This is a genomic window from Muricauda brasiliensis, from assembly GCF_003057865.1.
GTDB lineage: Bacteria > Bacteroidota > Bacteroidia > Flavobacteriales > Flavobacteriaceae > Flagellimonas > Flagellimonas chongwuensis.
On the sequence record NZ_QBTW01000011.1, the window covers coordinates 346,029 to 403,508 of the forward strand.

Below are 57,480 nucleotides of genomic sequence, written 5' to 3' on the forward strand. Positions count from 1 at the left end.
AAGGCGGGGTCGCCCAAAATAAAGGCGACTTCTTCTATGGGCTCTCCCAAGACCTTGGCGATGTCAGTAACCAATCGGTGTACAATGGGTTTGCCCGCAACGGGTATCAATGGTTTTGGAACTGTTAATGTGTGCGGTCTTAGACGAGACCCTCTGCCCGCCATGGGTACGATTATTTTCATAGAAATGCCCGCTAAGGCGGGTATCTTTTAAAGTTATACGCTATTTAAAAGGTCTCGACTACGCTCGACCTGACATTCTTTTTTATTTGGTACCGGTACTTCCGAATCCACCTTCGCCCCGATCAGTACTTGAAAGGGTTTCAACTTCTTCCCACTCAGCACGCTCGTGCTTCGCAATCACCATTTGGGCAATACGCTCGCCATTTTCCACGGTAAAATCCTCATTGGAAAGATTCACCAGAATTACCCCTACATTTCCGCGATAATCAGCATCAATGGTTCCAGGCGCATTAAGTACCGTGATTCCTTTTTTTGCCGCCAATCCACTTCGTGGACGAACTTGTGCTTCATAGCCCACGGGAAGCTCCATATAAAGTCCTGTGGGAACAATGGCCCTTTCCAAAGGCTTCAATGTTATGGGTGCTTTCAAATCCGCCCTTAAATCCATTCCGGCCGAGGCAAGGGTTTCATAATGCGGCAACTTATGCCCTGATTTGTTGATGATCTTAATTTTCACGATTTATAAATATGCTTCTTAATTTATCTCCTTCCATCTTATACACTAACCCCAAAAATAACAAAAGTAGTACGCTACCGGCTATTAAATTTCTATTAAAAACATAGAACGAAAGTATTGAAAATACGAGGGATACGGACATGTAGAATACGATTTTCCGCATATTGTACGGTATGGGATAGTATTTTTTTCCATAGTGATAGGATAGCAGCATCATACTTGCGTAGGCTGCCAAAGTGGCTAATGCAGATGCCATATATCCTATTTTTGGAATCAAAGTGATGTTGATGACCAAGGTGATGATGGCCCCTACGGAGGAAATAAACGCCCCAAACTTGGTTCGGTCGGTTACCTTGTACCAAACGGATAGATTATGGTAAATACCCAAACAGAAACTGGCCAAAAGTATGATTGGGACAACATCCAAGGCTTCCCAAAATGCTTGGTCGCGCACTAATAATTGTTTTAATGGGTCTATAAACACCATTACACCTAAAAATATCATACTTCCCATGATCACAAAATAATTGGTGATCTGGGCATAGGCCTTTTTTGGGTTTTCGGTTTTGGCATGACTAAAAAAGAAAGGTTCTACGCCCAATCGAAAGGCGGTTCCGAACAAGGTCATGAAAACGGCCAATTTGTAGCAAGCGGAGTACTTTCCTATTTCAGATTTGGCAATGTCCTCCGGCAATAAGTAGTCGAGCAGGATACGATCAAAAACCTCATTTATGGTAAATGCCAATCCGGCAAGCATTATGGGCAATGAGTATCTTAGCATCTCCTTCCACAATTGCCTGTCAAACCTGTATTTTCGCTCAAAATAAATTCCACTGACCCATACAAAGGCCACACCGCTGGAAATTACATTGGCGATGAAGACATACTCAATCTGAAAGTCTTGCCTATATATCGCGGTCCACAGCGCTTCCCCATTTTGGGCCATCTCTGGCAACATCGTTAGGAAGAAAACGTTCAGGAGCAAATTGATTGCCACGCTGACCACCTTTACGATGGAATACCGCAACGGTCGCTCGTTGGCCCTTAGCCAAGCAAAAGGAACAATGGCCAACGCATCTAAAGCCAAAATCAGGATAATGTATATCACCAATGACTTCTGAACATCGATGAGCGAGGCAAAAGTGTCCTTAAAAATAAAGGCGGCCGCAAAAAACAGTAAGGAAGATAGCAACAGTGAAATCAAAGAAGTCGATATCACATTCTGTTTATCGTCATACTTATTGAAAAAACGAAAAAATGCAGTTTCCATACCATAGGCCAAGACCACATTAAAAATGGCGAACCATGAGAAGATTACTGAAATTTCACCATAGGTTTCCGGGTCCATTACAGAAGTGTACAAGGGCACTAACAGGAACGAAAGTACTCTTGGCATTACCGTGGCCAAACCATAGATAAACGTTTGTTTAAAAAGCCTCTTTAGTGGATTCAATAGGTGCTGCTTCTTTAAAAACCTTGATTAGGTGGCTACAAGTTACGTAAAAGCCGTTACTAGCTAAACCTTATATCCTAAGAAAAACAAAAAGGCCACCGATTGGGTGGCCTTTTCATATTATGAAAGTGGTAACCTTAATTGTTCAATGCATCTGCTATTGGACATTTAGCCTCACTTTGGTTCGTCTTAATTGTTCAATGCTTCCGCTCCACCAACAATTTCGAGAATTTCGTTGGTAATCGCAGCCTGACGTGCCTTGTTGTAGGTCAACTTCAGTTCGTTTCTAAGCTCAGCGGCATTGTCCGTTGCTTTGTGCATGGCGGTCATACGGGCACCGTGCTCACTGGCAAAAGAATCCCTGATGGCCTTGAACAATTGTGTTTTCAAGGATTTAGGTATCAATTCCTTTACGATTTCCACTTTGGATGGTTCAAAAATGTAATCCGCTGCAATGGCTTCATCACCTTCCGCGCCAACAATGGGCAAGAACTGTTCCGTCATCACAATCTGGGTGGCAGCGTTCTTGAACTTGTTGTACACCAATTCGATTTTATCGTAATCTCCTTTGGTAAACAAACGCATCAAAAGTTCGGCAATCTCGGCAACATTATCAAAAGTCAAATCATCGTACACACGGCTTTGATCTCCCAAAATAGTGTGTCTTTTTCTAAGGATATCGTTTCCTTTTTTACCTATGGTATAGAAATCGACTTGCTTGCCCGGATATTTGTTAGATACCAGATTGTTGCTCTGCTTGATGATATTCGAATTGAATCCACCGCAAAGCCCCCTGTTCGAAGTAATGGCAACAACCAAAACCTTGTTTACGGGCCTATTGTCGGCGTACTCGCTTCCTCCGTCTCCTTCCAAACTGGCGCTGAGCCCTTGCAAGAGCTCGGTCAGTTTATCGGAATACGGACGCATCGCCGTAATAGCATCCTGGGCCTTCTTCAACTTAGCAGCCGATACCATTTTCATGGCACTGGTAATCTGCATCGTTGATGAGATGGATGATATCCTGTTACGTATTTCCTTTAGATTTGCCATTGTTTTAAATTATGGGTTATGAGTGCTGAGTTAAGAGTTTTTGACTATTGCCACTATGATTCTAATCAACTCTTCACACCTATCCATCAAATCTTTGGGAACTTCTCTGCCAGTCGCTTCTAAAATCTCAAGCCAATACTTTGTTTCGTCAGCTTCTTTTAAGGCTATCCCAAATTTATTTTTAAAATCTTTTGTGCTAACCCCTCTTTGTGCTTCTCTAGTGTTTGCACCTATACTCGTGCCACTTTTCAACAATTGAGAGGCTATCTCAAAATCCTTTTTGTTCTTTAATTCATCACAGTAATGAACAATTTTACAAGCAAACTCGAAACTTTTAATTCTTATAGGACTAGTTTCAAGCTTTCCCTTAACTCATCACTCTGAACTCTTAACCTTTGTACTTACTAGAAAGGTCTTTACAAACAGCTGTCAATGTATCTGTAACCTCATCGGTCAATTTACCGGCTTTAAGGGTATCCAATACATCTCTGTGCTTAGCGTTCAAGAACTCCAAGTAATCTTTTTCAAATTCTTTTACCTTGTCCACAGGAACATCTCTTAACAAGTTCTTGGAACCTGCAAAGATGATAGCCACCTGATCTTCCACGGTAAATGGATCGTTCTGACCTTGTTTCAAGATCTCTACGTTTCTACGTCCTTTTTCGATTACGTTCAAGGTAGCGGCATCCAAATCGGAACCGAACTTGGCAAAAGCCTCCAATTCACGGAACTGGGCCTGGTCAAGCTTCAATGTACCTGCAACTTTCTTCATTGACTTGATCTGCGCGGAACCACCCACACGGGATACGGAGATACCCACGTTGATCGCAGGACGAACACCTTGGTTGAACAAGTCTTGCTCCAAGAATATCTGACCATCGGTAATCGAGATCACGTTGGTAGGGATATAAGCGGAAACGTCACCTGCCTGTGTCTCGATAATTGGAAGTGCAGTTAACGACCCACCACCTTTTACTATCGATTTCAACGACTCTGGAAGGTCGTTCATATTTTTTGCGATATCATCATCACCAATGACCTTTGCGGCACGCTCCAACAATCTTGAGTGCAAGAAGAAAACGTCACCAGGGTATGCTTCACGTCCTGGAGGTCTTCTTAAAAGCAAGGAAACCTCACGGTAAGCAACCGCCTGTTTTGACAAGTCATCGTAGATTATCAAGGCCGGACGGCCCGTATCCCTGAAGAACTCACCGATAGCGGCACCGGCGAACGGAGCATATACCTGCATCGGGGCAGGGTCGGAAGCGTTGGCGGCAACAATGGTCGTATAGGCCAAAGCACCTTTTTCTTCCAACGTTTTGGCGATGGCGGCAACCGTTGATGCTTTCTGACCTACGGCAACGTAGATACAGTACACCGGTTCACCTGCATCGTAAAATTCCTTTTGGTTAAGGATGGTATCGATACAAACGGTAGTCTTTCCTGTTTGCTTGTCACCGATCACCAACTCCCTTTGTCCACGACCAACCGGAATCATGGCATCGATAGCCTTGATACCTGTCTGCATAGGTTCGTCAACAGGTTGTCTAAAAATTACACCGGGAGCCTTACGTTCCAAAGGCATCTCGTAGGTTTCACCGGAAATAGGTCCTTTACCGTCGATAGGCTTGCCCAAGGTATCCACCACACGGCCAACAATCCCTTCACCAACATTGATGGAAGCGATACGCTCGGTTCTCTTAACAGTAGCGCCTTCCACAACTTCCTTGGACGGGCCCAACAATACAACACCAACGTTGTCTTCCTCCAAGTTAAGAACGATACCCTGCATGCCCCCGTCGAACTCTACCAACTCCCCGTACTGGGCATTGGAAAGTCCATATACACGGGCAATACCATCACCTACTTGTAATACGGTACCTACTTCATCCAAGGAAGCGGATGCTTCGTAACCTGATAACTGTTTTTTCAAAATTGCTGATACCTCAGCGGCTTTTACTCCTGCCATTTTTATAGACTATTTGTAAATTCTCTTTTTAATCCGTTCAATTTGTTCGCGATGCTCGCATCGTATTGGGTATCTCCCACCCTAAGCACAAATCCTCCGATGATGCTCTCATCGATTTTATTCTCAAGGGTAACCTTATTTCCGGTTGCCTTGGTGACCGTTTCCAAAATTTTCTTCTCCAAGTCGGAGGTCAATGGAACGGCAGTTGTAACATAAGCTACCTCCTCGCCCTTCAATTTTTCGTGAAGGATAATATACTTAAAGGCCACTTCCTGTAGCATATCGATACGCTTGTTGTTGATCAACGTCTGAAGAAGTCCTTTGGTGATTTCGTTGGCACCTTTGAAGATTTCCAACAAACTGTTCCTTTTTACCTCTGATTTTATGATCGGGCTCTCCAACATATTTTGAAGCTCCACGCTGTCAGAGATGGTCGCAGCTATTTCCCGCATGTCCTTTTCCACGGCATCGGCCGCTTTCTTTTCGACTGCGAAATCCAAAGTTGCTTTTGCGTAACGTATGGCTGCCCTGTTTTGGTTCATGGTCTTCTAGTTCAGTTTAATATCGCCCAACATATCCTCGACCAACTTTTCCTGTTTGCCTTTATCGGATAGTTCCTGTTTGATCACCTTTTCGGCAATCTCCACGGATAGATTTGCCACCTGGGCCTTAATATCGGCTACGGCAGCTTTCTTTTCACTTTCGATGGTCGCTTGTGCCTGCTTGATCATCTTATCGCCTTCCACCTGGGCTTGCTCCTTGGCCTCGGCAATAATATTGGCCTTAATGTCCCTAGCTTCTTTTAACAAAACATCTCTTTCAGCTCTGGCTTCTTTTAGAAGTCTTTCACTGTCCGCAGTAACATTCTGCATTTCTTTCTTTGCGGCTTCCGCAGCTTCAAGTGCACCTTTGATACCCTCTTCACGTTTTTCAACCGCTCCAAGGATTGGTTTCCATGCATACTTTCTGAGCAAGAACAAAAGAGCCACAAAAAGCAACAATTGCCAGAAAAACAACCCGAAGGAAAACTGCTCGATTAACTTTTCCATTTATCTTAAAATATGAATTCTTTAAACTCTATCACTTTAAAATTAATGAAGGACCATAGCCAACCGCTATGGCCTTCATCAATGTTTTTACGGTTATTAAGCTGCAAAAAGAGCTGCGAAACCGATACCTTCAATAAGGGCTGCTGCAATCAACATTGCTGTTTGGATTTTACCAGAAGCTTCAGGTTGACGTGCAATAGCTTCCATTGCCTGTCCACCGATTCTACCGATACCCAATCCTGCTCCGATTACGATCAAACCAGCACCTACGATGTTTGGAATTGTCATGATATATGAATTTAAATATTAAACGTTCTATTCTTAATTAATGATGATCCTCTTCTACCGCCATACCAAAATAAAGGGCGGACAGCATGGTGAAAATATATGCCTGCAATGCCGCCACCAACAATTCCAACAAGGAAAGAGCGAATGCCAACAAGAAAGACAATGGGCTTCCTATCCAGTTCTTAAATATGAACATCAACCCGATAATACTCATTAATACCACGTGACCTGCGGTGATGTTGGCATACAAACGAATCATCAATGAAAATGGCTTGATGAAAGTTCCCAACAATTCGATGGGCGCCAATATTATTTTCATAGGAACCGGCACGCCCGGCATCCAAAAAATGTGCTTCCAGTAGTTTTTGTTCCCTGTAAATGTTGTGATAAGGTAGGTAATCATCGCCAAAGCAAAAGTAACGGCAATGTTATTGGTCACATTTACGCCAAGTGGGGTAAGCCCCAATAAGTTGATGACCCACACAAAGAAGAATACGGTCAGCAAGTAGCTCATGTATCTCTTGTATTTGTGCTCTCCAATGTTTGGAATGGCAATCTCGTCACGAACAAAAAGTACCAAAGGCTCCAAAAACCTTCCGACACCTCTTGGCATGGTACTCTTCTGATATCTTTTCGCCATAGAACGGAAGACCAAAAACATCAAAAGCGCAACGGCCATGATAAAAACAACGTTCTTGGTAATGGAGAAATCCAGTGGCTTTTCGTTGGTCGGATGAGCATCATCCACTACCAAATTCTCCCCAAAAGCATCCTCGGTATGAGTTTCGTCACCGTGATGGCCACCAAAATTAATGGTTCCCTCGGCATCGGTCTTGTATATTTTGTTGTGATAAAGTGCGTAGTGATTTCCATCCACTTCAGCTACGGCCTCACCGTGCTCAAACTGCGAAGAAGAAAAAACCTTGAGTCCATTGTCCCAAAGAATCACAGGAAGCGGGAACCCGATGTATTTGTGCTCTCCTTGGTCCGTAGTGTAGGAATACAGATTGAAGTCATACGAATCCAACAAGTGATGATCAATATATTCCTTGATCTGGGTCTTTAAATCATGCGCACCGGCTTCAACTTCCTCTCCCTCATGATTTTGGGCCGATACAAATCCCGCAATTAAAAAAATTACGGCAACTAGTTTTTTACTGAAAAAAGAATATCGCATATGATCCAACTATGGGTCCTCAAAAATTGGTGCAAAAATACATTGCTCCTTCAAAAGAAAAAAGCTTTTTCGGGTATTATTTTTTTCTTTGTTTTTTTTGATGAAAATCCGCCCTTTGTCACACAGTATTAAGCAGTTTCACCAAAAAGTAGGTTTCCAGAACGAGCGCAAATCCATACGGAACAAAAAAGATAAGGAACTCCAAACGCTCCAGCGTACCGTCCGCAATAAAGGAAGGATATAGAAAAATGAAGAAAAGAGCAAACTTAAGAAGACTCCCGCCCAAAAAAAAGAAACCCAGTAAATCCCGATATTTATTTCTAAAAATGTAAATCACAAAAAAAACTATCAAGGCCATTATGGCATTGAGCACATAACTTTTTATCAACTGAATCGTATAAAGGTTGTGCCTGTGGTTTTCCAAAAACCAAGACTGTGCGTAGAACAAAATCAACAACCCAACTAAAAGAAAAGAAATAAAGCGGATTGGGTAATACCTAATTTTCAATCGTTGATTTTTTTAAGTTGTTGGATTACCAAATATATGGAAATCGCAACGGCCAACAGAGTGCAGATCGGCAAGAAAACATTTTCTGTTTCAAAATGGCCGTCCAACCATTTACCGCCCCATACCCCCAAATAAATAACAACACCCATTTGAATGGCGGAACCAGACAAACGGGCGGCTGTATTAATTGTTTTTTGATATTTTTTAGGAGGCTTTTGCTGGCTCATTTTTCGCGGTCGACTGCATTTTGGTGGCAGATGTAGTACCCTTGCCCATAGTACAGGCGGCATTAAAGGTTGCTCCGGGTTCCACTGCCAATTTTGCTACACTCACAGTGCCTTCAATATATGCAGAAGATTTCAGGGAAAGAAGATCTTTAACATTGAGTTCGCCATTGAACTTACCTTCTATATCGGCGTTCACACATTCTACTTTTCCGTTGATATAGCCATCCTTTCCGATAACGACCTTACCGGACGTGGTTACATTTCCCTCCAACTTGCCATCTATTCTAAAGTCGGCTTCGGAGGTAATATCTCCTTTTATGGTCGTGTTCTTTTCAATTCTGTTCGGCTGGCCACCAAATTCATTCATAGGTCGTGGTTTTTTGTTGTCAGAAAACATAGTGTTCTTGGGTTTTGGGGATTAAAATTGTGCTTTGTATGATTCTAAATTCTTGTGGACCTGTATAATTTTATAATTGTCGGATAAAACTACAAAATTCTCATCTTTAATGAGGTAGTCCTTATTATTTTTTATAAGCTCGGCAAAGCCTAGGGCAAAATCTTTGGATGGAAAACCATGTACCACCACAAACTCATTTTCCAAATTATAGATGTCCTTTGATATGATGTTCTTGTAATTTAATTCGTCCACCACCTCGACCAAACGGTTTTTGAGTTTGATGGCATTTTCATCATTTTTGATCTTGAACGGAAAAACCACTTTCCAGTTTCCAGCGCCCGTTGAACCGGTTTCGGGAGAGAATTCCTTGGTCTCCAGTTTAGGGAGTTGCTCCTCTACCATCTGTTCGGCCTTTTTGCCCTCGGGATTGTTGGGGTAGGTAAGCGCCACATAGTTCAGCGCTTCCTTAAAGGGTTCAAAACCTTGCAAACGGCCAATGGCATTGGCTTTCAGCATCTCGAACTTAGGTACTATTGGGTCTCCGGTAAATTGATTGATATATTCTTCCGATCGGGTAATCACCTCCAAGAACTGTTGGTCTTCATATTGTTTAAACAATGAGGCATACCTCGCATCAGGACTATCTGTGTTTCCGTCCAACACCGCTTGCGGGTTCAGCAAAATTTCTGCGTAGCGGGTATCGGGGTGATTGGTGATGATGTTCTGCTTCATGCTCACCGCCAATGGGCTTCCCGATTCCTCGTAAATTTTGTAGAGATTATATTTTGATGGTAAAATCAACCGCTCTTCCGGGTTGGAGGATAGTACGCGCTCCAATTTGGCAGCGGCCAGCATATTGTCCTTAAACTTTTCTTTATATATCAACCCTAATTGATAATTGGCGAAGTTGCGCTCGCCCTTTAAACTATTTATTACAGCGATATCGGTAGGAACCTGTTCCAAGTAATAGTCGACCGAATATTTTTGATCTTCCGTCAACACCTCGTCATTGGCTGTAATGGCCTCTCCGGTAGCTTCGGAAACCAATGTTTTGGATTTGTTGCTCCAGCGCCAATCATCCTCTAAATTCCTTGTTCCCCAACGGGTCTTAAAATCGTTTCTGCCGTGGCCAAGACTGGTAATGTTGTAAAAATAGAACTTCCCTTGGTTCTCTTTACCTCCCTTGCTATTGGCAAAAGTGGCAAAACCGGCATTGGTACGCTCCAGTTGTTTCTCCGCCTCCGCTTCTTCCTTCCGCTTCATCTCGGCAATATAATCTTCGAAATATGCGGTTCGCTCCGCTACCGGCATTTGGTACAATGTAATCACACTATCGGCGTGCTGCACAATGTCCTCGTACTTGATCACATCCTCAAGGTTGTCCAGCTTTTTACTGATGTTGCGATGTATTCTCGTATTCTCGTTCAAGTTGGTCAGCGTGCTATCGTAGTAAGAACCCGCTAATCGATATTCGCCTTCATCAAAATAATAGTCCGCAAAGCTCTGATAGTTCAAAGCGTACAATTTGCGTTCGCCTTGGGTCGCCTGAATGGATTTATTGTAATAGGCCAAGGCCAAGCTATCCTGTCCATAGGCCATATGATATTCGGCCACTTGACGGTAGATTTTGTCCAAGAACGGTCTATTCTCCCGGTTCTCCTCCAAATCGGTGAGGTATTCCAACATCTCCTCTCGGTTTTCCTCGGCGAGCTCCGTGTTCTGTATCATTTTTAAGTGTGCATTGATCATGTACACCCTTGGCGATTTACGGTTAAGGTCTATTACCTTATTGTAGGCATAGTTGGCACTGTCCTTATGCCCCAATTGATCGTACAACTGCCCAATGATGAACAGGTACCTTCCCTTTTCGGGGTTCTTTTTGGTGTAGGCCTGGGATATTTTCAATTTTTGAATGGCGGTATCGGGCGCATTCAGGTTGATGTAGCACTGCGCTAAAACAGCATTGGCATCGGCGTATTCCTGATCCTTAAGTTTCTCGTATTTAAAAAGTCTCTTCAGATTTTTGATGGCCACTTCGGGATTGTCCAAACGCATGTTGGTTTTTTCCCTCCAAATGGTGGCCTCGTTCAACTTGTCGCTCTTGCTGTACTTTCTAAGGACATAATTGAAGGACTCCAGGGCCGGGATATAGCGCTGGTCAAAATAGCGTGACTTCCCAAGCAAAAGGAATGCTTCGTCTATTTGCGGATTGCGCTCCTCGTCCTTAATGTCCATGCTGTGCTTTTGGATAGCCTTGGTGGCCTTTTCCTCGGCAATAAGGAAGTTGGGATTGTTGTCCTCTGAGTCGAGTTTGATCTCATCGGTCACCTTGAGGCGTTCCACGGGAAGGATTTCCCAATAATCGTCCCGGTAGTTGGCATTGATTTCTTCCAGTCCTTGTTGAAAGGCAAGGTTGCCGTTGTACAAGGTATTGAACTCGGTGTTGATGGCGTGCCAATTTCGGTTGATGAACTTGTCCTTTTGGGTGGAACATGCATTGAATGCAAGTCCTCCCAAGACCATGGCGCCTAAAAATGTGTGATGAAGCTTCAAAATTATCGATAATCTTGTGTAACCTTAAACTCAAAATTGAGCGGATTATTATAAGGCTTATCGATAAAATGCAAGAATTTCAGTGTCGCTTTTCAAACATCAGCCTGCAAAGAAGGCTTCCAGTTCCTTCATGGTCTCTGCCGAGGTATGGATATCCTTAACGATTTCTCCTTTGTTGAGCACCACGATACGTTCGCAAACTTCGGTAACATGTATCAAATCGTGACTAGAGACCAATACCGTCACCCCTTCTTTTGCCGCGAGATCTTTAATGATCCCCTTTAATCGGATTTGGGTGGTCGGGTCCAAATTCGCAAATGGCTCGTCCAAGATCACCACTTCGGGGTTCCCGATAAAGCTGGCCACAATGCCCACTTTCTTTTGGTTTCCTTTGGAAAGGTCCCTCAAATACTTTTTCTGGCCCAAGATCTCGCCATGGAAAAAATCCTCAAAATTGGATAACAGGGCATCTACATCGGCCTTGTTCCTCCCACGAAGCTCCCCTATAAAGTAGAAGTATTCTTCGGGCGTAAGGTATCCTATCAAGAAAGTCTCATCAATAAATGCGGAGGTAAACGGTTTCCAATCCTCGCTCTGGTCCACTTGTACGTCCTTGTTGATGATATGGCCGGATGAAGGCTGAATCAAATCCAACAACAAACTGAAAAGCGTTGTTTTACCTGCTCCGTTGTTACCGACGAGGCCAAAGCTCTGCCCTTTGGGAATTTCCAAATGTTCAATGTTCAAAACTGTGTTTTGGCCGTAGGTCTTGGTTAAATTATGAACTGTAATCATGTATTTTTTATTAATGGTGTGTTATTTCTGTTTGTAAGCTTGTAATGTTTTGTATTTCTCTTTTTTGTAAATGCCTTCGATCATGGTGAACACTTTGTTCTTAAAAACGAACCCGAGCAGTCCAAAGACCGCTACAAATATGTATCCCGCCATGGGGTTGATCAAAAAGTGACCAATGGCATAAATCCCTATGGGCAAGACCAGTTTGGGCAAGGTGAGCAACAAGGTCTTGGCATTAAAGGCCTGCTTGTCGCCAAATGCCTTTTTGTTGGACGTAAGGTCTATCGGGGTCTTTACATAAGCTCCGCCCCAAAGCACCAAATAACTGTTGATTCCCACATTATAAATGGCACCAACCAATACCGCTGCGTAGGCCTCCCACCCAAAATAGATGTAGAAGGTGGCCAAAATGGTGGAAATAACGGTCGCTATGATCACCAAATACCATTTGGAAGAGAGGTACTCCCGGTACTTGATGTTCTGGCTCATCATCAAAGGATAGTAGCTACTGTCCCAACTAGGCACATACTGCCCAAAGCTGAACAGGAAGCCGCCGGTAACGAATATCCCCGCAAAGATTTTCCAGAAAGGGCCATCGTAGACCTCCAGGGCCCCGGTAAAAAACAGGAGTCCATAAAAAATAAAGAAGGCTCCCGCTATCACAGCGGAACGCGATCTTTTGTTTCGTTTTATCAGTTTGATGTCGTTCTTCAGGAAAGTACCCAAATTCCCGAAGCGGTCCAACCACTCCAGGTTCTCGGTCTTGGCCTCGGTCTGTTTTTTGGCCAATCCGCCATCCAGATACATGTGTTTTTTAAAATAAGCGAAGGCTCCATAGTACAATCCCATCAAAATCAACCAAGGGATAATGGCCGTCCATGGGATATCGTAGAAAAAGTCGAAAATGGGTTGGGTATAGACGGTAATATCAAACCATTGATAGTATTGTGATGCACCGGCAACAATGAACAATACTGCAATCACATAAAAGACCACGTTCTGGTTGTTCACCATTACATTAATGAAGTTATTGCAGTAGATCAAGGCCATCAAGGCCAAGTGCCAACCAATGACCTGCAAGGGCGGGTAACCTTGGGTAAGCAAAACAATACTAAACGGAATAAAAAAGAAGGCATGTGCGACATTAAAAAATGATATGACGGTTTTCCCCAAGGAATAGTTGACCACTTTGCTCTTGCTAATAGGCAAATAGAGCAATGGTTTGATATTGGTGACGGGCATTTTTTGCAGCATGTACCTAAAAACGAGGTCAAAAGCCAAGTAGTAAATCATAAACTGGTTCACGACACGAAGCGGGTCTCCAATTTCCATTTCCTTGATCAGGAAAAAGGCCCCTACGCCCATTCCGAGGAAAACCACAATAAAGTATAGGGCCCCCAAGGCCATCAATATCTTAAACCAAATCTCTGTTTTAAAGGTTGCAGATCTAAAAAATGACTTCCATTGGAGTCCAATAAAATGTTTGAGCATGGTCGGCGTTTTTTTAGTTGGTGTCTAATTTATTGGATTTGTTACAGAAGAAACATGCTTTTTATAAAAATAGATGTGCAAAAGGACTGTAATGCTTAATTTTGCAGCAAAATTCGATACATGAGTCATTTTCATGCCTTAAAAATAGCCGCGGTGGACCGATTGACGCCAAATGCCGTGGCCCTTACCTTTGACATACCGGAAAACTTAAAAGAGGATTACAGCTTTAAAGCGGGACAATACATTACTTTAAAGTACACTTTGAATGGAAAAGAGCTCCGAAGGGCCTATTCCATTTCATCACCGCCTTCGTCCGGCAAATTGACCGTGGGCATCAAAAAAATGGAGGGCGGAACCTTTTCCGTGTATGCCAACGAGCAATTGAAGGCCGGAGACGAAATTGAGGTCATGCTTCCCGAAGGGCGATTTATTTTTGATGCATCTTCTCCAAAAAAGATAGCTGCTTTTGCCGCTGGTAGTGGCATTACTCCCATTATGAGCATTGCCCAAACAGTTTTGGAGAGCGACCCAGATAGCACTTTTGTCTTGGTGTTCGGAAATCAATCTCCAGAAGAGACCATGTATTTTAACACCATCCAATCTATTAAAGAGCAATATGGTGACCGCTTTTTTGTACAGTATGTGTACAGCAGGTCTACCGAGGAAGATGCTCTTTTTGGAAGGATAGAGCGTTCGACCGTGAACTTCGTGCTTAAAAACAAGTTCAAGGGAACCCAATTTGATGGCTTCTACCTTTGTGGGCCACAAGAAATGATCGAGCAGGTAACGGATACCCTCAAGGACAATGGCGTTGCCAAGGAGAAAATACATTTTGAGCTCTTTACCACCGATGATGAGGGCGATGACGAGCTTGCCGAAGAACTGGAAGGCAAAACCAGAGTGGAAGTTCTTTTGGACGATGAAACCTTTACCTTTGTAATGGACAAAAAGGAACGGGTGCTGGATGCTGTCCTAAAAGAGGATATAGATGCTCCCTATTCTTGCCAAGGCGGTGTTTGCAGTAGCTGCATTGCCCGGCTTACCGAAGGAAAGGTCGAAATGGTAAGAAACCAGATCTTGACCGATAGTGAAATTGAAGAAGGGTTTATCCTAACCTGTCAATCCCATCCCACCACTCCGAGCATTAAGGTGGATTATGACGATGTGTAAATCCAATTGGCCCTATTAGGTTTTGGCCAATAATTTTTCCAAGGCCCTACTGCCATGTTCGTAACCGATGTTAAAGGCATTTTCAATACCTTTTTTATCCAGGACACCTATGGTTTCCAGTTCGCCTGGTTCTATAAATAAATCACATTCGAGCATCTTCTCGTGATTGGATGCATGGATCATTAAACTGGTGACTCTAGCGGTCAACTGGAATGAGTTTCGCAAATCCTTTTTCCCCAAGGGTACGGTTATGGACACATTACTTCCAATAGTGAAATCCGTAATATGGTCCACATATTCCTTTGGAAAATTGTTCATAATGCCCCCATCGGCATATAATATATTATCAATGGTCACGGGGCTAAAAACAGGCGGCAAGGCAGCAGATGCCAATAATGGTTTAATGAGTTCCCCATCATAAAAAACCTTTTCGGTGCCTTTCAGTAAATCCGTAGCTACTACAAAAAGGGGACGCTTCAAACTTTTGAAGTTGTTCTCGGGAAAAAAATGCTTAAAAATTCCGAAATACCGCTCCGTGTCAATAAACCCGGGTTTGTTGATGGCAAAAAAGCTATACTGGAACAATGGCGTCTCTTTGAAGAACTTGAGCATATCCTCCACCGTATTGTCGTTGGCATATAGCGCACCTACCAACGCTCCAATACTTGTGCCTGCGACCACCTTGGCCTCAACCTGATGTTCGCGCATGGCCTTAATGAGTCCTATATGTGCCATGCCCCGGACACCTCCTCCGGAAAGAATCAGGCCTATGGATTTATCTTCTAGCATTTTTGTTCAGAATCAATAAACTGTAAAGTTAACATAATGATGGTTTTTCAAGGTTACGGCAACATTGTATTTCAATTAAAAGGTTTGACTCTAATCAAAAAACCAAACCCATCTAGTCAAAACTCCGTAAGTGATTATATAAACTAAAAATTTAATCTCATGAAATCTATTAAAACATTAACGTTACTAATTGCTTGTGCTGGGTTTATGACCATCACTACAGGTTTTTCACAAACTAAAATGGTAGGGGGAGCCCCCATGTATCCAAGTAAGGATATTGTTTCCAATGCAGTAAACTCCAAGGACCATACTACCTTGGTGGCTGCCGTAAAAGCTGCTGATTTGGTCGAGACGCTACAAGGCGAAGGTCCATTTACCGTATTTGCACCTACCAACAGTGCATTCGAAAAATTGCCCGATGGAACAGTAGCTACATTGCTTAAGCCAGAAAACAAGGCAAAATTGCAAGGTGTACTTACGTATCACGTAGTGGCTGGAAAATACAATGCCAAAGACTTGAAAAAATGGATCAAGAAAGGTGATGGTATGGCCGAACTCACTACAGTCAATGGAGATAAATTGACCGCCATGATGGACAAAGGGATGATAATGATAAAAGATGGTGCTGGAAATGTTTCCACAGTGACCATTGCAGATGTAAACCAATCCAATGGTGTGATTCATGTAGTGGATACTGTTGTATTACCTTCAAAATAATAGGTAGTCCTTAATTTGAATTAGTGGAAGAGCGACAGTAGTCGCTCTTTTCTTTTTTAGGTGACTGACAATCAGTTTTCTTATAATCCGACATGATTGTTTTTGGGAATTTGTAATCCTATTCAAAATTTTTCGACCTAAAAGAATGTGATAATTGTTGTATGTTTAGGTAAAACATTAAATAGAAGAACATGGCCAATTCATATTATGACCCAGCAGACCTTAGAAAATTTGGCAACATCACAGAATGGAGCGAAGAACTGGGGAAAAAGTTTTTTGACTATTACGGAAAGGTTTTCGAGGAAGGTGCCCTCAGTGCGCGCGAAAAATCCTTGATAGCACTTGCTGTAGCACACGTGGTAAAATGTCCCTATTGCATTGATGCCTATACTAAGGATGGCCTGCAACGTGGCATCACCAAAGAAGAGATGATGGAGGCCGTGCACGCGGGCGCGGCTATTGAAAGCGGCGCTACATTGGTTCATGGTGTTCAAATGATGAACAAGTACGATAAACTTTCCATGTAGTGCCTAGGAAACTTGGGGTTTTAGGTAGTAGAAAAAATATACCGAATGGAACATAAGGGGTTCCGGCGGACGATATAAATTAGAAATGACGCAGAGTATACTCACCGACATAAAGAAAGCAGCTAAAAAATCATTAAAAGCGCGGGAAGATGAGCTTGCCAATACCCAAAAACAATTGGAAATATTGAGCGGCGACCTTTTTGCCAATGGAGAGCTTCCATTTTTTAAGGATAAAATCGCAGCATCAGGTCAATTCCCATTAAAGCCAAAAAAGTTGGAAGTGCTCCAGATCAATGTAGGGTATATGTGCAATCAAGTCTGTGCACACTGCCATGTGGACGCAGGCCCGGACCGACAGGAGATCATGACCCGTGAAACCATGCAACAATGTCTGGAGGTCATCCGCAACACCGGGGCGCACACTTTGGACCTTACAGGCGGAGCTCCTGAAATGAACCCGGATTTTAGGTGGTTTGTAGAAGAAGCTTCCAAAGCGGGTATCCAAGATTTCATCGTCCGCTCCAATTTGACCATCATAATGGCCAATAAAAAGTACCACGACCTGCCCGAGTTCTTTAAAAAACACAACGTCCATGTGGTGTCTTCCATGCCGCACTATACGCGTGGCAAAACGGACAAGCAACGTGGCGATGGTGTTTTTGACAAATCCATCAAAGCTTTGCAGATGCTTAACCAAGTAGGCTACGGCATGCCAAACAGCGATCTGCGCTTGGATTTGGTCTACAATCCTTCCGGGGCCTTTTTACCTACGGACCAAAGCGCGATGGAACGAGATTTCAAAAAGGCATTGAAAGAAGATTTTGACATTGATTTCCACAATCTCTTTGCCATTACCAATTTGCCTATTTCACGGTTTTTGGACTATCTCATCGCTTCTGATAACTATGAAGATTATATGTATTCCTTGGTTGAGGCTTACAATCCGGCAGCAGTTGAAAATGTAATGTGTACCAATACCATCTCTGTAAGTTGGGACGGTTGGTTGTACGATTGCGATTTCAATCAAATGCTGGACCTAAAAGTGGCGAGCAAGGTAAAGCACATCAAGGATTATAATGATGATGTATTGAGCAATCGGGAGATTATCATTTCACAACATTGTTACGGTTGCACCGCAGGGGCCGGTAGTAGTTGCCAAGGAACGGTGGCTTAATCCACAACGGAAGGAAACACTCCGCGTGTGCCCATGTCAACAACATTTTCGCCCAATAGGGGCTCGTACTTGCCATTGCCATTGCCGTCTTCCCATTCAAAACTGTTGTTGATGGATATCACCACTTCAATATTGATGTCCTCCGTTGCATTTGCGGGAATCACCAAAGCAGATGGAAATTGTCCTGTCACTACGCATGAGCCTTCCGGTACCGGAGAGGTATCATCAATTGGGTTGGGCACCGTGGTTTGCGGCGCATTGCCTTGCGTTAATTGCGTTAGGACAAACCCGTTAATATTCCCTTGGGTTTCCAGGCCAAAATACCCTTGGGCCTTATTTCCATTGACATCTACTGTAAGTTTGTCCAGGGTATAATTGCCAATATAAGTGTTGTAACCCAAAAAAGACCCAACAGTGGCATCCACATCAATATTATCGTCAACGCCATCCGGCCAGTCGGGAATTTCTGTTTCGGCTCCCTCAAGGTTGTATACGATTTTGTATTTCTGGTACCCAATAGAAGCCCTAAAATATTCATATGTGCCTGAGGCTACGTAACTCAATGGAATGCTAAAGGTGTTGATCTCTTCATTCAAAAACACTTCACTGTCAAAATCGATGGCAGTGGCTCCCCCGCTTCCCGTAGTTGCGGTCGAAGTGATGGTGACACCCTCATCATAGGGAGTGAACTTGTCCGGATACAGGCCCATAAAATGCAATCCCAGAACCTCAAAATCAGGGTTTTGTGCAGCATTTCCTTCGGGAACCGATACAGGATTGCCCAAATTGTCCAATCTTTCAGCATCGTTATCCATGATAAAAGTAATGTTCAATCGCGGTACTTCTTCCGTCGGAGTCCCGGAAGATTCATCAACGGAACAGGAAAGTACAGTAATTCCCATAAGCGCGGAAAATAACAAGTTTGTTCTTTTCATAGTTTGCTTTTTATGTGACTTTCGTTAACGTCCATGAAAGGACATGGAAAGTTAAGATAATTGTTTGTATGAAAGAGATACGACCATTAGTTGTTGGTTGCTCGCCTTTCCAAAATTACCATCAATCGCTCCAATACGTCTTTTGGTTTGATGGTTTTCATGGCGTTTTCGTACCCTTCGGGCACTTTGTTCCCATATACCGAGGTAGGAATCAGCGGATATACTTCCCGGTCCGCCATAAGTGCGTTTTCCATAGGTTGTCCGAATGGATAAAAGCCGGCATACGGATGGGTAACCCCCCATAGTGTGACCACAGGAATGCCATAGTTCGCCGCCATATGCGCATTGCCGCTGTCCATGGACAACATCACATCCAAATTGGAAATAAGCTGTAGTTCTTCTGCCAAATTGAGTTTGCCCGCCATGCATTCCACATTTTGGTGACGCTGGGAAAGTCCTTCCAACACTTGCACCTCTTTTGTTCCTCCTCCAAACAACAAGATTTTATACTTATCGGTATTTTTTAATTGTTTAATGATTTCCTCCGTAGCTTCCAACGGGTACATTTTGCCTTCGTGAGCAGCGAAAGGGGCAATGCCTACCCACTTTTTGGTGTCTTGCGGTACCAAACCCAACACTTTTTCGGAGAGTTGGATTCTGACAAGTGGTTTGGCAGTGGTTAGGTCAATAGGAAAACCGAGTTCGGCAAAAACATCTGCATAGCGTTCGTGTGTAGTCTTTAGTTGCTCAAAAATTTTGTTTTTGGGCCGGGTAAGTGCCTTTTTGCCCTTTCTTCCTTTGTCAATTTGTGCAAACGGAACCCGTTCCAGAGAAAAATACTTTTTAAGTATCCTGCTTCGCAACACATTGTGTAGGTCGGCAATGGCTTCTAACTGAAGTGGTTTTAACTCCTTGTACAATCGCCAGAGCCCTATTAATCCTTTATGCCTATTTTTTACATCCGCTTCTTTTACCTCAACGTTTGCCAAACCATTAAAAATAGGGGCGAACGACTTTTTGGTGAGCACGGTAAGTTGTATGTTGGGATATTTCTCGGTAAGGGCCCGAAGCACAGGAACGGTCATCGCTACATCGCCCATGGCGGACAGGCGAATGACCAGAATATGGGTATGTTTACCCTTTTTGACCACGCAACACAGGGTTTAGTTCGTCGTCGTTGTACATCTTCATCTGTTTGTAGACCTTCATGTACTTGTCTCCCGCTTCGATATCGGCCAATAATTGGTCAATAGCTGTGGAAAGGTCTTTCCTCTGTTCCAAAAGCACGGCCAATTTTGCGCTACATTTATCGATATGCTCCTGGGAAGCGTCACTACGGTTCACCTCTTCTTGCATGTGATATATTTTCAATGCCAATATCGACAATCTATCTATAGCCCAAGCGGGACTTTCGGTATTAATGGTAGCACCCTCTTTTACTTGTACTGATTGGTATTTATTCAAAAAGTAACCATCAATATACTCTACCAAATCGGTGCGGTCCTGATTGCTAGCATCGATTTTACGTTTAAGGTCCAAAGCGGCTACAGGATTGATTTGTGGATCCCGTATAATGTCCTCGTAATGCCATTGCACGGTATCTATCCAGTTTTTTTTATAAAGTAGATGCTCTACTTTATCCTTTGGATAAGGGTTGCTGAATTCTTGGTACACATCGTCCTTGATATGGTAAGTATCTATACTTTCCTGAAATATCTTGAAGGCAAAATCGCTGAACATAGCTTAAAATTTGTTCAAAGATATTGCTTTATGCCATATTTAGTTGAGATGAACGGCAAAAAGCGAACAGGCCAATACCACAAAGCCAACCATTACGGCTTCTTGAAGCCTTCTTTTTTTCATGGCTTCAAAATAATTGGTAAAAAATACAGCGGCGGGAAAAAAAGTAAGCAAAACCGGCGAGGCATCGGCAGGGGTAAAAAGGATAATACCGGTACCTAAGATAAAAATCAAAAACACTATCCGAAGCAATAGTAATTTACCACCGCTCACGTTTCTCAACCTGATGAATACTACAATGGAAACAAGTATGGTCAATATCAAATAGATCAATGTCTTTATATTTAATACCTGAAAGAAAGATTTGCTGGTAAAAAGCCCCAAAGAAAATTGATAATGGTCCTCAAAAAAATCCAATGAGCCTTTGAGTTTCAACACGGTGAAGGTTAGCATAAAAATAGTTGCAACGCCCAAGAAAGGGACCAGCCAATTTTTGAATGTTCTTCTGTCGTAGACCCCGATAACAAAAAAGACAAGGAGCATAAAAGCGAGAGCCCAATCGTAGAACAAACTAGCAATGGCAATCAACAGGGAGGCATCAAAAATTTTGTGTTTGACATTTTTTGTGGACTTGATGGACAATATCCGCCAAAAGGCCAAGAGCAAAAAGAAATTGGCAAACAATACGTTTTGAAGCACCAATTCATGGGAAAACGAAACAATTAAAAGTACAAAGAAGAGCATCGCGTAGGAGTTTGACTCCGTTGCCTTTTCAGTTCTTACAATTTGATTGGTGATGAAAACCGAGATCAACAAAACCGCAAACAGCATCAGTTCCAGGGGGATAACCTGATTGATTTTTTGATCTCCCAGCTGAAAAAAAACATTGCTGAAATAGAATAGGAACAGGAAACTGGCGAGAACTATATTGTTTATGGGTTTAGTTTTTCCGAAAAAGCTTGAAATCATCCTATCTTTTGCTACTTTTGTAAAGTAAATATAGCCAAGATGAGCAAGTTTTTTTACGGTATAGAGGACTTATTTGTAAACTACCTTTTCGCACCATTAGATTTTTTCCGCTTTATGCACAGCTGGTGGGGTTCCAACTCCATTAACTGGATTTTTATGATCATCGGTTTTGTGGCGATGGTCTATTGGATGGGCCAGTTGAAGATTTTCAACGAGAACGGTGAAGAGGACAAGAGCATAAGCTCCCACTCATACATCTAGATCGAACCCTAAATCTTTTCGGTAATACATTCCATCAAAATGGAGTTTTTCCATATTTTGATAGGATGTTTTCAGTGCTTCCTTAAAATCTTTTCCAAAGGAAGTAACTGCTATTACACGACCACCATTGGTCACTACCTTTCCTTCGGATAGTTTTGTTCCGGCATGGAAAACAATAGAATCTTGGATGTTTTCCGCCCCAGTGATTTCCTTGCCTTTTTCGTAAGCCTCGGGATATCCTCCAGAAACGGCCATCACCGTGGTTGCGGTTCTTTCGTCGATTTGAAGGTCAACTTGATCTAAAGTTCCTTTGGCCATTGCAACCAAGACATCCACCAAATCACTTTTAAGGCGAGGAATCACCACCTCGGTCTCGGGATCTCCCATACGAACGTTGTACTCGATTACTTTGGGCTCATCGCCGACTTTTATCAACCCTATAAAGATAAAGCCCACATAAGGCAAATTATCCGTTTTAAGGCCGTCTACGGTCGGTTTTACGATTTGGCGCTCTATCTTGTCCATAAAGATTGAATCGGCAAAAGGAACTGGGGAAATGGCCCCCATACCGCCTGTGTTGAGTCCTGTGTCTCCTTCACCTATCCTTTTGTAATCTTTCGCGGTGGGAAGGATTTTATAATTGGTGCCATCGGTCAGTACAAAACAGCTCAGTTCGATACCGTCCAAGAACTCTTCTATGACTACCGTGGCGCTTGCGTTCCCGAATTTGGAATCAACCAGCATGGACTTGAGTTCATCCTTGGCCTCTTGCAGATCTTGGAGGATCAAAACCCCTTTTCCGGCGGCCAGACCATCTGCTTTTAAAACATACGGTGGCTTTAAAGTTTCCAAGAATGAATATCCTGCCTCCAATGATTCACTGGTAAAACTTTGGTAAGCTGCCGTTGGAATATTGTGCCTCATCATAAATTCCTTGGCAAATTCCTTGCTGCCTTCCAGTTCTGCCGCAGCTTTTTCCGGTCCGATTACGGGAATGGATTTTAAGTCAGCATCATTCAAGAAGAAATCATGTACACCATTTACCAATGGATCTTCCGGCCCAACCACCACCAATTCGATGCTTTCTTTGAGTACCAATTGCTTGATGGCTTCAAAATCGTTCACGCCCACCTCAACATTTATGGCAATTTGAGAGGTGCCCGCGTTGCCGGGCACTACAAAAAGTTTGGATGTTTTAGGACTTTGAGAGATTTTAAGGGAAATGGCATGTTCGCGACCGCCAGAACCCAAGACCAGGATATTCATGATTTGATGTTTTGGCAAAAATAACTCAATTCAAATTTAATTTAAGGGTTATTTGCAAATGATCTAGGCTTAGTTTTCGACACGAATTACACAAATTTCCACTAAGCCGTTACTGAGCGTGGTTGTCATTTCGAGCGAATGCGAGAAATCTACAATAAGTCAGATTTCTCAATCGTCTCTTCGCTCCTCTTTTCGAAATGACATTTGACGAATGATTTATGGTAAAAACTCTCTGTGGGCCTCCCATAACTTTTCATCCGAAAGGGATTTAAAGTATTCGAATACTTTTTTGAGTCCTTCGGAACGATGCACCTTGGGCTCCCAATCCAAGATTTCCTTGGCCCGGGAAATATCGGGCTGACGTTGCATGGGGTCATCTTGTGGCAAGGGTTTAAAAACAATTTTCTGGTCGGTTCCCGTTAGCTTGATAATCTCTTCAGCAAACTCCAAAATTGTGGTTTCATCGGGGTTTCCGATGTTGATGGGTTCCACATAATCGCTCATCAAAAGGCGGTAAATACCCTCGATTTGATCATCGATATAGGTAAAGGAACGGGATTGTGAACCATCTCCAAAAACGGTCAAATCCTCTCCACGAAGAGCCTGGCCCATAAAAGCGGGAACCACACGGCCATCGTTGAGCCGCATACGAGATCCATATGTGTTGAAAATCCGTACGATACGCGTGTCCAGACCATGGTGCCGGTGATAGGCCATGGTTATGGACTCCATAAAGCGTTTGGCCTCATCATATACTCCTCGCGGCCCAATGGGACTCACGTTTCCGTAATAATCCTCGTTTTGTGGGTGTACCAGTGGATCTCCATAAACCTCTGATGTGGAAGCCACCAGAATTCGTGCACCATGATCTCTTGCGAGCCCCAATAAGTTCAAAGTTCCCAAAGAGCCAACCTTTAGTGTTTCAATGGGAATTTTAAGGTAGTCGATGGGACTTGCGGGCGAGGCAAAGTGAAGGATGTAATCCATCTTGCCCGGAACATGGACAAACTTGGTAACATCGTGATGGAAGAACTCAAACCGCTTTAGGTGGAACAGGTGCTCTATGTTCTTGATATCCCCTGTAATCAGGTTATCCATGCCTATGACGTGGTGGCCTTCGGCAATAAACCGATCACAAAGGTGTGATCCTAAAAACCCGGCTGCTCCTGTGATGAGTGTTTTTTTCATATTCTCTATACGCCCCTTGAAAATAAAACTGTTGTTATTGTTTTAAAGATTATTCTTAAGTCCAAAGTTATTGACCTGTTTTTTATATAGTATAAATCATATTCAAGCTTCCTTATAGAATCTTCTAAGTTTTCACCGTACTTATATTTTACTTGAGCCCATCCCGTTATACCTGGTTTAAATAAATGTCTAATACCATAAAATGGCATTTTTTTATTTAATTGGTCAACGAACACCTTTCTCTCGGGTCGAGGTCCAATAAATGTCATGTTCCCTTGAATAACTGAAATTATTTGAGGAAGCTCATCTATCCTGAAGGTTCTTAAAATTTTTCCAAATGGAGTGATTCTTGCATCATTCTTTCGAGCCATCTTTGCTCCAGTCTTTTCAGCATCAACCACCATTGACCTAAATTTATAGATTTTAAATTCCTTTCCAAACTGACCAACTCGCGACTGCGTATAGAACAGTGGTCCTTGGTTAAAAAATAGGTTTAAAAGCCAAACGAATGGACAAACCAAAAAGAAAACCATCCCTACTAAAAATGATAAAGTGAAATTGACCAAAAAACTGAACACTACCTGTAAGTACCTAATTTTTTTATTTCGAAGCCGAAGCAATTCGTAAAAACTGTGATGGTGAGATTTAATTGGCATTGCCTCATAAGTGTTTTCGTAAAAAGAAGTATATGAAATGACCTCCTTGCCTTTTAAAATAGAATCCAGTAGCATATCTTCAATTGATTGTGGTAAATTGTCATAGTTCCTTAAGTTTAGAATCCATGCGTCCACCTTTTCAATTGCCTCCAGAAAGGTTTTCTTTTGAAATGAAGGTTGGCTATTATTAATGCCAAAAGTTAGCTTTACTTTATAATAAGTATTGATTTCGTCACCATTTATATAATCCAAGTGTTCTTTTAAATTTTCTTCGGCCTTCTCGTCATACAAATAAAGAACATTCTTAGTTGTGGGGATAATTTTGAAAATATTACTGAAAAAGAGCCTCCAAAGTCCTATTTCAATTGGGGTTAACAATAAAAAAGACAATAAAGGTATCCTCCAAAAACTGACATCAAAGGTAAACACTGTCAAGATAAATACCAGAAATACATATAAGGATGATATGTATACTGATTGGGACAATACATATCGCCTTTTAGCCACTTTTTCCAAATTATAAAAGTCCAAAATGTACGATAGAGCAACGTAAGTGAAAACTCCAAAACCAAAAACAGAAACCTTTAAGTCAAGTGAAACAAACTGCTTATCAATGGCATGGTTTATTAAAAGATTTAGAGAAGTCAATACAATAAGCATATCGCCTACTAGAAGAATAAATTTTCTTTCTATGGAATTTAGTATGGACGGTCTGGACATTCTGTAAAGGTTAAACTACTTCAAAAGTAGCTTTTCAGTTTTATTAAAATTGCCGAAATAAGATAAAAAACTGATTTCATTCTGGATAGCCCTTCGATATCCCTGTAAATTCTCCATTCGTATGTCAATAGTTTGAATTTATTTGAAGATATGGATTCGTTACCCACTCTGTAAGAAGAAAGACATTGTTGTATACCATAGGCATCCGTTTTTTTGAGCAACTTCAACCAAAGGGCATAATCTTGTCTTTTTCTAATTTTTGGCATGTATTGTTTCCCGAAAAAAGAGATACTGTATATTACAGTTAAACAACCTATGGGATTTTTGTACAATGCGGACTTATACGTTACTTTTCGCTTCGCATTCACTTGTTTGCCAAGCAATTTGCCCGCTATATCAATTTTGTCATAAGCCGTAAAAGTAAACGGGTAATTGTTTGCTTGCATAAAAGCGAGTTGTTTTTTAAGCTTATCAGGATACCAGAGATCATCACTGTCCAAAAAAGCAATATAGTCTCCCTTAGCCAATTCAATAGCTTTGTTCCTAGCTACACCAGCTCCACTGTTCTCTGAAAGCTTGACATACCGTATCCTATTGTCTTTTTCTGCAAAATGTTTAATTATCTGAGCCGAATTATCAGTTGAGCAATCATCCACCAATATGTGTTCCAAGCTTGTATGTGTTTGTAATTGTACAGATTTAATATTTTGGGCTAAATATTTTTCAGAATTGTAAACTGGTGTCACAATGGATACAAGATGATATTTACAATCTTCTCTCATATTTATAATTCGTTACTTTGAATAGTTTGATTATTTTTTAATTTATGATTTTCAATAAATTTTCATCACTCCAAACTTCTTTTTTCCTTTCCATACTCTATGAACCCTCTTACTCCAGCTAACAATAACTTTGCATTGTTCCCGAAGGCCTGAAGACCCTTTTTCTTGAAAAGAAATAATAATATGGCCAAAAAACCATATTGCCCATACATTCTATGGAATAAGGCCCCTTTAGAAAAAATAAGTTCTTCATTGATATTGGAACCCGAGCTTTCCTTTGGATGGTAAACAATTACCTTGGGAATATAATATAGGATTTCTCCTTTGCCTATCAAGTCATTCAAAAATATGTTCTCTTCGCCAGTTGGATACTTATTTCCAAGGCCAAAATTCATGTCGAATCTAAGTCCGGTTTCATTTAACCTAGCAAAATTCAACAATAGTGATATTGAAGAAACCTTGAGAATAGATTTCCGATTATGTACAAAATAGCTAGGTTTATATTTTTTGAACAATTTTTCATCAGGGGTACGTATTTGGTAAGTAAATCCAGCCGCATCATTAAATTTTTCAATTGATTCCCTTATTGTTGCTTCAAAGTTCCTTTCATAATAAACATCATCGTCAGCAATTAACAAAAAATCGCTTTTTAGATTATCTAAACCAACGTTTCTGCTTTGTGACAAACCTCTAGTATTAGTGTTAATTACATCAATAAATTTATTTGTAAGTATTAAATCCTCACTTCTACTGAGTTTTTGGTTGATAACAAGCATAGTTAGTCCTTTATGAAGCGGAGTCGATAGTAGTTTTGGATTAGAAAGGATGTTACAGTCAACGGTTGAAACCATTATGGTTATTCTAGCCTCTACCATAATCACTAGGCAATTTGAAAGTTAGTACAATATGTGACACTAGTGGTATCAAAAAGAAAACTGCACTCATCCGGTGTCTATACGCTCCTGAAATATTTGTTTCAAACAAAGCCGGAATAATTAGAAAAATTAAAAATAGCCCCAACCAACCATTCATGTATTTTTTATAAAACAAACAAATTGGAGCAATTAAGACAATGATAATATAGAAAGAATCAATCAATGGAATTACTTTATTCATTGTAACGGCTGGGGAAACTAAAATTGGAAGAGGGGAAAACAAATATTGTAAAATCAAAAGAAAAATGTTCTTGATATAAGCAAATGGACCTGTCCAGTTCATTGTAGAGTAACCCTCATCTCCAAATTTTGTGTTAGATGCATCACGATAGGATATCAGCCAACTTAAATTAAAATCTATTTGGTATAAGCTAGAAACAATCATTTTTAAACCAAAGTCTGCAATTAAAATTATTACAATTAACCAAACAAAATTCCGTAAGGTATAGAGTTTGTTTTTATAGCAGTATCCCATAAAAAGAGCTAATGTCGCACATACACCGGTTAGCGGGCGAATAATAAAAATAGGCGTTAAAACGAAAAGTGTCATAGCCATAGTGTTTTTGGTCGTTACAATGTATTTGATCATAAAGTAGCTAAACATTGCTAAGAACATAAGAGCCATAGACTCACGTAATATACTGGCATTTAAAATAAGCGCTAAAGGATATATTTCCGAAAATATAACCATAACAGAAAACAATCCTTTCGGATTATACACCAACCTCCGTTGATGGTTAATGTATAGTTTAAAAGCTTTAAAAAAGAAAAAAATTGCTAATTGATAGTAAAATACATTAAAAACTATGAACACAAAAGGTCTTTCAAAACATAATTTGTATTGAATAAAATTTAAAATAGAAAAGCTTTTTACCCCAAAGGAATATAAATTAAAATAGGAGCTAAAATCATTTATCAAACTAGCATAAACCACTGTATCCGGTGGATTAGACTTAATTTTAAAGACTTCATTGAGTAAAAAAAAAATAATTGGCAAAAGAAAAGAAGTGATAACTAATGAAATGTTAAATAAACTATTAAGCTTTTCTTTCTGCAAAAGAAAAAAGTAGATTAAAAAAAATAATATTGTGTAAACACTAAAAAGTACTAAGCCAAACACATCTATTGCCAACAAGTCCTTTGCTTCAATCATTAAGATTCTTTTTTATCCGGGTTTATAACATGATACTGATAAAAAAACGCCATATAAATCACCCCGAGTTCTCGTACGGCCGTACTTTCGGTCAATGAAAAGAACACGAAAATTAAGAACACCCCTAAAAACAAAAAATCTTGATGTTTCAAGATCAAACGAAATGAAAGTATTAGAAATAATACTATTAACAAAATACCGAACACACCATAGCGCAATCCAAATTCTAAAAAATTGTTATGTGCATTCTTTTCCTCCAACACTTGTTTATTAGCCTTTTCCATTTTTGCCCATATCAGGTTTTTTGTATCTTTACAGAATTGCCCAAGCGGATAACGTTTGATAATTTCCGTACTAGTTCGCCAGATATAGATTCTTTCCGAAGCTGGACTTTTGTTATCCCAAGCGAAGTCGTTTTTTACGAATGTTCTGTAATCCACGGTAACTCTGTCCTTTATTGATGGTAAGGTTTTGTACATGATAATAGAAACAACCATTAATCCCAATAAAAAACTAAATGTCCATTTAAATTTTCTTATGGCAAATAACCGCCTCAAGAATAGTATATAAAACACAAATAGAATGATATAGGCCATTTTAGCGGCAATGAGTACCAAAAAAACAGTCGTTATAATAAGGTAAAACAGGGTGCCCTTATAAAGTGTACCTTTCGAGATATTCTGGTACAATTTATTTAAATTTCCATTAATGGCTATCAAAACAAATAGTGATAAGTAACTCGGATGAAAATTAAGAACCGATACTAAAGATCGGTGTACAAAATCATTCCACCAATAGACGGGTAGGTCATCTGAAATCTTTAATAATACACTGCTCATGCAAATGACAAAAACGATACATACAGAAATGTTCAATGTACTGTATAAATAATCTGTGGAGCTACTTTCTCGGAATGCCCTTGTGGAAAAAATAAAAAAGAAAACTGGGATTATACTATTAAGCATAAAAGGCCTCATATTACATCCGTTAATCACAAAAAATAAAAAGGGCAGAAAGAAAAAACCCTGAGTGATTGTCGATGATGCATCCCAAGAAATACTTGGTTTTTGGTAAAAGGCACTCCCCATGGCGTACAACAGCATCGCAAATAGGGCAATCCTGTTGGGAATCAATGTGAGCTCAAGAAAAAAGATAGATAGGACATAAACAAAAATCAAACAATGGACAATTTTAGATCTAATGTGAGGTATAAAGAACTTTTTCAAGTACGGCCGAGCATAGTATGCTTTTTCTTGCTTGCTCATATATGAAACATATCAGTTAGGTTGATTTGCAGAGATCATAATTTAATCCTAATTACCTCTTTAAAAAAGTCAAGTCGCTTTTGTTCAATTACAGAAACGTCTATATATTTAAGTACCTCTTCTTGGGTGATGCTAAATGTATGACATCGACCTAAAAAGGTATTCACTTGTTCGGCCACTTTTTCAATGGAATCCTTTTGAAAATCTACAACCAACGTCCATTCGGGATAACCGTATAATTCAAAAGCCGTTTCATCATACGGGAGTATCAACGGTTTACAGCAAGCCATATATTCCCTTACTTTTAAGGGACAAGCCTCTTTCATGCCTTTCCTATGTAAGGCAAGTGTGCCTATAGCAGCTGTAGAGTTTAACACTATTTTTAAATAGTCCTTTTTTTCCAAAAACCCATGAAGAAATACATTTTTTGGCACTTCCCGCAAATCATTCTCATCATATCCTATGATATTAAACCTAACATATGAAAGAATTTCAGCAAGATTCAGTAAAGTGTCTATACCGTGCCAGGACATGCCTGGTGTTCCTAAAAAAACCAAACTATAGCTGTTTGAGGGGTTTGTCGGCCTTTCAGCTTTATAATTTGAAACCTTTAAAGAGTTAGGAAATACTTTGGTGGGCAATCCCTTGTATTCTTTGGCAATCTCATTTGTTACAGCGGCCACGCCTGAAATACCCCTTAAAAAAAGAGGGTTCGTTGCCCTAAAATAAAGGTACTTAAAGTATCGCTTGATATTTTTTGTTCTTAATAGATAATACTCCGAATGAAAGTTGGTGTTTATTTCAACAATCAATTTGAACCTTGCTCCTATTCTACGGTATAAAGGTTGGTAAAAGCCATATCTTGCATATACAATGTCGGGGTTATACGCATCCATTAACTTTTTTGCCTGTTTGAAACTTGAGTCAAAATTCGCCCAATCTTTAATAATATCGATAGGGATTGACCCTCGGGACTTTATAGTAAATACATTTACCCTTCCATTTTCATATAGATTTGAGAATGCGGTACTTTTAAAGTTAACCCCAGTGTCACTGGTTAAAATAACCAGTTGCACATCATGCCCCAAAGACATCCACGCCTCAATTTGATTGTTTATTTTATTTAAAACCCCGTTGTTTTTATGTATAGCTATTTGGGCAAAATATACGATTCTCATTGAAATCCTTTTTGTTATAATGAAGAACGCCTCAAGATTACAATACGTAAAGCATGTAAGCTTAATCATGCCTTTTTATTTTGACATGATTCATTTAAGATTTTTACTTTCTCAGTCGAATATATTCCTGCCTATCAAAATTCGATTTAAAATATTGGTGTCTTTCCCCAATATTGTATTCAAACATATGACCCTAATCAAACAATGTGCTATTTTTAACATCGCTAATTCTTAGAAAAGAATTTATTCTTAATATCAAGGCCTAAATTAAAAAGCCATTCGTTATTTGGGTAATCCGTATAGGTTCTATTAGGCATTGCTATGATTCTTTCAAATTCTTCATTAGAAACACCTAGTTTCTTTGCCACATACTCCATATCTGTTATATGAGAATTGTTTGGATATATCTCGATTTTCATTTCTTCCAAAGCCTCGTTCCTAGAAAGCTGTCCTGAAACTATAAGGCTTGACAAATGAGCTCTTCTTTTATCATATCCAAATTTATGGGGCAAATAATACGCCTGGAAAAATTTGGTAAACCTAGATTCATGATGCTTTCCCCCATAATATTGCCAATTCAGCTTCTGTTCCATCTCTTTCATTGCCTGTTCTTTGTCATAAGGCATCAAGTTAAGAGGCATTACAATTTTCATCTTACGTATATATCTAAAATAAATGAACCTTCTGAAATAAGTCACATATGGAAACTTTCTAAGCTTTTTCTTTCCAAACTTTTTATGAATCGATTTTAAACTCTTGTAATCCATTGCCTTATATCCCCAGGCTTTGGGCAGAATACATTCTGTTGCAAAATTATAGCCGTTAAAAACATACTTGATATTATTCTTTACCGCATAACTGTATAATGCTGCAAAAATAGCATGATCTTGGGGAACATCTTGGTTTGCGACATTTGCCTTAAAAAAAGCCAGTTGCAAATCTTTCATTTCTTCCCAATTAACCACATGTGTATGTAGGTCAAGATTAAGTTTTTGAACGATATTCTGTACGTTCTGTACTGCAAGTTCAGAATTCCATCCACAGTCCACATGGACCACCAACGGTTTAAGACCAAGTTGAACAACTTTATATGCCAAATAAGAACTGTCAACTCCACCACTTAGACCAATTATACAATCATATTCTTTACGTTTTTGGGTCTTCTTGATCTTATCCACAATTGCCATTAATTTTTCTTCACCTTGGCTATTGGGGAACCAACTCGTTTTAGATTGAGCCAAGGCATCGGTACAATGGTTACAATTGCCTTTATCGTCAAAAACGATTTCGGGATCGCTAGTATCCATGATGCATCTTTTGCATATTCGATATGCTCTGTCCATTACCATTATTTAATTGATTATATTTTTTATCTCTTCCTGATTAGGGTAAGAAATCAATACCCCTCGTTTTTTACCTTGATATATAAACATACTGCCCGCAGCCACACCGGTGACTTCAGTCTGTGCTAAAACCTGCTTCAAATCATCCATATTTCCTGCTCCCCCACAAGCCACTACCGGAATTTCGACAGAAACAGAAACATCCTTTATCATACCAATATCATACCCTTCCATTGTACCATCCCTATCAATAGAATTTAGGAGTATTTCACCTACCCCCAACATCTCAATTTCCTTGACATAGTTTAAAAGATTTTTTTTTGTACTGGTACGTCCGCCGTTAACATATACCACAGGTTTGCCGAATAAGTTTTTCTTATAGTCGATGGATACCACAATTGTGGAACTGCCGAAGATACTTACAGCATTCCTAATAAAGTTAGGGTCTTTAAAGGCTGCAGTATTGATTGCAATTTTCTCCGCACCAGAAGCTAAAAGTTTTCGAATCTGTTCCACGTTATTTACACCGCCACCGTAGCAAAAGGGCATAAAACATTCTGTTGCAATATCTTGAATCGCCTGATAAGGAGGCTCTGTTTTGTTTCGAGTTGCGTCAATATCCAAAAAAATTAATTCATCCACCTCCTTCTCATTGAATATTTTCACGGCATTTATTGGATCGCCGATATAAGTAGTTTTTTTAAACTTTACAGTCTTTACCAGCCCACTATCCCGTAATAACAAACATGGAATAATTCGTTTTAATGACATCTAGTACCTTTCAATAAAATTTTGTAATAATTTCATTCCAAATTTATGGCTTTTCTCGGGGTGAAACTGAGTGCCCAAAATATTATCTTTTTCCAAGACCGAGTCAAACGTTATATCATGAGTGGTCTTGCCTATACAACTATTATCATATGACTTCACATAGTACGAGTGAACGAAGTAAAATTTTGGGTTTTTGTACATGTTTTCAAAAAGTTTACTTGGTTGCTCTGCTACTACATAATTCCAACCCATGTGTGGGGTCTTAAATTGTTTGTCAGTGGGATTGAACTTAATTACATCAGCATCAATCCAGCCAAAACTTCTTTCTTTCCCCTCTTCACTTTTGTTACACAATAACTGCATGCCGAGACATATGCCCAAAACAGGTGTTTTCTCATTTGTCACCTTTTGGTTCAAGACATCCCATAAGTTATGTTCTTTGATACTGCTCACACCTGAATCGAAGGACCCAACCCCAGGTAAAATTAACTTTTCGGCACTACTAATTTGCTCAGGATCGGATGTTACGACAGAAGAACAGCCTAACCTCTTCAACATATTTTGTATAGAGCCTAGATTGCCAACTTTATAATCTACTATTGTTATCATAAGTTCAATTAATCAACTTACCGCTTTTATCATGGCCAATTAAAATCCATGTTTACTATATGTTCAGGTTTCTATGCCTGAATTTTTCGAAATTGCCATTCTTTATGTACCCATTATACTCGTACTCATTATGAAACGGAACACACTTTTCCTTGTCTAGACTCTTGATAATCTTAGCTGGATTACCTCCAATAACACAATACCCTTCTGGGAAAGACTTGGTAACAATCGCGCCTGCGGCGACTATGGTGAAATCCCCTAATGAAACATTGGGCAGTATCACCGCGTTCATCCCTATCCAACAATATTTTCCGATACGTACCTCACCAATCACATGTTCCCTAGAGTCGTACAAATCATGATTTGCACTAATTATTCCAACATTCGGGGCAATTTGAGTGTAATCTCCAATGTAAACCTTTCCCCCACCTTGTATATAGCATCCAGGGGAGTACCCAGGGGAAGTATCAATACCTGCATAAATATTCCGATAGAAGCCCACAATACTCGTAAAATGTACCGGCCAATACACTGACCTATTAAATCCAAGTATTTTCTGCGTAAACCAAATTCTTATGGTTATGGGGGTTTGTGTTTGTCTGGTTTCGTAAAAAAATTTTGTGAACGGAATTAAGGCAAGTATCTTATACACTATTCTCTTTATCTGTTTCATACAAACTTAGTTTTATCAAAATCATTCTTCCCTGAAGCCAATTTAAGTGAGATAAAAAAATATAGTAGGTAAATGAAAATAAAATTAATACAATAAATCCATAGCATTTTTTCGTCGTTTATATCAATTGCTATTGGCAAATTCAAAATAATTATTGAAGAAAAGAATATATATAAATGCAATAGGAAGTCTATCTTTTGCTTTTCGGCGATATAAAACATATAACTTAAAGGACTAGATACGAATTTGAAAAAATAGAAAACCGCGAAAATTTTTGCGTACTCCCCGGCAATATACCATTCCTCACCGAAAACAAATGAAAACAATTGTGGGGCTAAAAAGAACAATGTTGTAAAGGGTATAATGGCAATTAAAAATAAATGTTTAGCTGTACTTTTAAACAACTTTTTGCACTCTCCTTGTATTACGTATTGTTCTGCTGCTTTTTGTCGGAAAACTTCTAGAATTGATTTTGAGAACAAATTAATTGGAGCATCAAGTACGCGTTTCATTAGCGAATAAAATCCAGTAATAGTTGGTCCAAAATATGTGGTTAAGAAAAAAACAGGCATTTGAGCCGAAGCCATATTCATGAACTCCGATGGTATGTTGAAAAGTGGGAAATTTTTATATCTTTTAGCTATTTGTAAAGACCCTTTTCTGGTTTCCTTCTTAAAAATAAACATCTCTTTATTAACTGCAATTACAAAAATTGTGGCAAACAAATAACCCATAAACTCTCCAAGAATCAATCCCCTGGCATCCTTTAAAAAAAAAATACACACTAAACTTATTATAACACTGGTAATTGATTTAATCATTTTGGCCACTGTTAAACGCTTAAATCGTTTCTGTAAATTCAATATGACACTGAATACGGTATAAAAGGAATAAATAATAATTAAACCTGTTAATGTATACAACCAACTATATAGTGTAACATCCAATTCTAAATACCTTATCAGCAACTTTTTCCCAAAAAACAAGACCGCCCCTAATACTAATGATACACCTACACTTATTGAAAATGAAATATAAACGAGTTTTTTGAGGGCATCCTTTTCGCTCACAAGCAAAATAGCCTGTTCAAACTTACCTGTTGACATTGTGCCAATTATTGACAGTATGCTTATATAAATAAGTAAAAACCCAAAGTCCTCTGGTATATAGTTACGAGTCAATATTGGGGTTACAGCCAAAGCAACCACTTGTGAAAAAGCGGTACCCGTCATTACAGTCGCTACATTTTTAACAAATTCCGACTTTAAATTAATCTTTGGCCCCATTTAAAAATTATCTTTTAAGACAGAAAAGAATGAAAATCTCCTTTTTTACCTTTTGGCTTCGCATTCCTTATATCGTGTACTATTTCAATGGCGGTCCTAGCGGCCTCCAATCCATAGCCTTTACCATTCAAAATATCCTTGTAGACCATGGTGTGCAAATCGGTAAAACCACCGCTAAACTCCAATTCTTCGCCATTAATGGTGATGGACCTAAAGGTTGTTTGCCCTTTGTCCTTGACCTCTTTTGGAAGATATTTTGAATTAATGGACAAAAACCATCTTACCCTAGCGTTTTCAAATTCCAAATAACCTGCGGCACGATCTTTTTCGTGAACATGTACTACGTTTTCCTGTACATTACCAAATATCCAAGAAAGCATATCATAAAAGTGAACTCCTATATTGGTGGCAATTCCTCCGGATTTGCTCACATCGCCTTTCCATGAGGTCTGGTACCAATGTCCTCTTGAGGTCAGGTAGGTTAAATCAACATCGAACTTTGTGTCCTTATCTGCCTTGGCCACTTTTTCTCGCATGGCTATAATACTTGGGTGGACCCTTAGCTGGAGAATATTATATACTCTTTTTCCTGTATTTTCTTCGACTTTTTTGAGTTTGTCAATGTTCCAAGGATTTAGCACCAATGGTTTTTCGCATATGGCATCGGCGCCGCTCCTTAGGGCAAACCTTATATGGGCATCGTGCAAATAATTTGGCGAACATATGCTAACATAGTCCAAGAAAGTGCTTTTCTCATATTTTAATTTTTCAATATGTCGATCAAAACGTTCAAATTCAACAAAAAAATCGGCATTCGGAAAGTGTGAATCTATGATGCCCACACTATCTCCCTTATCATAAGCAGCAAGAAGGTTGTTTCCTGTATCCTTGATTGCTTTCATGTGTCGCGGAGCTATATATCCAGCTGCACCAATCAATGCAAAGTTCTTCATAAAATAGTATTAAGATTTGTTGTTATATAATCTATTTCGGCTTCTTCCAAATACGGGTTCATCGGAAGACTCATTACTTCTTGAGCACATTTTTCAGAAACCGGAAAATCACCAGCCTTATATCCTAAGTAAGAAAAGCACTTTTGAAGGTGCATCGGGATGGGATAATGGACTGCTGTCGGAATTCCCGACTCCTTCAATTCTTTTTGTATTCTGTCCCTGTTCTTTATCCTGACCGTATATTGGGCCCATACCGATGTCCTATCTGCTTTTATGGTTGGCTTTATAATACTTCCGGAAAGTTTGTCACAATACTTCATTGCGACCGCCTGCCTTCTTGAAATATCACTTTCATAGGTCTTCAACTTCACATTCAAAATTGCAGCTTGCAAGTTATCCAATCTACCCCCCATCCCAATATAATGATGCGTATATCTTTCCACTTGGCCATGTATGCGCATAGCCTTCATTTTTTCATAATCTTCTTCATTGGTGGCAAAAACTGCACCTCCATCTCCAAAGCAGCCTAAGGGTTTGGCGGGGAAAAAACTGGTGCACCCAAATGTAGAAACATTGCAGCTTCTTTTCCCTTTATACGTAGCCCCAAAGCTTTGAGCGGCATCTTCAATTACTGCCAAATCATACTTTTCAGCTATTGCATTGATTTCATCCATGTCTGGCATTTGCCCATAAAGAGAAACTGGCATAATGGCTTTGGTCTTTTTGGTGATTGCCTGTTCAATTTTTGAAGCATCAATGTTATATGTTTCTTCATCAATATCAACAAAAATGGGTTTTGCCCCTAAACATGCAATGGTCTCTGCTGTGGCTATAAATGTAAAGGGGGTAGTAATAATTTCATCATTTGTCCTAACGCGCATAGCCATTAGGGCCAAAAGTAAAGCATCGGTGCCTGAGGAGCACCCTAGTGCATGGTTATTGCCTGTGAAAATTGAAAGGTTCTGCTCAAAATCTTCTGTTTCCGCACCAAGGATGTATCTTGCAGAACGCATTACATCCAATGCCACTTTTTCAAATTCTTCTCTATGCTCTTCGTACGCCTTGCCCAGATTTGCGAAGTCTATTTTCATATAGTCTTTTTCACGTTGTTGTTTTCGAGTATATATTTTTGATTGCTTTCGGGGCAGGTGGCCATTCCAGAATTGTCAAAATCCAACCGATGACCGTATTCACTAACCCATCCTATCTGCTTTGCCGGGTTTCCTACAAGCAGGGCATATGGAGGCACCATTTTTGTAACTACAGCTCCCGCCCCTATCAAAGCATATTCTCCTATATCATTTCCACATACGACGGTTGCATTGGCGCCTATGGTGGCTCCTTTTCTAACTGTTGTTTTCATGTACTCAGCACGCCTATTAATGGCGCTTCTTGGGTTTATTACGTTAGTAAAAACCATGGATGGTCCCAAAAAAACATCATCTTCACAGATTACGCCTGTATAAATCGACACATTGTTCTGTACCTTGACGTTGTTTCCTAAAACAACCTCAGGGGAAACAACCACATTTTGCCCAATATTGCATGATTCACCTATTTTACAGTTCGACATAATATGAGAAAAGTGCCAAATTTTTGTTCCTTTTCCAATTACACAATTATCATCTACTACTGCTGTTTCATGAGAGAAAAAAAGAAATTCACTATCCATTGAAAATGTTTCTAATCTTAGAGCAATGTATTTAAATTGGTTTCTAACAACAATTGATTACGGTTAAAAAGTTAAGCCCTTATTCCTAGTTTAAGTGTCCATGTTATCCCAAAAGGGTAACTTTATATCCTTTTCAATAAGAATCAAATCACTGGTATTAAGCTGCCATGCCAATTTCAATTTTTGGTCATCAAACCTTATTCCTCCCTCAGCATTTTTATGATAATAATTATCACACTTATAAAATACATTTGCGAATTCACTCAATGTCAAAAACCCATGGGCAAATCCGCGTGGCACAAATAACTGCTTCTTGTTACCACTACTTAACTCTATAGATAAATGTTCGCCAAAGGTAGGGGAATCTTTACGCAAATCGACCACTACGTCCTGAATTCTACCCTCCAATACCGAAACTAGCTTAGCTTGGGCATGCTCTCCCTTTTGATAATGCAATCCGCGCAACACTCCTTTTTTAGAGAAAGATTGGTTGTCTTGCACAAAGTTTATTTCTTGACGTATAACTTCACAAAACTCTTTGTGATTAAAACACTCAAAAAAATACCCCCGTTCATCCTCAAAAATCTGAGGTTCTATTATAAAGCATCCTTTCAGTTTTGTCTCTGTCGCTTTTATCATGCTTCCTTGTTCAATATGCCCAGCAATCTTTTACCATAACCACTTTTCATTAAGGGTTCAGCCAAATCTTTCAACTGATTTTCATCGATATAACCCATTTCATAGGCTGCCACTTCAATAGACCCTGTTATCAATCCTTGGCGCTCTTCTATAACCTCCACAAATTGTGACGCTTGCATTAAAGCTTGAAATGTACCGGTATCTAGCCACGCCGTACCCCTATCCATTATACCTACGCTGAGCATGCCTCTTTTTAAATACGCTTTGTTGACATCGGTAATCTCCAATTCTCCTCTACTGCTGGGCAGTATGCCTTTAGCAATAGAAATCACTTCATTATCATAAAAATAAATCCCCGGCACAACATAATTGGATTTGGGGTTTCTGGGCTTCTCTTCTATACTGATAGCTTTTCCTTTCCCATCAAACTCTACTACACCGTATCGCTGAGGGTCGTTTACTCTGTAGGCGTATATAATTCCTCCTTCTGGATCGCTATTTTCCTGCAATAGTTTGGACAAACCTGCTCCATAAAAAATATTGTCTCCCAAAATGAGAGCCACCTTATCTGAGCCAATAAAATCCTCTCCTATGATAAATGCCTCTGCCAATCCGTTTGGGGATTCTTGAACTGCATAAGAAAAGGAGCATCCGTACTTTTTTCCGTCTCCCAAGAGTTCCTTAAACAGCGGAAGGTCTTTTGGGGTTGAAATAATCAATATTTCTTTGATTCCTGCATACATCAAAGTAGAAAGAGGATAGTAAATCATCGGCTTATCGTAAATGGGCATCAACTGCTTGCTTACCGAAAGGGTAAGTGGGTGCAGTCTGCTTCCTGTTCCTCCTGCCAAAATGATTCCCTTCATTGTGTTTGATATTGCTTTTTATAATATTCCAAATAGTCCCCTGAGGTAACATGCCCCAGCCATTCTTGGTTTTCAAAATACCAATCGATGGTCTTTTCGAGCCCTTCTTCAAAGGTGACCGAGGGTTTCCACCCCAATTCTTTGTTTATTTTGGATGCATCAATGGCATACCTTAAATCATGTCCTGGGCGGTCTTTTACAAAGGTTATCAGTTTTTCTGAAGTTCCCTCTTTTCTTCCAAGTTTTATATCCACTAATCGGCATAGCAAATGGGTCAATTCTATATTCTTCCATTCATTGAACCCGCCAATGTTATATGTTTCTCCTTTTCTTCCTTTATGAAATACCAAATCGATGGCCTCGGCATGGTCCTTTACATATAACCAATCCCGTGTATAGTTCCCATCACCATAAACGGGCAATGGCTTGTTTTTTATGATATTGTTGATGAACAGGGGAATCAATTTCTCGGGGAATTGATTGGGGCCGTAATTATTGGAACAATTCGAGATTATGTAAGGCAAACCATAGGTCTCACCATAGGCCCTAACAAAATGGTCGGAACTGGCTTTGGATGCTGAATAAGGCGAGTTGGGGTCGTATGTCGTACTTTCGTTGAACAAACCTTCCTGCCCCAAACTCCCAAAAACCTCATCGGTACTGATATGGTAAAATAAAAAATCAGTGTTGTTCTTGGCCAACTGTAATGAGGCGTTCAATAAGTTGACTGTGCCCAAAACATTGGTCCGGACAAAGGATACCGGGTCAGATATGGATCGATCCACATGGGATTCCGCGGCCAGATGAATAACCCCATCAAAATTAAATTGGGAGAAAAAATCGTTTACAAAACCTGCATCAGTAATATCACCCTTAACGAAGGTATAGTTTGGGGCTTCCTCTATATCTTTCAGATTCTCCAAGTTTCCCGCATAGGTCAGGGCATCTAGGTTAAAAACTTGGTAATCTTTATATTGGGTCAACAAACGCCTAACAAGATGAGAGCCGATAAAGCCGGCTCCTCCCGTAATCAAAATTTTTTTTGGACTATTTTTTTTATCCATGTAATCCTATTTATAAGCCTTTATGACCTTGCGTTTGGATTATAAGAGAACACTGTTGTTTGGCCTCTTTGCTAATGTACGATAATTCGAATCCAAAACAAGATTGACCTTATCCGTTAGCCCGTTCTCTTTCAATATTTGTTCCGCAAAATCGTGCCATGTCATGGGCTTCCCGTCAGTAAAATGATACGTCCCAAAAGGCTTTTCTTCCAATACGATTTCGTTCAAAATAAATTTGGCCAATGACTCTGCGTTTGTAGGGCACCCTGTTTGGGCATCGGTAACATACAAATCCTCTCCTGCTAGTGCCTTGTTTAAAATTGTACGGTAGAAATTATGTCCATATTTTTTACTGTACAACCAAGATGTGCGAATTATATAATGGTTGGGTTGAATCTGTTGAATAAATTTTTCTCCTGCCAACTTGGACTTTCCGTATACATTAATGGGATTGGTTTTATCTTCCACGGTGTAGCCACTGTCCTTTTTGCCATCAAAAACATAATCAGTGGATATATGAATCAAAGTAGTATGATGCTTTTTGCAAACTTCTGCCAGATTTTTGACTCCTTTCGCGTTGACCTGATACGCTAAATCGGGATATTTTTCTGCCTGTTCAACATTCGTATATGCGGCGCAATTGATACAGAAATCATAATGTTCGTTCTCAAAAGTATCCTGTAGTCGGTCACCATCTGCTATATCCAGCTCTTTGGATTTCTTAAAATCAAAGGAAATAAAATCCAGACCTGACACAACCTCAGCAAAAGTTTTTCCGAGTTGACCATCAGATCCTGTGACAACCACTTTAATCATAAAAGAATTCTAAACTTCAATTTCTGAAGCTTTCCTATTGAGGTACTTAAGTAAAGACAACAAAAAGAATATCCCAAGGAACAATAAGGGTAGAACAATTATCTTCTTTCCAAAAAACGCCTTGCTGACCTGGTGTGGATTTCCAAAATTGATTACACTAATTGGCCCCGTAAGTTGTTTAAGCTCCATTTTCTTTTCCTCTATGTCCTCGATTAGCTCCGTTTTCAAGGTAATAAGCCCTGGAACATTCAATCTTTCCTCATTCTGCAAAACCAATTTACCAGTTTCAAGTGGAGAGCTCTGTTTGTTCAGGTTCTTGGAGTAACTCTGGATAATGGTATCTATCTGGGAAATCAACACCTCGCTTTTTTCAATCCTCTCCCTTGAATTTTCCTTTTGTACCGATAAGAGTTCCGTAAAATATCCATTGGAATTAATATAATCCAAAAGCTTACGGGATATTTCCTCACCGTTGGAGTTCTTATAGGTAAATGTTATTCTATGGTTGAGTTCCGTTTTCTTTAGCAACTCCTCCCTGACCACATCAGCAATCAAATCCGTGTTCTGAAATTTTTGTAGAACTTCCAAATATTCCAATTGCTTTTCATTATTCTCTGCCTCCTCCTTTTTTACAGCAGCAATCGAAATTTCAAAACCCTTTAGGTCCGCCTCAGTGACGTCGAGCCTGTTCAAAAAAGTTGGGTTTTTGTCCTTGATATTAGATTCTATTTCAGAGATAACATCATATAAATAATCTTTGCTCTCCAGATTGGGCCTTACAATGACGTCCAGCTGGACTTTTTCTGTCGTTATGAATTTTAGACCATACCCTATGGCCACGCCCAAAACAACCAGACCTATGAGTATCAAGGCATTCTTTTTTAGATATAGAAAAAGACGTAAAAAAAGTACACCTAACTTATTGAATCCATTTCGAATCATCTGGAACAATTGCCCCAAATCTATCTCGTCCGAATTATTCTGATTTACTGGTTGGTCTGCCATACCTATGAATTGAATATTTGTTTTAAAATTCTGTCCGTTATCAAATATGTGGGTTTGACCCCGGTTGTTCCCAGTCCGCCCGAAGCCAACGTACTTCCGGTTTCCAAAGGATTATCCGATGCGTAGTAAGCGTATCTTACCTTGACATCTTTTTTTATGCTCATTCGTATCTGGGATGCCGATTGTATCGCTTTTTGATAGTGCACCCCCTCCATTTCCAATCCTATGACGTTCCATGTCGATTCATTGAAAAACTGGAGAATGTCCCTATTTTGAAGCGATGTCCCCAATACGGTAACCATGGTTCCTTCCATCACCTTTAATCCATGCCCTTCAAAATCGGAACCCTTGAGTTCGTTGTTGAAGGGATAATTATCCGCCGTGCCCTCGAAAATATGGGCGGAAGGAATCATCAAATCTCCCTTGCCTCCTTCCAAGATACCCGCCTTTCCCATAATGGAGACTGAATCTACATTAAGAAAAACCTTTTCCTTACCATCTTCCATAGGTTTTAAAAGCTCATCAATGGTCTCGTAGGCTTGCTCGCCAAAGGCATAGTCCATCACAAATATAACTGGTTTATCCTCTTGGGCAACATCTGCAGGGAGTTGATAGCAGCAGCTTTTGTCTCCAAATTTAGCGGTATCAAAAATCTGGACATCGATGTTGGCCCCGGACTCGTCCTTTAAAGTTATCATCCCATTTTTCTGGGCCAAATCCCTGACTTTCTTGTTGAGCGATTTGTTTTTGTCAGAGCCCAAAGCTTCATAAACATCCAAAGATTCATTGTCGGGAAATTCCTCCGTCAATGCTTTTTTGGCAAAAAGGGAATTCATAACACTGTGCATATTGGCACTGATAATATGCAGGGGCCTCTCCATTAAGTTGTACTCCTTGAGAGTCGCCTTAATTTTATCGGCCCACTTTTCGCCATGAATATGATGGCCTAAACGTTCTCTTAGCAGTGGACTGAAAGTGATGGTCCTTTTGTTGCCCGTGGTCTCCTCTTCAATGGCCAACTTGCCGAGCCAATAAATTACATTTAAGAAACGGTCGGGGTTTTCGGGGGTCCTGAGCTTGTTTTCAATATCCACGACCTCATCAAAAGTCCTACCCAAAATATTGGCACAATGAATCAAGGCAACTTCCCTTTCTTCATTGTCCTTTTCTTCGGAGAGTACAAACTCGCTCAGCTTGTCCCAGTCCCGTATGGTCGAAGTACCGTCATCCACCAAGACCCTTTTGGAGATTTTACCGGACTCTACGAACAAAAAGGTAAGGTGGGTAAGTATATCATAAATATCGCTCCTGCCCCGTGTAATTTCAATGTTCATCTGCTCATCATCGATGCGGTAGCAGTTTCTTCTTCTTTTTGGGGGCACAATGGGCCTTAGGTGCGATTTACCAAAACCTTCATCGGATGTTAGATTGATGAAACGGCACTCCTCTATTCCTTGCGGCAAGCGTTCCAATACATAGATCAATCCGTTAAGTTCGGCCTTGTCTTCCGCAATGGTTCCGTAAATTTCTGGACGAAGCAGTAAAAGTGCGGTGCGCAACGCATTGCCAGAAACGCCCGAAGGCTTGTAAAACCCCCTATTGAGCAGGTGACGCATGGTAATGTACAAGCGTTCAATTGCATTAGTGGACTCCTGTGCCCTGGTCGTTTGTTTAACTTCTGTTGCCATCATATCTTCTGGCAAAAATAAATGAATTCCTATGAAAGTTAAGCCCTTCTAAGTCAACTAATTTTAAATGGTTGAAGCCCATCGGCCACTTTTCGGTCGTTGGCAAGGCGTTGAACCTTGTTCTGCCCTCCTAGTTTACCAATGGATTTCATATAGTCTTGAAAACCATTTGGTTTGATGCTGCTTATCTTCAATGGCTGGAGAATGTTCCCGTCGATGAGGTCAAAATAGTAGCTGTTCTGGTGTTTCATGCTATCCTCTATGATGGCCATAAACTTTTTCATGTCAGATGGCTCCCTTTGAAATTCGATGAACCATTCATGATAGGGCAGTTCCCCTTCCATGGGATTGGTCTGCGGAGCTACGGTAAATTCGTTTACCAGTGCATCGGTCTGTTCCACGGCTAGGCGTAGTGCCTCTTCAACCTCTTTGGCAATAACGTGTTCCCCAAAAGCAGAAATAAAATGCTTAATGCGTCCCGAAACCACAATTTTGTAGGGGTCCCTCGAAATAAACCGAACGGTATCTCCAAGATTATAGCCCCACAGGCCTGCGTTGGTGGAAATCACCATCGCATAATCAACATCCATTTCCACCTCGGCAATGGTCAATCGTTTTGGGTTTTCATCAAAAAATTCATCGGCCTTGACAAACTCATAAAAAATACCCGCGTCCAGCAACAACAACATCCCCTTTTCTTTTTGGGAGTTTTGATAGGCAAAAAATCCTTCACTGGCTGGGAACAGTTCAATGCTGTCCACCTTTCTTCCTATAAGGTTTTCAAATTTGGCCCTATATGGCTCGTAATTCACTCCTCCATATATGAACAATTGAAACTCTTTGAAAAGTTCCCCGACTTTTTTCCCTGTCTTGGAGTTCAATTTTTCAAAATACATCTGCACCCATGATGGAATACCGGCAATTACCGACATCTTCTCTTTTTCGGTCTCCTCGACTATTTTGTCCACCTTGGTCTCCCAATCCTCAATGCAATTGGTTTCCCAGCTTGGCAATCGATTTTTTTGAAGGTAGTTGGGCACATAATGGGCCGAAATCCCTGAAAGCCTTCCCAGCTTGATTCCGTTTTTTTCTTCCAGTTCAGGACTTCCCTGTAAAAAGATCATCCGGCCATCCACAAAATCAGCGTTCCCCGTTTCGTATATGTAATTGAGAATGGCATTTCTGGAAGCTTCCACTTGGTTTTTGATGGAGGGTTTGGTAATCGGAATATATTTGGCGCCCGAAGTGGTTCCCGAGGTTTTTGCAAAATAGATGGGCTTTCCGGGCCATAGCACATCTTCTTTTCCATCAATTATCTGTTGTACGTACCCTTTTAGTTCCTCATAATCACGTATGGGAACGCGCTCTACAAAATCTTGGTGGGATGTAATGGTTGCGAACTGATGATCCTTGCCAAAAAGGGTCCCCTTGCCCTGGGTAATCAAGTTGTTAAACACCTTTTGTTGGGTTTTCACAGGTTGATTCACCCACTTTTCGGTTTTCTTCGCTATCCGATTTGCAAATATTTTGGCGGCAAATGCTTTTAAGGACATTTAATTGAAGTCAATATAGTTTTGTGGGTCCACTGGTTTGCCCTTTCTCCAAAGCTCAAAATGAAGATGGGGTCCCGTAGTAAGTTCTCCCGTATTTCCGATTGATGCGATTACCTCGCCAGCCCGAACCAAATCTCCTTGGGTCTTGCTCAGGGAACCATTGTGCTTATATACCGAGGTTATTCCTTCTTGATGTTCTATAATCATTACATAACCCGTTTCTGTGGTCCATTCCGCAAAAAGCACTGTACCATCCGCAATGGACTTGACCGGGGTTTCCCGTGGTGCTACCAAATCCACGGCGTAATGTTTCGTTTTTTGGTCAAACCCTTGGGATATGGTTCCGTTCACAGGTGAAAAGAATAATGTTCCCAAGTTTTCGATGTCCCTTTCAAAGAGATTGTATTTATCTTCCAGTTCAACCTCTTCCCTCAACAATAGATCCTGTCGTATTGGCGTAAGGTCTACAGAAGCAGGGTCCAATTTGTACTGCTCAAACAAAGAGTCCCTATTCACTTGGTTGTTTTCAATGTCACCCCTCAAGACCTTCCTTACATTGTCCAAATACCGGTTGGTATAGTTAAGTACCGTTACCAAAGAATCTGTTTTGTAAGTAAGGTCGGTTGCCTGCCGTTTCAATCTGGTAGAGGAGTATCCCGGAATATATTCGCGCAATGGGGTAAAGGCTATGATCAAGGTTGTAACTCCGATCAGCACAATAATAAACATGGTACCGGTAACAAAAACGTTCAGCCTATTGAGCTTAAAAGATATCTTTTCCTCAAAAGTGCTTTCATTGAGAATAACCAAGCGATACTTGTGCAGTAACTTGCGTTTAATCTCCTTTCTTTTCTTTTTATCCTTTGCCATGATGAACAAAGATAGTCTTAGATTTTAATATGCATGTTAAGCTTTTTAAAAAGCTTGGGCCGATAAGTTCTTAAAAATCATTCTCAAATGCCAATTTTCGTTAATCGAACACGCTCTTTCACTTCTTTTTAGTACTTTTACATTTCTAATTAAAGGTTTTGATATTATGATTGCTCAAACTATATTTCTTGGTATGCTAGGTCCTTGGCAGATTGTTTTGATCGTGGCCGTGGTAGTTTTGCTTTTTGGAGGCAGAAAGATTCCAGAGCTGATGAAAGGACTTGGTAGCGGTATCAAAGAGTTTAAGGACGCGACCAAAGAAGACGATAAATTGGAAAGAGAAACAAAAGAGTCAAAATCGTAAATTTGACCTTTTTGACGGTTTGAGGTGTGCCGAATTATAAAAAAATTCGAGCAGCAACAACACTTTTTTACCATTCAGCGTCACAATTTCGCTCTTTCACAACAAAAAATTATCACCCCACTTACCTTATCCTACTTTAGCGGTTATAACTAAACTGTTAGGCCTCTAAATGCTTAACCTCCAAACGAACAATCATGTTTGTTTGTGCAGATGGAGTGGTAATGAAAAAACTGATCTTGCTTATTTTTCTTTTGTGCACACTTGGGGCCTTTTCCCAAGAGCTTGCCTTTTCCGAGTATGGGGGAACATCTTCCACATCCGAAAAAGTGAACCATGCGAAAGAACAGGAAACCACAGACTTTGTAAAGCACCTCGATGGTCTTAACGACAAAAAGCTGGGCAGATATCTTCGCAAGCGAGGAACTGCGGACAAGCTCATCGATAAAGGAAATGAGTACTTTGACCTAATGTGGTATGCTGAGGCAGCCCGCATTTTTGATTTGGTCCTGGAAAAAACCGACGCCAAACACACACAACAGTTGCTCTCGAGGGCCGGTGATTCCTATTACTATACAGGAAACTTGGAGAAAGCGTACCAATGGTACCATGAGCTGCATCAATTGTACAAAGAAGAAGTTGAGGAGGGTGCACTGTTCAAGTACAAGGAAACATTAAAAGGTACAGGCAAATATCAAAGAGCCGCCACTCTGACCAAAATATTAAGACAGAAAAGAAACGAGCCCCTAAATGAACTCGACAAGGTTGATGCCAACACTTGGGAAGCAACTTATGATGTTTCAATCAAAAATTTAAAACTCAACTCTCCTTACTCCGATTTTTCCCCCATGTTTCACAATGAGTCGGATATCGTCTATGCTTCGGCCAAGGATACTTTGTTTTTGACGACACGACGCTATCGTTGGACCAATCAACCTTTTTTGGACCTTTACATTGCGCAACAAAAAGGTGAAGATGGCGAACTTTCCGCTCCACAGAAATTTTCTAGAAAAATCAACACCAAATATCACGAAGCCTCAATGGCTTTCTCACCTGACCAAAAAACTATTTATTTTACAAGGAACAATTATGGAAAGCGTCTGAAAAGGGGCGAAAACGGAATCAACCACCTAAAGATTTACCGTTCCGAGCTTAAAGATGGCGAATGGACCAAGGCAGAGGAGCTTCCCTTCAATAGTGAAAATTATTCTACTGGACATCCTGCGGTAAGCCCGGATGGGAAAAAAATGTATTTCGTTTCGGACAGGCCAGGAGGTTTTGGCGAAACAGATATATATGTGGTGGACATTGACGCAAATGGGGCGTTCTCCGAGCCAAAAAACCTTGGAAAGACCATCAACACCGAAACGAAGGAAATGTTTCCTTACGCGGTCGAAAACGCGCTCTATTTTTCTTCCAATAGGCCGATGGGCTTCGGAGGGCTGGATGTATATAAATCCGATGGTACCAATGAAACTTTTGGTGTGGGTGTGAACTTGGGCGAACCCATCAACAGTAACAGGGACGATTTCTCCTATATTGTCGATGCTTCCGGTGAGCAAGGTTATTTTGCATCCAATCGTAAAGGAGGCAAAGGAGATGATGATATTTATTCCTTTAAGTCCATTCCGAACTACAACGCCATTGTTGGTTCCGTTACCAGTGAGTCCTCAGGCATTCCATTGGAAGAAACCCATATAAATTTGTATGGTACAAATGGTGTATTGCTGAACAAGACCGTTTCGGACACAACCGGCAGATACGTTTTCAAAAACCTGAGTCCATCAACGAGTTATACCCTTGTGGCTACAAAAAAAGGTTTTATGGATGACTCCATTTCTGTAAAAACCAAAGAGAATGAAAATATTACAGTTACCCAATTCTTAAGGGAGGCCGTAAAAGAAAAACCAATAACGGAAGTGTACGAGCCAAGCAATGTTTATTTTGCATTCGACAGTTATGAGATTACACCAATATACGCTCAAGAGCTGGATAAATTGGTAACCGTGCTCAACGAAAACAAAACACTTTCCCTAAAAATTGAATCGCATACCGACGCCATTGGTCCTGAGAGCTACAATAAATATTTGTCAGACAAGCGCGCCAAATCCACTCGTGACTATATTGTTTCCCAGGGAATCGACGTTTCAAGAATCTTAAGTGCCGTTGGATACGGGGAAGAGCGCCTGTTGAACAATTGTTCGAATGGAACACCATGTGCCGCGGACCAACATCGTTTGAACAGAAGGTCGGAGTTTATTCTAGTGGCCGAATAAGTCGTGCTAAAGCGATATCCAGACTCCCTTTTTCTTGGGATTTTTGCACTTTATCGATCTTTCTGCCTGCCCAACTACGGTTGGCCCATGTGCACTTTATCGATCAAAGGCTCGCCTTTATAGATTATTGTCCAAAAGTGGCTTATTTCACCTTGTTTTTATTGCCTTTTGTCCTTTTGTTTTCGATTCCATCCCAGTAAACTAAATCTTTGGCCTGTATTTAATCCTTAAATCAGACATATGAAAAAATTACTACTCGTTAAAGAAATCTATTTGGAGGGGTTTAGAAACCTTGGGCACATCATCATAGAAAAATACTTTAAAGTGTTCGCATGGTTTAGCTTTGTTATGTTCTTTATAGTGCTTTATGCATTTGTATATAGAATGGCCACAGGCTTTGCATTTGACTAATAGATCATCTCATATTTAACTAACAAAAAGACCCGACAATTGTCGGGTCTTTTTGTATTGTATGAGTATTATTTTTTAGTCAGTGGAGGCAGTATCCGATGGTTTAAAGTCCACTGTCTTTAAGATAGCTTCCAACTCGAACATATAATCCCTTTTTTCTTCGGAGGGGGCGAAAGTGAATCCCTCTATCACCATTTTTCTATTGTTTTCCTCGTCATTGATGATATAGGTTAAAAATGGACCTGCCATAGGATACCCATGAATTTCCCAAACACCTTTTACCTCCGCCGCTTTTTTACCGCCTATTTTCGCAGGGAAAACATAGGGCGCAAAAGCTTTCTCGGTAATCATGTAGGTGTTCTCATAAGGTCCTGGAATAAATTTTTGACCAATGGAATCTCGCATTCTTACAATATCCTCCACAAAAGTGGAATCGTTGCTGAAATAGTCCCAAGGCATCTCATAAGCAATGATGTTCATGGTTCCCTTTGGGATTTGTATGTCCATCCAAACAAAGTTGTCCTCTCTTCTACCCACCTTGTAGAGCGATGGCACGTTCATGTGTATCCCAAATTCCTCTTCCAAAGCTTTGTCCTTGCTCAGAGAACGCTCGAATCTTCGTTGTGCCTCGGCAATCTCGTTGGCCCTGAATTCCTTGATGGCCCTGTCTGCCAAAGAATCAAGGTTTTTGATCATCACCTCCTCTGTTGGGCCTGTAACCACTGCAACTTTTTGAGGTTTGGCGTAGGCATCGTCCTTTATATGGGCCAAAGACGTAGAATCTTGTTCAACATACAGCAAAGATCTCGAGTGTGTGGTAGTTCCCTTAAAAACCTTTGGTGGTACCTGGGTTATGGTAAATTTAGGTTCTATTTGGGGAAGTCCCACAATTTGTGCGGCAAACTCATCCCTTATTTTTTCACCCACCGGCCCTCTCCAAAGCTCAGTGTCCATAACTACCATTAAGGTATTGATGCCTCCCGTTGAGGGCGGTAAGAATTTTTCTTTTGGACCTGAATTCTTACAGGCTCCCAGTGCCAACATAGTAGCGGCAAACAATAGTGTTCCTAATTTTTTCATCTTGTGTTAAATTTACGAAGAACAATCACACAATTTAAGTTTTGTGCCCGGTTTTAGGTTATTACCGCTAATACCGTTCCATTCTCGCAAATTTTCTATGGAAACTCCGGGGTATTTTTTGGAAATTGTCCAAAGTGAGTCACCGGATTGTACCGTATGGATCTTGGAACCTCCTGCAACGGTTGTTCCAGAGTTGCTCGATTTTGAGGTCTTCTGCGCGATATATGGCTTTCTGGGATATATTGTCAAGCGCTGTCCAACACGAAGATTGTTGCTTCGAAGCCCGTTCCAGCTTTTTATCTGGCTTACACCGACTCCATATTGTTCCGCGATTTTGCCCAAATAGTCCCCACTCTTCACCCGATAACGTATCTGGTCTTCCGCAGTTACCATGTTCGGTAAAGGCTTTTCCAAAGAATCCAGCTCCTTTTTTGCATAAGCATAGATTTCTTCCTCATTGGAAACAAACTTGCCTATTTTGGCAATGGGCAAACGCAGGGCATAGTTTTTCCCTTCTACTTTAGGTATGATGTTGAGCTTGTACGCCGGATTGAGCATTTCCAGCTCTTCGGTTCCTATATCGACCAATTTTGAAATCTGGTCGAAAGTAATCAAGTTTTTAACATGTACCGTGTCCGTCTCAAAATAGGGCCTATCCGCTTTTTTGTATTGTAGCCCATGTTCTTCGGCATATTCAAAAATGTACATGGTCGCCAAGAACGCGGGAAGATACCCAGCAGTTTCACGTGGAAGAAATGGACGAATGTTCCAATAGTTCTCATATCCTCCGGAACGTCGAATCGCCTTGTTTACGTTTCCAGGACCAGAGTTGTACGCTGCCAAGGCCAAATCCCAGTCTCCAAAAATATCGTAGAGCCTTGAAAGGTATTTGCTGGCGGCCTTTGTAGCCATAATAGGGTCATGTCTTTCATCCACATAACTGCTTACATCCAGTCCGTACATTTTGCCCGTGCTGTACATAAACTGCCACAGCCCTTTGGCGCCAACCCTAGATCGAGCCTTGGGGTTGAGGGCGGATTCCACAATGGCCAAATATTTTATTTCCAAAGGAATGTTTTGGTTGTCCAGCTCTTGCTCGAATAAAGGGAAGTAAAACTGGCTAGCAGTTATCATCCGCTGCATCAAGTCCCTTCTCCTTGTCAAAAAAGATTTGATCACACTCTCCAAAGAAGAATTGTAGGTAATATTGAACGGGGTTTTCTCATTCATACGCGCCAACCTTGCTTTTAGCGTATCGGTCGGCAAATCTACCTCAAAGGCTTCCTCCAATTCAGAATCATTCTGAACCTCCAACAACATATCACTGAACAAATCGGCATTGCTATGGAGTTCTTTCAGCCAAAGGCTATCGTACCGCCAAGCTTCCTCAAGATCGCGTAGCTTGAATTTTCCATCCTCGTGCGTTTCCAGGGCCATAAGCTGGCCGTCAATTTTAATGTTGGAAACCGTGATGGTCCCATTTTCCTCTTCTTGGAGCAAAACGGAATCCTTTGACTTGTTCTGTGCAATTTCGGATTGTTGTGCACGCACAAAGGGACTTGCTGATAGGAGAACAGCAAAAACAGCTACGCTTAAACTCTGTTTCATTTTGGACAAAATTTGATTTCGGGGCGAACGAAAATGGCTTTTTTTTCTGAAAGAATAAAGCCCCGAGACAAAATTCTCTAACTTTTAACGTTTGCCCTGATATCTCACAACGTGAGACTTAGTCCAATATTGCAGCAATGCCCGGCAATGTTTTCCCTTCCAGGCTTTCGAGCATGGCCCCGCCACCAGTGGATACGTAGCTCACCTTCTCCTCGAACCCGAATTGTTTGACGGCGGCAACGGAATCTCCTCCTCCTACTAGGGAGAACGCTCCGCTTTGTGTTGCCTCATCAATATAATTACCTACGGCAATGGTGCCCTTGGCGAAATTTTCCATTTCAAAAACACCCACGGGACCGTTCCAAAGAATCGTCTTGGAGGCCAAGATCACTTGCTTGAATATCTCCAAGGTTTTTGGACCGGCATCCAATCCTTGCCATCCGTCAGGAATTTCGTTTACGTCAACAAATTGGGTGTTGGCATCGTTACTAAAATCATCGGCTGCCAAAACATCTACTGGCAAGTATACTTTCACGTTTTTGGCCTCTGCTTGTTTCAGGATGTCCAAAGCCAGTTCCATTTTATCATCCTCACAAATGGAGTCGCCTACTTTGCCGCCTTGAGCTTTTACAAAAGTATAAGTCATTCCACCTCCTATGATAAGGTTGTCCACTTTGTCCAATATGTTTTCGATGATGGTGATCTTTGAAGAAACCTTGGCCCCGCCCAAAATTGCGGTCACTGGTTTTTCCCCTGTTTCCATCACTTTATCGATTGCTTTGATTTCTTTGGCCAATAAATAACCGAAACATTTATTTTCTGGGAAAAACTTGGCCACAATTGTAGTTGATGCATGCGCACGATGCGCTGTTCCGAATGCATCGTTTACGTAAACATCCCCATGCTTGGACAATTCCTCTGCAAAGGACTCATCACCGGCTTCCTCTTCAGCATGGAAACGAAGGTTCTCCAACAAAAGAACCTCTCCGCTCTTTAAGGCAGCAACTGCTTCATCTGCTTTTGCGCCAACACAGTCCTCGGCGAACTTCACTTGTACACCAACTACATTCGAGACGGTCTCGACAATGTGTGAAAGTGACATATCCGGATTGGCCTTTCCCTTTGGTCTGCCCATATGGCTCATCAAAATTGCGGACCCGCCATCTTCCAAAACTTTAAGGATGCTAGGTTTTGCAGCATCTATACGGCTGGTGTCGGTCACTTTGAAATCTCCGTCCAATGGCACGTTGAAATCCACCCTGATCAATGCTTTTTTTCCTTCGAAGTTAAAATCGTCTATCGTCTTCATGTATTGTGTTCTTTTTTGAGAATTTCAAATGTAAAGATTTCCTGCTTTTTCCATGGTTGCAGAGACCTATTATTTGAAAGTTTATCGCTTTTTAACCTTTTCGGTTCGATATGTTAAACCAGCAATGGACAGAAAAGACAGCATGCAAAACTTCCACGCTTAAAAATGTATCTTTGGTCCATGCTTTTTAAAAACGTTTTAGGGCTAGAGCATATCAAAAGTCATTTGGTGACAACCGCTGAAACAGGTAGGGTCGCCCATGCACAGCTTTTTATTGGGCCCGAAGGCTCCGGGGTGCTCTCTATGGCTTTGGCCTATGCGCAATATTTACTTTGTGGCAATACTGGTGGGGAGAATGATGGAGGAAACCCTGTCTGCAATACAAAGTGCAACTCCCTTTCGCATCCCGACCTGCATTTTGCCTTTCCCGTTTCCAATTCGGACAAGGTAAAATCGCATGCAGTAAGCGACCACTATTTGGAGGAATGGCGACAATTTGTGAAGGAACAGCCCTATGGCAATTTGTTTGATTGGTACCGGCACATCGGCATCGAAAAAAAGCAGGGCCAAATCGGGGTGGATGAAGCCCAAGACATGGTAAAGAAGCTTTCATTGAAGTCCTATGAAGGCGGATATAAGATTCTCATTGTTTGGATGGCGGAAAAAATGAACACCTCTGCGGCCAACAAACTTTTAAAATTGATCGAGGAACCACCGGACAAAACGGTGTTGCTCCTTTTGGCAGAAGAAGAGGAGCAGATTATCAATACTATCCGTTCCCGTTGCCAGATCCTGAACTTCCCTCCTTTGGCGGAACAGGCGATCACTGATGAACTTTTACTCAGGGGCGTATCACAGACAGAGGCACTCACCATAGCCCTTGAGGCAAACGGAAACTTCAACAAGGCATTAGATCTTTTGAACAAGGATTCAGAAGATCTCGTTTTTGAGCGTTGGTTCGTACAGTGGGTGCGCAGTGCTTTTAAGGCCAAGGGAAACAAGGGTGCCATCCAAGAATTGATCTTGTGGAGCGATGAGGTATCCAAAACGGGGCGCGAAGTGCAAAAAAAGTTCTTGGCCTACTGTCTCACTATGATGCGACAAGCCCTTTTGCTCAACTACAAGGCCAACGAACTTGTACATGCCAAAGTACACATGGAGGGTTTTGACCTGAAAAAATTTGCTCCCTTTGTACATGAAAACAATATTTTGGATATTGTAAAGGAGTTGGAGCAAGCCATTTTTCACGTGGAACGCAACGGAAATTCCAAGTTGATCTTCACGGATTTGTCCATAAAACTTACACGGCTCTTGCATGCAAAGGCCGATTAAATAAAACTGACCATGAATTATTTATTTTCAAATGCCACGGAAATTCTACTGCTGGCATTCCTTACCATTACTTTTTTACAGAGCGGAATCGACAAGCTCATGGATTGGAAAGGCAATCTTGGTTGGCTGACCGGTCATTTCTCAAAAACAATTTTCAAGGGAACGGTCCCTGTTCTGCTGAGCGTTGTCTTAGTGTTGGAAATGCTCTCCGGAATATTGTGTGGAGTGGGCATTTTTGAATTTGCTGTGGAGGGTGAAAGTATGTTCGGTTTTTATGGCGCCACACTTTCTGCCATAACGTTGTTAATGTTATTGTTGGGGCAGCGAGTGGCCAAGGATTATGTAGGTGCACAAACCATCGTGGTATATTTGATCCCGACCGTTTTTTTGGTATATCTGATGCAGTAAAACCTTTCCAGCATGATTCTAGAGCCTATCCAGCGTCCTGAACTATCCGACAAAACCAAACTTGCCTACGAGCAATTCGAACGATTGATCGTTGAAATCAAAAAAAAGAAACTGCCCGAAGAAATCGAATTGGTCATCAACAAGCATATAACACAGTTGAATTCGGTTACCGATTCTGGTAAAATATTGCGGAACGAAATTCGAAAAGAGCAATCAAAAATTGTAGGAATGTTGGCTCAGAAACTCAAAATCGTACCCATAAATTATTTTAGAAAAACATGGTTTGTTCTGGGCATGACAGTTTTTGGTTTGCCCATTGGAGCTGCCCTGGGGCTTAGTTTGGGAAATATGGCGTTCTTGGGCATTGGACTGCCCATAGGCATGTCGATGGGGCTGGCAATGGGGACCCGCTTGGACAACAAGGCCAAGGAAGAGGGCCGACAGCTCGATATAGAACTTAAAATGTAATCATGTTCGGAAAAAAAACAATCGCACCTATACTGGTCATAGTAATCAGTCTGGTTCTTTTTGTACTTAATCTCATAGAGTTGAATAAAGGAAATAGTGCCATTTTAGGGATTATCTCAAACATTTTATTGATAGTGGCCATGATTGTGGTGATTCGTGAGAAAAAAAATAAAGGGTAACGCTCTTGGAACAAATCAGACAATATTTTAAATCTGAATTCGGGATCTCACAAGGCGATTGGGAGATTTTTTCATCAAAATTGAACCGATATGAATTCCCTAAAAAAAGTATGTTGGTTGAAACGGGCAAGGTGGAAAACTATTTGTCATTTATAGAAAAGGGGGTTGTTCGCCTTTACATTCCCAAAGAAGATGGTGAACTCACTTTTGGTTTTGTTTTCAATGGGGCTTTTGTTAGCGCATACGACTCTTTCCTCACCCAAAAACCGTCCGAATATACGGTGGAAACGATTACCGATACGATACTTTGGCGTCTTGGCCACAAGGAACTTCAGGAGGTTTATGCCTCTTCCAGCATTGGGAACTTTATCGGGAGAAAGGCCAGCGAGGAACTTTTTTTGAAAAAATCAAAGCGAGAGCTTTCTCTCCTGCGGGATAGTGCCGAACAACGCTATCTCAATCTTTTTGAAGAACGCCCCGAGCTACTTCGTGAAATTCCCTTGAAATATATTGCTTCATATATTGGTGTTACCCCACAGGCCCTGAGCCGTATCCGCAGGCGCATTTCTTAACCTGGGTTCATTGACTTGCCAGATGTAATGTTGGAACTTTGCCTAAAAAAAGATGAAACCTCTCATTGTACTTGTTGGCACCTTTGTAGTGTCCACATTAATTTTAAAAGTCTTTAAAAGGAATTTGGAACTTCAATTAGCAGGCAGAATTGCCATGTCCTGCATGTTAGTGTTCACCGCTATTGGACATTTTGCTTTTATGCAGGGAATGGAGGCCATGGTTCCTTCGTTTATACCTTTTAAAAAAGCAGTTGTGCTTATCACCGGAATTATGGAAGTTCTCTTCGCGATTGGCATTTTGCTGCCTCAATATCAAAACCAAACGGCTTGGTTGTTGATTGCATTTTTTATTTTGGTTCTTCCAGCCAACATCAAAGCTGCCCTTGAGGAAATCAACTACCAAACGGGGGAAATGAATGGGCCGGGAATCGACTACCTATGGTTCCGTGTCCCGTTGCAGTTCTTTTTTATGCTATGGGTTTACTTTGCTTCCATTAGGTAAAACAAAAAACCCACTCTAAAGAGTGGGCTTATTGAATAAATTCATGTTTCGAGTTTAATTCTCGTACTTATCGTTCAAAATCTTC

Annotated in this window: 62 protein-coding genes (2 of these 62 running past the window's edge); 13 read left to right on the top strand and 49 right to left on the bottom strand. The window is 40.7% G+C overall.

Translation table 11 applies throughout. From position 1 onward, the window contains the following. From DCK90_RS07535 to DCK90_RS07610, 16 genes are all read right to left on the bottom strand, one after another. On the bottom strand, positions 1–182 hold the 5' end (the start) of the coding sequence (locus tag DCK90_RS07535; protein WP_108245570.1) for a sugar phosphate nucleotidyltransferase. The gene continues 835 nt to the left of window position 1, outside the view; 182 of the gene's 1,017 nt are visible here — the first part of the coding sequence; its start codon is at positions 180–182; its stop codon lies beyond the left edge, outside the window. A gap of 82 nt (positions 183–264) precedes the next feature. Next, positions 265–699, bottom strand: a complete 435-nt coding sequence (gene dut / locus DCK90_RS07540; protein WP_108245571.1) for a dUTP diphosphatase — start codon at positions 697–699, stop codon at positions 265–267. Next, positions 689–2,152: a lipopolysaccharide biosynthesis protein gene (locus DCK90_RS07545; RefSeq protein ID WP_108245572.1), complete on the bottom strand. Its 1,464-nt coding sequence runs from the start codon at positions 2,150–2,152 to the stop codon at positions 689–691. The genes dut and DCK90_RS07545 overlap by 11 nt, the downstream gene beginning before the upstream one ends. Before the next feature lie 189 nt (positions 2,153–2,341). Continuing rightward, positions 2,342–3,202 (bottom strand): ATP synthase F1 subunit gamma, encoded by an 861-nt coding sequence (gene atpG, locus DCK90_RS07550; RefSeq protein ID WP_108245573.1) that lies wholly within the window; start codon positions 3,200–3,202, stop codon positions 2,342–2,344. A gap of 30 nt (positions 3,203–3,232) precedes the next feature. Further along, a complete protein-coding gene (locus DCK90_RS07555; RefSeq protein ID WP_108245574.1) occupies positions 3,233–3,547 on the bottom strand; it encodes a four helix bundle protein in 315 nt (104 codons plus the stop codon). Positions 3,548–3,590: 43 nt separating this feature from the next. After that, complete coding sequence (gene atpA, locus DCK90_RS07560) at positions 3,591–5,171, bottom strand: F0F1 ATP synthase subunit alpha (protein ID WP_108245575.1); 1,581 nt, start codon at positions 5,169–5,171, stop codon at positions 3,591–3,593. Positions 5,172–5,173: 2 nt separating this feature from the next. Then, on the bottom strand, positions 5,174–5,713 hold the full coding sequence (atpH, locus tag DCK90_RS07565) for an ATP synthase F1 subunit delta (RefSeq protein WP_108245576.1): 540 nt from the start codon (positions 5,711–5,713) through the stop codon (positions 5,174–5,176). A gap of 6 nt (positions 5,714–5,719) precedes the next feature. Continuing rightward, positions 5,720–6,220, bottom strand: coding sequence for a F0F1 ATP synthase subunit B (locus DCK90_RS07570; RefSeq protein ID WP_108245577.1), 501 nt, complete (start codon positions 6,218–6,220; stop codon positions 5,720–5,722). 96 nt (positions 6,221–6,316) lie between these two features. Then, positions 6,317–6,508, bottom strand: coding sequence for an ATP synthase F0 subunit C (atpE, locus tag DCK90_RS07575; protein WP_053970734.1), 192 nt, complete (start codon positions 6,506–6,508; stop codon positions 6,317–6,319). 37 nt (positions 6,509–6,545) lie between these two features. Continuing rightward, the gene (atpB, locus tag DCK90_RS07580) at positions 6,546–7,685 is read right to left on the bottom strand and encodes a F0F1 ATP synthase subunit A (protein ID WP_108245578.1); all 1,140 of its coding nucleotides are present in this window, start codon (positions 7,683–7,685) and stop codon (positions 6,546–6,548) included. A gap of 118 nt (positions 7,686–7,803) precedes the next feature. Continuing rightward, the gene (locus tag DCK90_RS07585; RefSeq protein WP_108245579.1) at positions 7,804–8,193 is read right to left on the bottom strand and encodes a hypothetical protein; all 390 of its coding nucleotides are present in this window, start codon (positions 8,191–8,193) and stop codon (positions 7,804–7,806) included. Beyond that, a complete protein-coding gene (locus DCK90_RS07590; protein WP_108245580.1) occupies positions 8,190–8,420 on the bottom strand; it encodes an AtpZ/AtpI family protein in 231 nt (76 codons plus the stop codon). Before DCK90_RS07590 ends, DCK90_RS07585 begins: the two co-directional genes overlap by 4 nt. Continuing rightward, complete coding sequence (locus DCK90_RS07595) at positions 8,398–8,817, bottom strand: bactofilin family protein (RefSeq protein WP_108245581.1); 420 nt, start codon at positions 8,815–8,817, stop codon at positions 8,398–8,400. The genes DCK90_RS07590 and DCK90_RS07595 overlap by 23 nt, the downstream gene beginning before the upstream one ends. 21 nt (positions 8,818–8,838) lie before the next feature. Continuing rightward, positions 8,839–11,370 carry a type IX secretion system periplasmic lipoprotein PorW/SprE gene (gene porW / locus DCK90_RS07600; protein WP_449406619.1) on the bottom strand — a complete coding sequence of 844 codons (2,532 nt, stop codon included), beginning with the start codon at positions 11,368–11,370 and terminating at the stop codon, positions 8,839–8,841. A gap of 99 nt (positions 11,371–11,469) precedes the next feature. Continuing rightward, the gene (locus DCK90_RS07605; protein ID WP_108245583.1) at positions 11,470–12,165 is read right to left on the bottom strand and encodes an ABC transporter ATP-binding protein; all 696 of its coding nucleotides are present in this window, start codon (positions 12,163–12,165) and stop codon (positions 11,470–11,472) included. 21 nt (positions 12,166–12,186) lie between these two features. Next, complete coding sequence (locus DCK90_RS07610; RefSeq protein ID WP_108245584.1) at positions 12,187–13,656, bottom strand: DUF5687 family protein; 1,470 nt, start codon at positions 13,654–13,656, stop codon at positions 12,187–12,189. Positions 13,657–13,776: 120 nt separating this feature from the next. Between DCK90_RS07610 and DCK90_RS07615 the strand changes: the two genes are divergently transcribed. After that, the gene (locus DCK90_RS07615; RefSeq protein ID WP_108245585.1) at positions 13,777–14,826 is read left to right on the top strand and encodes a ferredoxin--NADP reductase; all 1,050 of its coding nucleotides are present in this window, start codon (positions 13,777–13,779) and stop codon (positions 14,824–14,826) included. Between the two features lie 15 nt (positions 14,827–14,841). Here DCK90_RS07615 and DCK90_RS07620 read toward each other — a convergent pair whose 3' ends face one another. Then, positions 14,842–15,615 (bottom strand): patatin-like phospholipase family protein, encoded by a 774-nt coding sequence (locus tag DCK90_RS07620; protein WP_108245586.1) that lies wholly within the window; start codon positions 15,613–15,615, stop codon positions 14,842–14,844. Positions 15,616–15,774: 159 nt separating this feature from the next. On the opposite strand from DCK90_RS07620, the gene DCK90_RS07625 reads away from it, so the two are divergent. The 3 genes from DCK90_RS07625 to arsS all read left to right on the top strand — a co-directional run bounded on the left by DCK90_RS07625 (position 15,775) and on the right by arsS (position 18,033). Then, positions 15,775–16,332 (top strand): fasciclin domain-containing protein, encoded by a 558-nt coding sequence (locus DCK90_RS07625; RefSeq protein WP_108245587.1) that lies wholly within the window; start codon positions 15,775–15,777, stop codon positions 16,330–16,332. A gap of 191 nt (positions 16,333–16,523) precedes the next feature. Then, entirely contained in the window at positions 16,524–16,859 is a 336-nt protein-coding gene (locus DCK90_RS07630; RefSeq protein WP_108245588.1) for an arsenosugar biosynthesis-associated peroxidase-like protein, read from the top strand. 85 nt (positions 16,860–16,944) lie between these two features. Then, a complete protein-coding gene (gene arsS / locus DCK90_RS07635; protein WP_108245589.1) occupies positions 16,945–18,033 on the top strand; it encodes an arsenosugar biosynthesis radical SAM (seleno)protein ArsS in 1,089 nt (362 codons plus the stop codon). Here arsS and DCK90_RS07640 read toward each other — a convergent pair. From DCK90_RS07640 to DCK90_RS07655, 4 genes are all read right to left on the bottom strand, one after another. Beyond that, complete coding sequence (locus DCK90_RS07640; RefSeq protein ID WP_159075789.1) at positions 18,030–18,968, bottom strand: hypothetical protein; 939 nt, start codon at positions 18,966–18,968, stop codon at positions 18,030–18,032. The genes arsS and DCK90_RS07640 overlap by 4 nt on opposite strands. An 86-nt stretch (positions 18,969–19,054) precedes the next feature. Then, on the bottom strand, positions 19,055–20,068 hold the full coding sequence (locus tag DCK90_RS07645; RefSeq protein WP_199912673.1) for a glycosyltransferase family 9 protein: 1,014 nt from the start codon (positions 20,066–20,068) through the stop codon (positions 19,055–19,057). 34 nt (positions 20,069–20,102) lie between these two features. Then, positions 20,103–20,708 carry a DUF4254 domain-containing protein gene (locus DCK90_RS07650; RefSeq protein ID WP_108245592.1) on the bottom strand — a complete coding sequence of 202 codons (606 nt, stop codon included), beginning with the start codon at positions 20,706–20,708 and terminating at the stop codon, positions 20,103–20,105. Between the two features lie 39 nt (positions 20,709–20,747). Continuing rightward, positions 20,748–21,677 carry a DUF6427 family protein gene (locus DCK90_RS07655; protein ID WP_108245593.1) on the bottom strand — a complete coding sequence of 310 codons (930 nt, stop codon included), beginning with the start codon at positions 21,675–21,677 and terminating at the stop codon, positions 20,748–20,750. Positions 21,678–21,716: 39 nt separating this feature from the next. Here DCK90_RS07655 and DCK90_RS07660 point away from each other — a divergent pair, with 39 nt between their 5' ends. Then, positions 21,717–21,938, top strand: a complete 222-nt coding sequence (locus DCK90_RS07660) for a DUF6341 family protein (protein ID WP_108245594.1) — start codon at positions 21,717–21,719, stop codon at positions 21,936–21,938. On the opposite strand, the gene purD is transcribed toward DCK90_RS07660, so the two are convergent. The 24 genes from purD to DCK90_RS07780 form a co-directional block, all read right to left on the bottom strand. Further along, complete coding sequence (gene purD / locus DCK90_RS07665; protein WP_108245595.1) at positions 21,927–23,204, bottom strand: phosphoribosylamine--glycine ligase; 1,278 nt, start codon at positions 23,202–23,204, stop codon at positions 21,927–21,929. The genes DCK90_RS07660 and purD overlap by 12 nt on opposite strands. A 216-nt stretch (positions 23,205–23,420) precedes the next feature. After that, positions 23,421–24,392, bottom strand: a complete 972-nt coding sequence (locus DCK90_RS07670) for a UDP-glucuronic acid decarboxylase family protein (protein WP_108245596.1) — start codon at positions 24,390–24,392, stop codon at positions 23,421–23,423. Positions 24,393–24,397: 5 nt separating this feature from the next. Further along, entirely contained in the window at positions 24,398–25,768 is a 1,371-nt protein-coding gene (locus DCK90_RS07675; RefSeq protein WP_108245597.1) for a sugar transferase, read from the bottom strand. 20 nt (positions 25,769–25,788) lie between these two features. Further along, a complete protein-coding gene (locus DCK90_RS07680; protein ID WP_108245598.1) occupies positions 25,789–26,550 on the bottom strand; it encodes a glycosyltransferase family 2 protein in 762 nt (253 codons plus the stop codon). Between the two features lie 65 nt (positions 26,551–26,615). Continuing rightward, positions 26,616–27,425 carry a glycosyltransferase family 2 protein gene (locus tag DCK90_RS07685; protein ID WP_108245599.1) on the bottom strand — a complete coding sequence of 270 codons (810 nt, stop codon included), beginning with the start codon at positions 27,423–27,425 and terminating at the stop codon, positions 26,616–26,618. After that, positions 27,412–28,638 carry a hypothetical protein gene (locus DCK90_RS07690; RefSeq protein WP_108245600.1) on the bottom strand — a complete coding sequence of 409 codons (1,227 nt, stop codon included), beginning with the start codon at positions 28,636–28,638 and terminating at the stop codon, positions 27,412–27,414. The genes DCK90_RS07685 and DCK90_RS07690 overlap by 14 nt, the downstream gene beginning before the upstream one ends. After that, positions 28,638–29,903 (bottom strand): O-antigen ligase family protein, encoded by a 1,266-nt coding sequence (locus DCK90_RS16970; RefSeq protein ID WP_108245601.1) that lies wholly within the window; start codon positions 29,901–29,903, stop codon positions 28,638–28,640. Before DCK90_RS16970 ends, DCK90_RS07690 begins: the two co-directional genes overlap by 1 nt. 35 nt (positions 29,904–29,938) lie before the next feature. Then, entirely contained in the window at positions 29,939–31,081 is a 1,143-nt protein-coding gene (locus DCK90_RS07700) for a glycosyltransferase (RefSeq protein WP_159075791.1), read from the bottom strand. 224 nt (positions 31,082–31,305) lie between these two features. Then, positions 31,306–32,430, bottom strand: coding sequence for an N-acetyl sugar amidotransferase (locus DCK90_RS07705; protein ID WP_317046409.1), 1,125 nt, complete (start codon positions 32,428–32,430; stop codon positions 31,306–31,308). A gap of 3 nt (positions 32,431–32,433) precedes the next feature. Next, positions 32,434–33,195, bottom strand: coding sequence for an AglZ/HisF2 family acetamidino modification protein (locus tag DCK90_RS07710; protein ID WP_108245603.1), 762 nt, complete (start codon positions 33,193–33,195; stop codon positions 32,434–32,436). Next, on the bottom strand, positions 33,196–33,804 hold the full coding sequence (gene hisH / locus DCK90_RS07715) for an imidazole glycerol phosphate synthase subunit HisH (protein ID WP_108245604.1): 609 nt from the start codon (positions 33,802–33,804) through the stop codon (positions 33,196–33,198). A 55-nt stretch (positions 33,805–33,859) separates the two neighbouring features. Then, positions 33,860–34,477 (bottom strand): acyltransferase, encoded by a 618-nt coding sequence (locus tag DCK90_RS17170; RefSeq protein ID WP_108245605.1) that lies wholly within the window; start codon positions 34,475–34,477, stop codon positions 33,860–33,862. Then, positions 34,474–35,763: an oligosaccharide flippase family protein gene (locus tag DCK90_RS07725; protein ID WP_108245606.1), complete on the bottom strand. Its 1,290-nt coding sequence runs from the start codon at positions 35,761–35,763 to the stop codon at positions 34,474–34,476. The genes DCK90_RS17170 and DCK90_RS07725 overlap by 4 nt, the downstream gene beginning before the upstream one ends. A 14-nt stretch (positions 35,764–35,777) precedes the next feature. Beyond that, positions 35,778–36,716 (bottom strand): Gfo/Idh/MocA family protein, encoded by a 939-nt coding sequence (locus DCK90_RS07730; protein WP_108245607.1) that lies wholly within the window; start codon positions 36,714–36,716, stop codon positions 35,778–35,780. After that, positions 36,713–37,807 (bottom strand): DegT/DnrJ/EryC1/StrS family aminotransferase, encoded by a 1,095-nt coding sequence (locus DCK90_RS07735; RefSeq protein ID WP_108245608.1) that lies wholly within the window; start codon positions 37,805–37,807, stop codon positions 36,713–36,715. The genes DCK90_RS07730 and DCK90_RS07735 overlap by 4 nt, the downstream gene beginning before the upstream one ends. Next, a complete protein-coding gene (locus DCK90_RS07740) occupies positions 37,804–38,388 on the bottom strand; it encodes an acyltransferase (protein WP_108245609.1) in 585 nt (194 codons plus the stop codon). The genes DCK90_RS07735 and DCK90_RS07740 overlap by 4 nt, the downstream gene beginning before the upstream one ends. A gap of 90 nt (positions 38,389–38,478) precedes the next feature. After that, the gene (gene rfbC / locus DCK90_RS07745; RefSeq protein ID WP_199912674.1) at positions 38,479–39,024 is read right to left on the bottom strand and encodes a dTDP-4-dehydrorhamnose 3,5-epimerase; all 546 of its coding nucleotides are present in this window, start codon (positions 39,022–39,024) and stop codon (positions 38,479–38,481) included. Beyond that, the gene (rfbA, locus tag DCK90_RS07750) at positions 39,024–39,893 is read right to left on the bottom strand and encodes a glucose-1-phosphate thymidylyltransferase RfbA (protein ID WP_108245611.1); all 870 of its coding nucleotides are present in this window, start codon (positions 39,891–39,893) and stop codon (positions 39,024–39,026) included. The genes rfbC and rfbA overlap by 1 nt, the downstream gene beginning before the upstream one ends. Further along, positions 39,890–40,957 carry a dTDP-glucose 4,6-dehydratase gene (gene rfbB / locus DCK90_RS07755; RefSeq protein WP_108245612.1) on the bottom strand — a complete coding sequence of 356 codons (1,068 nt, stop codon included), beginning with the start codon at positions 40,955–40,957 and terminating at the stop codon, positions 39,890–39,892. Before rfbB ends, rfbA begins: the two co-directional genes overlap by 4 nt. A gap of 39 nt (positions 40,958–40,996) precedes the next feature. Further along, positions 40,997–41,773, bottom strand: coding sequence for a dTDP-4-dehydrorhamnose reductase (gene rfbD, locus DCK90_RS07760; protein WP_108245613.1), 777 nt, complete (start codon positions 41,771–41,773; stop codon positions 40,997–40,999). A gap of 9 nt (positions 41,774–41,782) precedes the next feature. Then, positions 41,783–42,778: a hypothetical protein gene (locus DCK90_RS07765; protein WP_108245614.1), complete on the bottom strand. Its 996-nt coding sequence runs from the start codon at positions 42,776–42,778 to the stop codon at positions 41,783–41,785. A gap of 2 nt (positions 42,779–42,780) precedes the next feature. Beyond that, positions 42,781–44,469: a DUF6909 family protein gene (locus DCK90_RS07770; protein WP_108245615.1), complete on the bottom strand. Its 1,689-nt coding sequence runs from the start codon at positions 44,467–44,469 to the stop codon at positions 42,781–42,783. A 50-nt stretch (positions 44,470–44,519) separates the two neighbouring features. Continuing rightward, entirely contained in the window at positions 44,520–46,019 is a 1,500-nt protein-coding gene (locus DCK90_RS07775) for a GH3 family domain-containing protein (protein ID WP_108245616.1), read from the bottom strand. Next, entirely contained in the window at positions 46,020–46,889 is an 870-nt protein-coding gene (locus tag DCK90_RS07780; protein WP_108245617.1) for a M23 family metallopeptidase, read from the bottom strand. Positions 46,890–47,055: 166 nt separating this feature from the next. Here DCK90_RS07780 and tatA point away from each other — a divergent pair, with 166 nt between their 5' ends. From tatA to DCK90_RS17060, 3 genes are all read left to right on the top strand, one after another. Then, complete coding sequence (gene tatA, locus DCK90_RS07785) at positions 47,056–47,253, top strand: twin-arginine translocase TatA/TatE family subunit (RefSeq protein WP_108245618.1); 198 nt, start codon at positions 47,056–47,058, stop codon at positions 47,251–47,253. 221 nt (positions 47,254–47,474) lie between these two features. Continuing rightward, positions 47,475–49,526 (top strand): OmpA family protein, encoded by a 2,052-nt coding sequence (locus DCK90_RS07790; protein ID WP_159075792.1) that lies wholly within the window; start codon positions 47,475–47,477, stop codon positions 49,524–49,526. Between the two features lie 240 nt (positions 49,527–49,766). Continuing rightward, positions 49,767–49,937, top strand: coding sequence for a DUF6747 family protein (locus tag DCK90_RS17060; protein WP_176619067.1), 171 nt, complete (start codon positions 49,767–49,769; stop codon positions 49,935–49,937). 75 nt (positions 49,938–50,012) lie between these two features. Here DCK90_RS17060 and DCK90_RS07795 read toward each other — a convergent pair whose 3' ends face one another. The 3 genes from DCK90_RS07795 to DCK90_RS07805 all read right to left on the bottom strand — a co-directional run bounded on the left by DCK90_RS07795 (position 50,013) and on the right by DCK90_RS07805 (position 53,934). Continuing rightward, positions 50,013–51,017, bottom strand: coding sequence for a DUF4837 family protein (locus DCK90_RS07795; protein WP_108245620.1), 1,005 nt, complete (start codon positions 51,015–51,017; stop codon positions 50,013–50,015). Positions 51,018–51,029: 12 nt separating this feature from the next. Beyond that, positions 51,030–52,625: a lytic transglycosylase domain-containing protein gene (locus DCK90_RS07800; protein ID WP_108245621.1), complete on the bottom strand. Its 1,596-nt coding sequence runs from the start codon at positions 52,623–52,625 to the stop codon at positions 51,030–51,032. A 118-nt stretch (positions 52,626–52,743) separates the two neighbouring features. Continuing rightward, positions 52,744–53,934, bottom strand: a complete 1,191-nt coding sequence (locus tag DCK90_RS07805) for a phosphoglycerate kinase (protein ID WP_108245622.1) — start codon at positions 53,932–53,934, stop codon at positions 52,744–52,746. A 180-nt stretch (positions 53,935–54,114) separates the two neighbouring features. Between DCK90_RS07805 and DCK90_RS07810 the strand changes: the two genes are divergently transcribed. The 5 genes from DCK90_RS07810 to DCK90_RS07830 all read left to right on the top strand — a co-directional run bounded on the left by DCK90_RS07810 (position 54,115) and on the right by DCK90_RS07830 (position 57,395). After that, entirely contained in the window at positions 54,115–55,266 is a 1,152-nt protein-coding gene (locus DCK90_RS07810; RefSeq protein WP_108245623.1) for a DNA polymerase III subunit, read from the top strand. A gap of 12 nt (positions 55,267–55,278) precedes the next feature. Next, positions 55,279–55,674, top strand: a complete 396-nt coding sequence (locus DCK90_RS07815) for a DoxX family protein (RefSeq protein ID WP_108245624.1) — start codon at positions 55,279–55,281, stop codon at positions 55,672–55,674. 12 nt (positions 55,675–55,686) lie between these two features. Continuing rightward, entirely contained in the window at positions 55,687–56,142 is a 456-nt protein-coding gene (locus tag DCK90_RS07820) for a hypothetical protein (protein WP_108245625.1), read from the top strand. A gap of 184 nt (positions 56,143–56,326) precedes the next feature. Beyond that, complete coding sequence (locus tag DCK90_RS07825) at positions 56,327–56,893, top strand: Crp/Fnr family transcriptional regulator (RefSeq protein ID WP_108245626.1); 567 nt, start codon at positions 56,327–56,329, stop codon at positions 56,891–56,893. Between the two features lie 52 nt (positions 56,894–56,945). Further along, positions 56,946–57,395: a DoxX family protein gene (locus DCK90_RS07830; protein WP_108245627.1), complete on the top strand. Its 450-nt coding sequence runs from the start codon at positions 56,946–56,948 to the stop codon at positions 57,393–57,395. 54 nt (positions 57,396–57,449) lie between these two features. Here the strand turns inward: DCK90_RS07830 and DCK90_RS07835 are convergent, their stop codons facing one another. Continuing rightward, positions 57,450–57,480 carry the final stretch of an OmpH family outer membrane protein gene (locus DCK90_RS07835; protein ID WP_108245628.1) on the bottom strand. The gene runs 476 nt beyond the window's last position, so only the last 31 of its 507 coding nucleotides appear in the window; its start codon lies beyond the right edge, outside the window; it ends in the stop codon at positions 57,450–57,452.

Excerpts from the sequence above, each read along its gene's own strand:
- DCK90_RS07790 (WP_159075792.1), top strand. The coding sequence starts at position 47,475 with ATGAAAAAACTGATCTTGCTTATTTTTCTTTTGTGCACACTTGGGGCC.
- DCK90_RS07780 (WP_108245617.1), bottom strand. The coding sequence starts at position 46,889 with ATGGCAAAGGATAAAAAGAAAAGAAAGGAGATTAAACGCAAGTTACTG.
- atpA (WP_108245575.1), bottom strand. The coding sequence starts at position 5,171 with ATGGCAGGAGTAAAAGCCGCTGAGGTATCAGCAATTTTGAAAAAACAG.
- atpH (WP_108245576.1), bottom strand. The coding sequence starts at position 5,713 with ATGAACCAAAACAGGGCAGCCATACGTTACGCAAAAGCAACTTTGGAT.
- atpE (WP_053970734.1), bottom strand. The coding sequence starts at position 6,508 with ATGACAATTCCAAACATCGTAGGTGCTGGTTTGATCGTAATCGGAGCA.
- DCK90_RS07640 (WP_159075789.1), bottom strand. The coding sequence starts at position 18,968 with ATGAAAAGAACAAACTTGTTATTTTCCGCGCTTATGGGAATTACTGTA.
- DCK90_RS07595 (WP_108245581.1), bottom strand. The coding sequence starts at position 8,817 with ATGTTTTCTGACAACAAAAAACCACGACCTATGAATGAATTTGGTGGC.
- DCK90_RS07680 (WP_108245598.1), bottom strand. The coding sequence starts at position 26,550 with ATGAGAGAAGATTGTAAATATCATCTTGTATCCATTGTGACACCAGTT.
- DCK90_RS07605 (WP_108245583.1), bottom strand. The coding sequence starts at position 12,165 with ATGATTACAGTTCATAATTTAACCAAGACCTACGGCCAAAACACAGTT.
- hisH (WP_108245604.1), bottom strand. The coding sequence starts at position 33,804 with ATGATAACAATAGTAGATTATAAAGTTGGCAATCTAGGCTCTATACAA.
- DCK90_RS07685 (WP_108245599.1), bottom strand. The coding sequence starts at position 27,425 with ATGGTAGAGGCTAGAATAACCATAATGGTTTCAACCGTTGACTGTAAC.
- DCK90_RS07805 (WP_108245622.1), bottom strand. The coding sequence starts at position 53,934 with ATGAAGACGATAGACGATTTTAACTTCGAAGGAAAAAAAGCATTGATC.
- DCK90_RS07730 (WP_108245607.1), bottom strand. The coding sequence starts at position 36,716 with ATGAAGAACTTTGCATTGATTGGTGCAGCTGGATATATAGCTCCGCGA.
- DCK90_RS07645 (WP_199912673.1), bottom strand. The coding sequence starts at position 20,068 with ATGGGCGATGTAGCGATGACCGTTCCTGTGCTTCGGGCCCTTACCGAG.
- rfbD (WP_108245613.1), bottom strand. The coding sequence starts at position 41,773 with ATGATTAAAGTGGTTGTCACAGGATCTGATGGTCAACTCGGAAAAACT.
- DCK90_RS07625 (WP_108245587.1), top strand. The coding sequence starts at position 15,775 with ATGAAATCTATTAAAACATTAACGTTACTAATTGCTTGTGCTGGGTTT.
- DCK90_RS07655 (WP_108245593.1), bottom strand. The coding sequence starts at position 21,677 with ATGATTTCAAGCTTTTTCGGAAAAACTAAACCCATAAACAATATAGTT.
- DCK90_RS07610 (WP_108245584.1), bottom strand. The coding sequence starts at position 13,656 with ATGCTCAAACATTTTATTGGACTCCAATGGAAGTCATTTTTTAGATCT.
- DCK90_RS07740 (WP_108245609.1), bottom strand. The coding sequence starts at position 38,388 with ATGGATAGTGAATTTCTTTTTTTCTCTCATGAAACAGCAGTAGTAGAT.
- DCK90_RS07765 (WP_108245614.1), bottom strand. The coding sequence starts at position 42,778 with ATGGCAGACCAACCAGTAAATCAGAATAATTCGGACGAGATAGATTTG.
- DCK90_RS07700 (WP_159075791.1), bottom strand. The coding sequence starts at position 31,081 with ATGAGAATCGTATATTTTGCCCAAATAGCTATACATAAAAACAACGGG.
- DCK90_RS07815 (WP_108245624.1), top strand. The coding sequence starts at position 55,279 with ATGAATTATTTATTTTCAAATGCCACGGAAATTCTACTGCTGGCATTC.
- atpB (WP_108245578.1), bottom strand. The coding sequence starts at position 7,685 with ATGCGATATTCTTTTTTCAGTAAAAAACTAGTTGCCGTAATTTTTTTA.
- purD (WP_108245595.1), bottom strand. The coding sequence starts at position 23,204 with ATGAATATCCTGGTCTTGGGTTCTGGCGGTCGCGAACATGCCATTTCC.
- rfbA (WP_108245611.1), bottom strand. The coding sequence starts at position 39,893 with ATGAAGGGAATCATTTTGGCAGGAGGAACAGGAAGCAGACTGCACCCA.
- DCK90_RS07775 (WP_108245616.1), bottom strand. The coding sequence starts at position 46,019 with ATGTCCTTAAAAGCATTTGCCGCCAAAATATTTGCAAATCGGATAGCG.
- DCK90_RS07615 (WP_108245585.1), top strand. The coding sequence starts at position 13,777 with ATGAGTCATTTTCATGCCTTAAAAATAGCCGCGGTGGACCGATTGACG.
- DCK90_RS07770 (WP_108245615.1), bottom strand. The coding sequence starts at position 44,469 with ATGATGGCAACAGAAGTTAAACAAACGACCAGGGCACAGGAGTCCACT.
- DCK90_RS17170 (WP_108245605.1), bottom strand. The coding sequence starts at position 34,477 with ATGAAACAGATAAAGAGAATAGTGTATAAGATACTTGCCTTAATTCCG.
- atpG (WP_108245573.1), bottom strand. The coding sequence starts at position 3,202 with ATGGCAAATCTAAAGGAAATACGTAACAGGATATCATCCATCTCATCA.
- DCK90_RS07670 (WP_108245596.1), bottom strand. The coding sequence starts at position 24,392 with ATGAAAAAAACACTCATCACAGGAGCAGCCGGGTTTTTAGGATCACAC.
- DCK90_RS07705 (WP_317046409.1), bottom strand. The coding sequence starts at position 32,430 with ATGGTAATGGACAGAGCATATCGAATATGCAAAAGATGCATCATGGAT.
- DCK90_RS07660 (WP_108245594.1), top strand. The coding sequence starts at position 21,717 with ATGAGCAAGTTTTTTTACGGTATAGAGGACTTATTTGTAAACTACCTT.
- DCK90_RS07830 (WP_108245627.1), top strand. The coding sequence starts at position 56,946 with ATGAAACCTCTCATTGTACTTGTTGGCACCTTTGTAGTGTCCACATTA.
- DCK90_RS07820 (WP_108245625.1), top strand. The coding sequence starts at position 55,687 with ATGATTCTAGAGCCTATCCAGCGTCCTGAACTATCCGACAAAACCAAA.
- DCK90_RS07800 (WP_108245621.1), bottom strand. The coding sequence starts at position 52,625 with ATGAAACAGAGTTTAAGCGTAGCTGTTTTTGCTGTTCTCCTATCAGCA.
- DCK90_RS07590 (WP_108245580.1), bottom strand. The coding sequence starts at position 8,420 with ATGAGCCAGCAAAAGCCTCCTAAAAAATATCAAAAAACAATTAATACA.
- DCK90_RS07690 (WP_108245600.1), bottom strand. The coding sequence starts at position 28,638 with ATGATTGAAGCAAAGGACTTGTTGGCAATAGATGTGTTTGGCTTAGTA.
- DCK90_RS07735 (WP_108245608.1), bottom strand. The coding sequence starts at position 37,807 with ATGAAAATAGACTTCGCAAATCTGGGCAAGGCGTACGAAGAGCATAGA.
- DCK90_RS07810 (WP_108245623.1), top strand. The coding sequence starts at position 54,115 with ATGCTTTTTAAAAACGTTTTAGGGCTAGAGCATATCAAAAGTCATTTG.
- DCK90_RS07795 (WP_108245620.1), bottom strand. The coding sequence starts at position 51,017 with ATGAAAAAATTAGGAACACTATTGTTTGCCGCTACTATGTTGGCACTG.
- arsS (WP_108245589.1), top strand. The coding sequence starts at position 16,945 with ATGACGCAGAGTATACTCACCGACATAAAGAAAGCAGCTAAAAAATCA.
- DCK90_RS16970 (WP_108245601.1), bottom strand. The coding sequence starts at position 29,903 with ATGAGCAAGCAAGAAAAAGCATACTATGCTCGGCCGTACTTGAAAAAG.
- DCK90_RS07710 (WP_108245603.1), bottom strand. The coding sequence starts at position 33,195 with ATGTCATTAAAACGAATTATTCCATGTTTGTTATTACGGGATAGTGGG.
- tatA (WP_108245618.1), top strand. The coding sequence starts at position 47,056 with ATGATTGCTCAAACTATATTTCTTGGTATGCTAGGTCCTTGGCAGATT.
- DCK90_RS07675 (WP_108245597.1), bottom strand. The coding sequence starts at position 25,768 with ATGTCCAGACCGTCCATACTAAATTCCATAGAAAGAAAATTTATTCTT.
- DCK90_RS07650 (WP_108245592.1), bottom strand. The coding sequence starts at position 20,708 with ATGTTCAGCGATTTTGCCTTCAAGATATTTCAGGAAAGTATAGATACT.
- DCK90_RS07630 (WP_108245588.1), top strand. The coding sequence starts at position 16,524 with ATGGCCAATTCATATTATGACCCAGCAGACCTTAGAAAATTTGGCAAC.
- rfbB (WP_108245612.1), bottom strand. The coding sequence starts at position 40,957 with ATGGATAAAAAAAATAGTCCAAAAAAAATTTTGATTACGGGAGGAGCC.
- DCK90_RS07620 (WP_108245586.1), bottom strand. The coding sequence starts at position 15,615 with ATGCTAGAAGATAAATCCATAGGCCTGATTCTTTCCGGAGGAGGTGTC.
- DCK90_RS07570 (WP_108245577.1), bottom strand. The coding sequence starts at position 6,220 with ATGGAAAAGTTAATCGAGCAGTTTTCCTTCGGGTTGTTTTTCTGGCAA.
- DCK90_RS07725 (WP_108245606.1), bottom strand. The coding sequence starts at position 35,763 with ATGGGGCCAAAGATTAATTTAAAGTCGGAATTTGTTAAAAATGTAGCG.
- DCK90_RS17060 (WP_176619067.1), top strand. The coding sequence starts at position 49,767 with ATGAAAAAATTACTACTCGTTAAAGAAATCTATTTGGAGGGGTTTAGA.